General features: G+C 62.3%; 51 protein-coding genes and 1 pseudogene (2 of these 52 running past the window's edge). 17 read left to right on the top strand and 35 right to left on the bottom strand.

All coding sequences use genetic code 11. The features are described from left to right. The 10 genes from HBO24_RS06330 to HBO24_RS06285 form a co-directional block, all read right to left on the bottom strand. Nucleotides 1-315 carry the 5' portion of a TetR/AcrR family transcriptional regulator gene (locus HBO24_RS06330; protein ID WP_128593006.1) on the bottom strand. Its footprint begins 312 nt before the window's first position, so 315 of the gene's 627 nt are visible here — the first part of the coding sequence; the start codon lies at nt 313-315; its stop codon lies beyond the left edge, outside the window. A gap of 27 nt (nt 316-342) precedes the next feature. Further along, complete coding sequence (gene phaC, locus HBO24_RS06325; protein ID WP_170059437.1) at nt 343-2,025, bottom strand: class II poly(R)-hydroxyalkanoic acid synthase; 1,683 nt, start codon at nt 2,023-2,025, stop codon at nt 343-345. A gap of 102 nt (nt 2,026-2,127) precedes the next feature. Continuing rightward, nucleotides 2,128-2,985, bottom strand: a complete 858-nt coding sequence (gene phaZ / locus HBO24_RS06320; protein ID WP_057437223.1) for a poly(3-hydroxyalkanoate) depolymerase — start codon at nt 2,983-2,985, stop codon at nt 2,128-2,130. Between the two features lie 156 nt (nt 2,986-3,141). Continuing rightward, nucleotides 3,142-4,821, bottom strand: a complete 1,680-nt coding sequence (gene phaC / locus HBO24_RS06315; RefSeq protein WP_057958071.1) for a class II poly(R)-hydroxyalkanoic acid synthase — start codon at nt 4,819-4,821, stop codon at nt 3,142-3,144. A 250-nt stretch (nt 4,822-5,071) separates the two neighbouring features. After that, nucleotides 5,072-5,449, bottom strand: coding sequence for a DUF971 domain-containing protein (locus HBO24_RS06310; RefSeq protein WP_057437225.1), 378 nt, complete (start codon nt 5,447-5,449; stop codon nt 5,072-5,074). 162 nt (nt 5,450-5,611) lie between these two features. Next, nucleotides 5,612-6,949, bottom strand: a complete 1,338-nt coding sequence (gene hslU / locus HBO24_RS06305) for an ATP-dependent protease ATPase subunit HslU (protein WP_057437226.1) — start codon at nt 6,947-6,949, stop codon at nt 5,612-5,614. A 38-nt stretch (nt 6,950-6,987) separates the two neighbouring features. Beyond that, the gene (gene hslV / locus HBO24_RS06300) at nt 6,988-7,518 is read right to left on the bottom strand and encodes an ATP-dependent protease subunit HslV (RefSeq protein WP_017738857.1); all 531 of its coding nucleotides are present in this window, start codon (nt 7,516-7,518) and stop codon (nt 6,988-6,990) included. Between the two features lie 255 nt (nt 7,519-7,773). Next, nucleotides 7,774-8,475, bottom strand: a complete 702-nt coding sequence (locus tag HBO24_RS06295; RefSeq protein WP_115127198.1) for an SPOR domain-containing protein — start codon at nt 8,473-8,475, stop codon at nt 7,774-7,776. Nucleotide 8,476: 1 nt separating this feature from the next. After that, nucleotides 8,477-10,213 (bottom strand): arginine--tRNA ligase, encoded by a 1,737-nt coding sequence (argS, locus tag HBO24_RS06290; RefSeq protein WP_057958086.1) that lies wholly within the window; start codon nt 10,211-10,213, stop codon nt 8,477-8,479. A gap of 180 nt (nt 10,214-10,393) precedes the next feature. Then, nucleotides 10,394-12,613, bottom strand: a complete 2,220-nt coding sequence (locus HBO24_RS06285; RefSeq protein WP_057437227.1) for a primosomal protein N' — start codon at nt 12,611-12,613, stop codon at nt 10,394-10,396. A gap of 202 nt (nt 12,614-12,815) precedes the next feature. Here HBO24_RS06285 and rpmE point away from each other — a divergent pair, with 202 nt between their 5' ends. From rpmE to HBO24_RS06270, 3 genes are all read left to right on the top strand, one after another. Further along, nucleotides 12,816-13,046 carry a 50S ribosomal protein L31 gene (gene rpmE / locus HBO24_RS06280; RefSeq protein ID WP_029296053.1) on the top strand — a complete coding sequence of 77 codons (231 nt, stop codon included), beginning with the start codon at nt 12,816-12,818 and terminating at the stop codon, nt 13,044-13,046. Nucleotides 13,047-13,060: 14 nt separating this feature from the next. Continuing rightward, entirely contained in the window at nt 13,061-13,867 is an 807-nt protein-coding gene (locus HBO24_RS06275; protein WP_170059436.1) for a thermonuclease family protein, read from the top strand. 182 nt (nt 13,868-14,049) lie between these two features. Then, on the top strand, nt 14,050-15,318 hold the full coding sequence (locus HBO24_RS06270; protein WP_057958076.1) for a malic enzyme-like NAD(P)-binding protein: 1,269 nt from the start codon (nt 14,050-14,052) through the stop codon (nt 15,316-15,318). 212 nt (nt 15,319-15,530) lie between these two features. On the opposite strand, the gene HBO24_RS06265 is transcribed toward HBO24_RS06270, so the two are convergent. Next, nucleotides 15,531-17,975 carry a penicillin-binding protein 1A gene (locus HBO24_RS06265; protein WP_057437229.1) on the bottom strand — a complete coding sequence of 815 codons (2,445 nt, stop codon included), beginning with the start codon at nt 17,973-17,975 and terminating at the stop codon, nt 15,531-15,533. A gap of 217 nt (nt 17,976-18,192) precedes the next feature. Between HBO24_RS06265 and pilM the strand changes: the two genes are divergently transcribed. The 11 genes from pilM to hemE all read left to right on the top strand — a co-directional run bounded on the left by pilM (nt 18,193) and on the right by hemE (nt 32,839). Further along, on the top strand, nt 18,193-18,846 hold the full coding sequence (pilM, locus tag HBO24_RS06260) for a type IV pilus assembly protein PilM (protein WP_057437230.1): 654 nt from the start codon (nt 18,193-18,195) through the stop codon (nt 18,844-18,846). Further along, nucleotides 18,846-19,397 carry a PilN domain-containing protein gene (locus HBO24_RS06255; protein ID WP_057437231.1) on the top strand — a complete coding sequence of 184 codons (552 nt, stop codon included), beginning with the start codon at nt 18,846-18,848 and terminating at the stop codon, nt 19,395-19,397. Before pilM ends, HBO24_RS06255 begins: the two co-directional genes overlap by 1 nt. Further along, nucleotides 19,394-20,014 carry a type 4a pilus biogenesis protein PilO gene (gene pilO / locus HBO24_RS06250; protein ID WP_170059435.1) on the top strand — a complete coding sequence of 207 codons (621 nt, stop codon included), beginning with the start codon at nt 19,394-19,396 and terminating at the stop codon, nt 20,012-20,014. Before HBO24_RS06255 ends, pilO begins: the two co-directional genes overlap by 4 nt. Further along, complete coding sequence (locus HBO24_RS06245; protein WP_143110320.1) at nt 20,011-20,526, top strand: pilus assembly protein PilP; 516 nt, start codon at nt 20,011-20,013, stop codon at nt 20,524-20,526. The genes pilO and HBO24_RS06245 overlap by 4 nt, the downstream gene beginning before the upstream one ends. Before the next feature lie 69 nt (nt 20,527-20,595). Beyond that, a complete protein-coding gene (locus tag HBO24_RS06240; RefSeq protein ID WP_057958081.1) occupies nt 20,596-21,927 on the top strand; it encodes a type IV pilus secretin PilQ family protein in 1,332 nt (443 codons plus the stop codon). Nucleotides 21,928-21,931: 4 nt separating this feature from the next. Beyond that, entirely contained in the window at nt 21,932-22,450 is a 519-nt protein-coding gene (gene aroK, locus HBO24_RS06235; RefSeq protein ID WP_057437234.1) for a shikimate kinase AroK, read from the top strand. Between the two features lie 147 nt (nt 22,451-22,597). After that, complete coding sequence (gene aroB, locus HBO24_RS06230; protein WP_057958082.1) at nt 22,598-23,698, top strand: 3-dehydroquinate synthase; 1,101 nt, start codon at nt 22,598-22,600, stop codon at nt 23,696-23,698. A 10-nt stretch (nt 23,699-23,708) separates the two neighbouring features. Beyond that, the gene (locus tag HBO24_RS06225) at nt 23,709-25,283 is read left to right on the top strand and encodes an AAA family ATPase (protein ID WP_057958083.1); all 1,575 of its coding nucleotides are present in this window, start codon (nt 23,709-23,711) and stop codon (nt 25,281-25,283) included. A gap of 350 nt (nt 25,284-25,633) precedes the next feature. Further along, nucleotides 25,634-30,079 carry a glutamate synthase large subunit gene (gene gltB / locus HBO24_RS06220; RefSeq protein WP_115127208.1) on the top strand — a complete coding sequence of 1,482 codons (4,446 nt, stop codon included), beginning with the start codon at nt 25,634-25,636 and terminating at the stop codon, nt 30,077-30,079. Between the two features lie 32 nt (nt 30,080-30,111). After that, complete coding sequence (locus HBO24_RS06215; protein WP_034105894.1) at nt 30,112-31,530, top strand: FAD-dependent oxidoreductase; 1,419 nt, start codon at nt 30,112-30,114, stop codon at nt 31,528-31,530. Nucleotides 31,531-31,771: 241 nt separating this feature from the next. Continuing rightward, nucleotides 31,772-32,839, top strand: a complete 1,068-nt coding sequence (gene hemE, locus HBO24_RS06210) for a uroporphyrinogen decarboxylase (RefSeq protein WP_170059434.1) — start codon at nt 31,772-31,774, stop codon at nt 32,837-32,839. Nucleotides 32,840-32,972: 133 nt separating this feature from the next. On the opposite strand, the gene HBO24_RS06205 is transcribed toward hemE, so the two are convergent. Continuing rightward, entirely contained in the window at nt 32,973-34,238 is a 1,266-nt protein-coding gene (locus HBO24_RS06205; RefSeq protein ID WP_170059433.1) for an MFS transporter, read from the bottom strand. Between the two features lie 124 nt (nt 34,239-34,362). Here HBO24_RS06205 and HBO24_RS06200 point away from each other — a divergent pair, with 124 nt between their 5' ends. Both HBO24_RS06200 and HBO24_RS06195 read left to right on the top strand, forming a co-directional pair. Continuing rightward, entirely contained in the window at nt 34,363-35,256 is an 894-nt protein-coding gene (locus HBO24_RS06200) for a LysR family transcriptional regulator (protein WP_057437242.1), read from the top strand. Nucleotides 35,257-35,309: 53 nt separating this feature from the next. Continuing rightward, a complete protein-coding gene (locus HBO24_RS06195) occupies nt 35,310-35,567 on the top strand; it encodes a type II toxin-antitoxin system PemK/MazF family toxin (RefSeq protein ID WP_262152901.1) in 258 nt (85 codons plus the stop codon). A gap of 170 nt (nt 35,568-35,737) precedes the next feature. Here HBO24_RS06195 and HBO24_RS06190 read toward each other — a convergent pair whose 3' ends face one another. The 20 genes and pseudogenes from HBO24_RS06190 to HBO24_RS06095 all read right to left on the bottom strand — a co-directional run bounded on the left by HBO24_RS06190 (nt 35,738) and on the right by HBO24_RS06095 (nt 53,256). Then, nucleotides 35,738-36,187, bottom strand: coding sequence for a hypothetical protein (locus HBO24_RS06190; protein ID WP_170059432.1), 450 nt, complete (start codon nt 36,185-36,187; stop codon nt 35,738-35,740). Between the two features lie 27 nt (nt 36,188-36,214). After that, complete coding sequence (locus HBO24_RS06185; protein WP_115129347.1) at nt 36,215-37,441, bottom strand: beta-ketoacyl-ACP synthase; 1,227 nt, start codon at nt 37,439-37,441, stop codon at nt 36,215-36,217. Further along, the gene (fabG, locus tag HBO24_RS06180; protein WP_170059431.1) at nt 37,441-38,169 is read right to left on the bottom strand and encodes a 3-oxoacyl-ACP reductase FabG; all 729 of its coding nucleotides are present in this window, start codon (nt 38,167-38,169) and stop codon (nt 37,441-37,443) included. Before fabG ends, HBO24_RS06185 begins: the two co-directional genes overlap by 1 nt. Further along, entirely contained in the window at nt 38,162-38,626 is a 465-nt protein-coding gene (locus HBO24_RS06175) for a hotdog family protein (protein WP_057437248.1), read from the bottom strand. Before HBO24_RS06175 ends, fabG begins: the two co-directional genes overlap by 8 nt. After that, nucleotides 38,623-39,789 (bottom strand): beta-ketoacyl-[acyl-carrier-protein] synthase family protein, encoded by a 1,167-nt coding sequence (locus tag HBO24_RS06170; protein ID WP_115127212.1) that lies wholly within the window; start codon nt 39,787-39,789, stop codon nt 38,623-38,625. The genes HBO24_RS06175 and HBO24_RS06170 overlap by 4 nt, the downstream gene beginning before the upstream one ends. Next, nucleotides 39,786-40,268, bottom strand: a complete 483-nt coding sequence (locus tag HBO24_RS06165) for a hypothetical protein (protein WP_170059430.1) — start codon at nt 40,266-40,268, stop codon at nt 39,786-39,788. Before HBO24_RS06165 ends, HBO24_RS06170 begins: the two co-directional genes overlap by 4 nt. Further along, nucleotides 40,265-41,014: a class I SAM-dependent methyltransferase gene (locus HBO24_RS06160; protein WP_115127213.1), complete on the bottom strand. Its 750-nt coding sequence runs from the start codon at nt 41,012-41,014 to the stop codon at nt 40,265-40,267. Before HBO24_RS06160 ends, HBO24_RS06165 begins: the two co-directional genes overlap by 4 nt. Continuing rightward, nucleotides 41,011-42,258 carry an NAD(P)/FAD-dependent oxidoreductase gene (locus HBO24_RS06155; protein WP_262152902.1) on the bottom strand — a complete coding sequence of 416 codons (1,248 nt, stop codon included), beginning with the start codon at nt 42,256-42,258 and terminating at the stop codon, nt 41,011-41,013. Before HBO24_RS06155 ends, HBO24_RS06160 begins: the two co-directional genes overlap by 4 nt. A gap of 57 nt (nt 42,259-42,315) precedes the next feature. Further along, a complete protein-coding gene (locus tag HBO24_RS06150) occupies nt 42,316-44,628 on the bottom strand; it encodes an MMPL family transporter (RefSeq protein ID WP_170059429.1) in 2,313 nt (770 codons plus the stop codon). Beyond that, nucleotides 44,618-45,301, bottom strand: coding sequence for an outer membrane lipoprotein carrier protein LolA (locus tag HBO24_RS06145; protein ID WP_233096763.1), 684 nt, complete (start codon nt 45,299-45,301; stop codon nt 44,618-44,620). Before HBO24_RS06145 ends, HBO24_RS06150 begins: the two co-directional genes overlap by 11 nt. After that, on the bottom strand, nt 45,295-45,723 hold the full coding sequence (locus tag HBO24_RS06140) for an acyl-CoA thioesterase (RefSeq protein ID WP_057958093.1): 429 nt from the start codon (nt 45,721-45,723) through the stop codon (nt 45,295-45,297). The genes HBO24_RS06145 and HBO24_RS06140 overlap by 7 nt, the downstream gene beginning before the upstream one ends. Then, nucleotides 45,716-47,260: an aromatic amino acid ammonia-lyase gene (locus HBO24_RS06135; protein ID WP_170059428.1), complete on the bottom strand. Its 1,545-nt coding sequence runs from the start codon at nt 47,258-47,260 to the stop codon at nt 45,716-45,718. Before HBO24_RS06135 ends, HBO24_RS06140 begins: the two co-directional genes overlap by 8 nt. Continuing rightward, nucleotides 47,241-48,179, bottom strand: a complete 939-nt coding sequence (locus HBO24_RS06130; RefSeq protein ID WP_115127216.1) for a glycosyl transferase — start codon at nt 48,177-48,179, stop codon at nt 47,241-47,243. The genes HBO24_RS06135 and HBO24_RS06130 overlap by 20 nt, the downstream gene beginning before the upstream one ends. After that, nucleotides 48,176-48,910: a glycosyltransferase family 2 protein gene (locus HBO24_RS06125; protein ID WP_170059427.1), complete on the bottom strand. Its 735-nt coding sequence runs from the start codon at nt 48,908-48,910 to the stop codon at nt 48,176-48,178. The genes HBO24_RS06130 and HBO24_RS06125 overlap by 4 nt, the downstream gene beginning before the upstream one ends. Nucleotides 48,911-49,032: 122 nt before the next feature. After that, entirely contained in the window at nt 49,033-50,703 is a 1,671-nt protein-coding gene (locus HBO24_RS06120) for an acyl-CoA synthetase family protein (RefSeq protein WP_170059426.1), read from the bottom strand. Then, nucleotides 50,700-51,245: a hypothetical protein gene (locus HBO24_RS06115; RefSeq protein WP_057437272.1), complete on the bottom strand. Its 546-nt coding sequence runs from the start codon at nt 51,243-51,245 to the stop codon at nt 50,700-50,702. The genes HBO24_RS06120 and HBO24_RS06115 overlap by 4 nt, the downstream gene beginning before the upstream one ends. After that, complete coding sequence (locus HBO24_RS06110) at nt 51,242-51,496, bottom strand: acyl carrier protein (RefSeq protein ID WP_032862153.1); 255 nt, start codon at nt 51,494-51,496, stop codon at nt 51,242-51,244. The genes HBO24_RS06115 and HBO24_RS06110 overlap by 4 nt, the downstream gene beginning before the upstream one ends. Nucleotides 51,497-51,505: 9 nt before the next feature. Continuing rightward, a complete protein-coding gene (locus HBO24_RS06105; RefSeq protein ID WP_032862152.1) occupies nt 51,506-51,775 on the bottom strand; it encodes a phosphopantetheine-binding protein in 270 nt (89 codons plus the stop codon). Next, nucleotides 51,753-52,565 carry a lysophospholipid acyltransferase family protein gene (locus HBO24_RS06100; RefSeq protein ID WP_057437274.1) on the bottom strand — a complete coding sequence of 271 codons (813 nt, stop codon included), beginning with the start codon at nt 52,563-52,565 and terminating at the stop codon, nt 51,753-51,755. The genes HBO24_RS06105 and HBO24_RS06100 overlap by 23 nt, the downstream gene beginning before the upstream one ends. Beyond that, nucleotides 52,541-53,256 (bottom strand): annotated as a pseudogene (locus HBO24_RS06095) (beta-ketoacyl synthase chain length factor). The gene HBO24_RS06100 and the pseudogene HBO24_RS06095 overlap by 25 nt, the downstream one beginning before the upstream one ends. A gap of 349 nt (nt 53,257-53,605) precedes the next feature. On the opposite strand from HBO24_RS06095, the gene HBO24_RS06090 reads away from it, so the two are divergent. Beyond that, nucleotides 53,606-54,376, top strand: a complete 771-nt coding sequence (locus HBO24_RS06090) for a ParA family protein (RefSeq protein ID WP_170059425.1) — start codon at nt 53,606-53,608, stop codon at nt 54,374-54,376. Nucleotides 54,377-54,457: 81 nt separating this feature from the next. On the opposite strand, the gene trxC is transcribed toward HBO24_RS06090, so the two are convergent. The 3 genes from trxC to mscK form a co-directional block, all read right to left on the bottom strand. Next, nucleotides 54,458-54,892, bottom strand: a complete 435-nt coding sequence (gene trxC, locus HBO24_RS06085; RefSeq protein WP_057437277.1) for a thioredoxin TrxC — start codon at nt 54,890-54,892, stop codon at nt 54,458-54,460. A 276-nt stretch (nt 54,893-55,168) separates the two neighbouring features. Continuing rightward, complete coding sequence (locus tag HBO24_RS06080) at nt 55,169-56,632, bottom strand: protein adenylyltransferase SelO (protein WP_170059424.1); 1,464 nt, start codon at nt 56,630-56,632, stop codon at nt 55,169-55,171. 48 nt (nt 56,633-56,680) lie between these two features. Beyond that, nucleotides 56,681-57,384, bottom strand: partial view of a mechanosensitive channel MscK gene (gene mscK, locus HBO24_RS06075; protein WP_170059423.1) — the 3' portion only. Its footprint extends 2,635 nt past the window's final position; the window shows 704 of its 3,339 coding nt (coding positions 2,636-3,339); its start codon lies beyond the right edge, outside the window; its stop codon occupies nt 56,681-56,683.

Genomic DNA, 57,384 nt, shown 5'->3' with positions numbered 1-57,384 from the left:
GCGTCCGGCCAGGTTCGACAGGTCCTGGAACAGGAACCGATAGTGCGCCATGCGCTCGACGATCAGGTGCAGGAACAGCCAGTAATCCTCGGGCGCCAACTGCACATCCGGCGGCGGGTCGAGCAGCGGCGCCAACTCCCCCTGAAAGCGCTCGAACAGCCCCAGTACCAGGGGCTCCTTGCCATGGAAGTGGTAGTAGAGGTTGCCGGGGCTGATCCCCATTTCATTGGCCACCTCCATGGTTGAAACATTTGGCTCGCCCTTGTGGTTGAACAACTGCAGGGCACATTCAAGGATCCGGTCGCGGGTTTTCATCCAGTCTTCTTAATCTGATCGTTGAGCTCAGCGCACCCGCACATAGGTGCCCGGTGCTGCTTCCATCGGTGGGTAGTTCTGGTTGCCCAGGGCCGTCAGGGTTTCGCGCTGCACCCCGGAGCGTTGCTGGATCCACTCAAGCCACTGCGGCCACCAACTGCCCTCGATGTGGCTGGCGTCGTAGTACCAGGCGCGCGGATCGCTGCTCAGCTTGAGGTTCTCGACGAAGTTCGCCTTGGGGTTGCCCGGCGGGTTGAGGATGCTCTGGATATGCCCGCTGTTGGAAAGCACAAAACGTTTGTCGCCGCCCAGCAGCAAGGTCGAACGGTAGACCGCGTCCCACGGGGTGATGTGATCGTTGATCCCGGCCACGCTGAAGCTGTCGACGGTAACCTTCTGCAAGTCGATGGGCGTGCCGCAGACTTCCAGGCCACCGGGATGGCTCAAGGGGTTGTGCTTGAAGAAATCCAGCAGATCGCCATGCAAGGCCGCCGGCAAGCGGGTGTTGTCGTTGTTCCAGTACAGAATGTCGAACGCCGGCGGCTCCTTGCCCAGCAGGTAATTGTTGATCCAGTAGTTCCAGATCAGGTCATTGGGGCGCATCCAGGCAAAGACCTTGGCCATGTCCCGGCCATCCAGCACCCCTTCCTGGTAGGAACGGCGCTTGGCCGCTTCCAGGGTCTGTTCGTCGGCAAACAGCGTGGCGGGGCTGTCGATCTGGCTGTCCAGCAGGCTTACCAGGTAAGTGGCACTGGCGACCCGCCGTTGTTGGCGCTTGGCCTGCAGGTGGCCTTGCAGGGCGGCGATGGTCAGGCCGCCGGCGCAGGCACCCATCAGGTTCACTTCGCGGGCGCCGCTGATCGCCCGGCAGATATTCAATGCTTCCTCCAGCGCCGCCACATAGGTCGACAGGCCCCATTCGCGATGGCGCACGTCCGGGTTGCGCCAACTGACCATAAACACTTGCAGGCCGTTTTTCAGGGCGTACTGCACGAAGCTGTTGGCCGGGCTTAAATCGAAAATGTAGTACTTGTTGATTTGCGGCGGCACCACCAGCAGTGGCTTGGCGTACTGTTTTTCGCTCATGGGCTTGTACTGGATCAGCTCCAGCAGCTCATTGCGAAACACCACCGAACCGGGCGTGGTCGCTACCGTCTTGCCCACCTCGAACGCTTGCTTGGTGACCTGGCGTGGCAGGCCATTGTTGTGCAGCAGGTCATCGAACAGGTTGCTTACGCCGCGCACCACGCTGTGGCCGCCGGAATTGAGCAGCTCTTTGATCGCCAGCGGGTTGAGCAGGGTGTTGGACGGTGACACTGCATCGTTGAGCAACGAGAAGGCAAAGTGCGCCCGTGCGCGGTCGTCTTCGCTCAGGCTGCTGTCGTCGATCCAGTGCCGGGTTTGTTTCTGCCAGCTTAAATACGCTTGCAGGCTGCGCCGGTACAGGGGGTTGAGGGCCCAGGTAGGGTCGGCGAAACGACTGTCGTGGGGGTTGGGTTCATGCACGGTCTCACCCAGCAGCACCCGGCCCAGTTGCCCACCCAATGCCAACGCATGCCGGGCGCTGTGCAACGGGTTGCGCAACCCGTGGGCGGCGACACTGCGCAGGGTCGATAGCAGATCCCGGCCACGCAAGCCGGTGATTGCACTTTGTGCATTGATGAACGCGGCGGGTGTAGGCGCCGGGACGTTTACGGGTCTGTCACGCATGGGTCAACACTCCTTCGTCAATTCGCCAACAAGCACGCCAATTCAGAACCATAGTCGGTTCTGGCCAAGTTGCGCGTAGGGGTCGTCCTGACCCGATACCGCTCAGGTGTGGCTATGGGGCGCCGGCTGCGGATGGATCACCGCGCGCAAGCGCTCCTCCTGGAGAAACTTCATGATGATCGGTGCTACCGCTTCGGCCCGGGTAATCAGGAACAGATGGCCGTCGTCGATGATGTGTAACTGCGCATTGGGGATGCGCCAGGCCAGCATGCGCATATTGACCAAGGGGATCAGCGGGTCGTCGTCGCCGGCCAGCACCAGGGTCGGCTGCTTGATCTTGTGCAGCCAGTGAATGCTGGTCCAGCCCAGGCCCGCAAACAGCTGCCAGTAGTAGCCCAGCTTGCCGGCCGAGCGCACTTTGCTTGCGTGTTCGGCGGCCAGTTTTGAATCCCGGCGGAACGAGCCGCCGTAAATCATCGGCGCGATGCGTACCACATGGGACGGTTGGATATAGCGCCGCGGGCTGGCCATCAGCCATAACACCTTCGGTTTGCCGGGCACCATAAAGGCACCGGCGGCGGTGGCGGCCAGGATCAGCTTCTTGCAGCGCTCCGGGTAGTCGTAGGCAAATTGCTGTGCCAGGGCGCCGCCCCAGGAAACCCCGACGGCATTGACCTGGCCGTAGTCCAGGTAGTCGAGCATGCGCGCGGTGAGTTTGGCCAGGCCGGGAAAGCGATAGGGGCGGCTGGGTGTCGATGACCCGCCCACTCCGGGTACATCAAAGGCAATCACTTCCAGGTCCGGGTCCAGGGCCTGGACGAACGGAAACACCAGCTCAAGGTTGGCGCCGATGCCGTTGAAAATCAGCAGTGGCGTCAAGTGAGACTTGCCCGGTCGTACCGCCGTGCGGATGGTCTGGCCATCCAGGTCGATGGTACGGAAGATGAACGGTTGCGGCATGCTCAAGCCCTGTGAAGTGTTACTGCGGTCAATGTGGGAGCTGGCTTGCCTGCGTTAGCGGCGGGTCAGTCAGTACATGTGTTGGCTGACCCACCGTTATCGCAGGCAAGCCAGCTCCCACATTTGATCTCATTGCAATCACACAAAAGTGTGGCCTTAGCGCTCGTGAACGTATGTCCCTGGTGCAGCCTCCGCCGCCGCGTAGGCTTTATTGCCTAGGTTCGCAGGCGACTTCTTCAATTTGCCCGAACGCTCCCCTAGCCAGCCCTGCCAGTGCAGCCACCACGAGTCGGTATGCTTGGTGGCGTTTTCCTGCCAGTCCAATGCCTTCTCGCCCATGCTTTCGCTGGTCTGGTAACGCGCCTTGGGGTTGCCGGGGGGGTTGAGGATGCTCTGGATATGCCCGCTGCTGGACAGCACGAACTCGACCTTGCCGCCAAACAGTTGCGCCGACTTGTAGCAGGACTGCCAGGGCGTGATGTGGTCGTTGGTGCCCGCCAGCGAGTAGATGTCGGCCGTCACCTGCTTGAGGTCAATCGGGGTGCCGCACACTTCCAGGGCATTGGCCCGTATCAGCGGGTTGTTCTTGAACAGTTCGATCAGGTCGCCGTGGAAGGCCGCCGGCAAGCGCGTGGTGTCGTTGTTCCAGAACAGGATGTCGAACACCGGTGGCTCATTGCCCAACAGGTAGTTGTTGACCCAGTAGTTCCAGATCAGGTCATTGGGGCGCATCCAGGCGAACACCTTGGCCATGTCCCGGCCTTCCAGCACGCCGGCCTGGTAGGAATGGCGCTTGGCCGCCTCCAGGGTCTGCTCATCGACGAACAGGGCTACCTGGGTGTCGAGGGTGGTGTCCAGCACACTGACCAGCAAGGTCAGGGCGTTGACCTTCTTCTCGCCCAGCGCCGCATAGTGGCCCAGCAGCGCGGTGCAGGTGATGCCGCCCGAGCAGGCGCCGAGCATGTTGATGTCTTTGCTGCCGGTAATCGCCGTGACCACGTCGACCGCCTCTTTCAGCGCTTCGATATAGGTCGACAGGCCCCATTCGCGCTGGGCCTTGGTGGGGTTGCGCCAACTGACGATAAAGGTCTGCTGGTTATTGCGCAGGCAGAAACGCGCCAGGCTCTTGTCCGGGCTCAGGTCGAACACATAAAACTTGTTGATCTGCGGCGGCACCACCAGCAGTGGGCGTTCGTACACCTGTTCGGTGATCGGCTTGTACTGGATCAGCTCCAGCACGTCATTGCGAAACACTACCGCGCCTTCGCTGGTGCCCAGGCTCTTGCCCACTTCAAAGGCACCCATATTCACCTGGCTCGGCATGCCGCCGTTATGCACCAGGTCCTTGGCCAGGTGCGAGAGGCCATCGAGCAGGCTCTTGCCGCCGGTTTCAAAGAAGCGTTTGACCGCTGCCGGGTTGGCGGCGCTGTTGGTGGGGGCCATGGCTTCGGTCATGAGATTGATGACGAAGTGCCCACGGCTGATGTCCTGCTCCGACAGGTTGCTGTCGCCGATCCAGTCGTGCAGTTCCTTGCGCCACGCCAGGTAGGTTTGCAGGTAGCGCTTATAGAGCGGGTTCTGGCTCCAGGCCGGGTCGTTGAAACGACGGTCATCGCTTTCAGGGGCAAGCTCGGACTTGCCGAACACCACGTTTTTCAATTCGACGCCAAAGTGGGCGACGTGCTTGACGCTGTGCAGGGGTTGCTTGATGGCCTGGGTCAGCACCATGCGTGCAGAAGCCAGTAAATCCTTTTTCCGTAATGCGATGATCGGGTTCAGCCCCAGGGTGTTTTCCGAGGCCTGGCGTTTCAAGTCATCGTTATTCTTGTTACTCATCCACGACGCTCCATTGTCCGAAAGACGAGTACCGGGTACCGCTGTGCACCCAATTATCGAGGCACAACACAAGCCTGGTACTGCTGCTCGGGTGACCGTTGATACCGCATCGTAAAATGCAGGGAACTTGCCAACTCCATTGGTTACCCGAGTTTTATTTAATGCGCAAGCGGACCAATCTTTGGTCACACCACAGGGCATTCAAGCAGATGAAATTAGAAAATGCCCACTAATGAGCAAGAGGCTTGATTTAGAGCATCAGCTTGACGACGGACTGGCTCGGGTCGCGGGTTTTTCCGGCTGCCTTGAGCTCGGCAAGATAATCGGCCCACAGCGCGTCCTGACGTACGGCGAGTTGGTAGAGGTAGTCCCAGGTGAACAGTCCGCTGTCATGACCGTCGTCGAAGGTCAATTTCAGTGCGTACTGCCCGGCAGGTTCGATCTTGGTCAGGCCGACATTCAGCTTGCCGAATTGCAGGATCGGTTTGCCGTGGCCCTGGACCTCGGCGGAAGGTGAGTGCACCCGCAGCAGTTCGGCGCTCAGGTGATAGACCTCGTCTGGGCCGTAGGTCAGCGAGAGGGTCTTGGAGGCTTTGTGCAGATTGATGGCGGTGGGCATTTTAGACATTGGGGGAACCGCTCGTGGATGATCCTGAAGGAACCGGCTTTAAAATGTGGGAGCGGGCTTGCTCGCGAATGCGGTGGGTCAGTCACAGTTGCATAAACTGACCCACCGCATTCGCGAGCAAGCCCGCTCCCACATTAAAGCAGAGCGGTTCCTGCGTAAGCCTTACAGGATATAACGAGACAGGTCTTCGTTCTGCGCCAACTCGCCCAGGTGGCTGTTGACGTAGTCGGCGTCGATCCTGATCGCCACGCCATTCTGCGCGCCCGCCATGTCGCCGGCGCTGAAGGATACTTCCTCCAGCAGACGCTCAAGCAAGGTGTGCAGGCGACGGGCACCGATGTTCTCGGTCTTCTCGTTGACCTGCCAGGCAATTTCCGCCAAACGCTTGATACCGTCTGGCAGGAACTCGATCCCCAGGCCTTCGGTTTTCAGCAGCTCGCGGTATTGCTCGGTCAGCGAAGCGTGTGGCTCGCTGAGGATGCGTTCGAAGTCGCCCGGGGTCAGCGCCTTGAGTTCCACGCGAATCGGCAGGCGGCCTTGCAGCTCCGGCACCAGGTCGCTTGGCTTGCTCAGGTGGAACGCGCCGGACGCGATAAACAGGATATGGTCAGTCTTGACCATGCCCAGCTTGGTATTCACCGTGCAGCCTTCGATCAGCGGCAGCAGGTCGCGCTGTACGCCTTCGCGGGAGACATCAACGCCGCCGGAATTGCCGCGCTTGGCCACCTTGTCGATCTCGTCGATAAACACGATGCCGTGCTGCTCGACGGCTTCCAGGGCCTTGGCCTTGAGTTCTTCCTCGTTGACCAGGCGCCCGGCTTCTTCGTCACGCACCAGCTTGAGCGCGTCCTTGACCTTGAGCTTGCGGCTTTTCTTCTTGCCCTTGCCCATGTTGGCGAACAGGTTCTGCAACTGGCTGGTCATTTCTTCCATGCCAGGCGGCGCCGAGATATCGACGCCAGCGCTTTCGGCGACTTCGATCTCGATTTCCTTGTCGTCCAACTGGCCTTCACGCAGGCGCTTGCGGAACAGCTGGCGCGTGTTGGAATCCGAGGCAGGAGCGGCGTCTTCATTGAAGCCCGCGCGTGCCGGTGGCAGCAGGGCGTCGAGGATGCGCTCTTCGGCAGCGTCTTCGGCGCGATGGCTGACCTTGGTCATTTCCTGTTCGCGCAACAACTTCAGGGCGGCGTCGGCCAGATCACGGATGATCGACTCGACGTCACGGCCCACGTAGCCGACTTCGGTGAACTTGGTGGCTTCGACCTTGATGAACGGTGCGTTGGCCAGCTTGGCCAGGCGCCGGGCGATTTCGGTCTTGCCGACACCGGTCGGGCCGATCATCAGGATGTTCTTGGGGGTTACTTCAACGCGCAATTCTTCGGGCAGTTGCATCCGGCGCCAGCGGTTACGCAGGGCGATGGCAACGGCGCGCTTGGCATCGTCCTGGCCGATGATATGGCGATTGAGTTCATGGACGATTTCGCGGGGAGTCATGGACATAGTGGTGTGTGGTCCTCAAGCAGGAAAAAGCCGACGGCTTATTCCGCGAGGTCCTGCTCCTCAATGGTCAGGTTGTGGTTGGTGAACACGCAGATATCGCCGGCGATACCCAAGGCGGTCTCGACGATTTCCCGGGCCGACAGGTCGGTTTTTTTCAGCAAGGCACTGGCTGCGGCCTGTGCATAGCCCCCACCGGAACCCATGGCGATCAGGCCGTTTTCGGGCTCAACCACGTCACCGTTGCCGGTGATGATCAGGGACGCGTCTTTGTTGGCGACGGCGAGCATGGCTTCGAGGCGGCTGAGGGAGCGGTCGGTGCGCCACTCCTTGGCCAGTTCGACGGCGGCACGCACCAGATGGCCCTGGTGTTTTTCCAGTTGGCCTTCAAAACGCTCGAACAGGGTAAAGGCGTCAGCGGTGGCCCCTGCAAAACCGGCAAGGACCTGGCCGTGGTACAGGCGACGCACTTTTTTCGCGTTGCCTTTCATCACGGTATTGCCAAGGGAAACCTGGCCGTCGCCGCCCATGACGACTTTGCCGTGGCGACGAACTGAAACGATGGTGGTCAAGGGGAGAGTCTCCACGCTGCGGGGCGAAAATGCCCTGATGGAACTCATATGGGGGTGGCGGGGGAGATTTCAACCGTAGGAAGGGTGCGCGGACGAGTGGTGTCTAGCGCACTGGCACAGGCTCGAGAGCCCTATAAAACCAATGTGGGAGCTGGCTTGCCTGCGATAGCGGTGCACCCGTCACTGAAAATATTGACTGATGCACCGTCATCGCCGGCAAGCCAGCTCCCACAGTTGATCCGTGTTGGCTGCGGCTCAGCGGCTCTGGCGTTGTTGTAACAACAGGTTGCTAAAGCCCGCGCCCGCCAGTTGTTTCTGCGCCACGGTCAGCTGTTCACGGTTGCTGAACGGCCCCACCAGCACGCGATACCAGGTCGCTTCCTTCACCGTCCCGGATTCCACCGTTACCGCTTGCCCCAGCAGGATAATCTGCGCCCGCACTCGGTCCGCATCCGCCTGCTTGGGGAACGAGCCCGCTTGCAGGAAGAACTTGGTCACCGGCGCCGCCTTGGTGGTGGCGACCGGTGGTGCCGGTGGCGGGGTAATCCCGGCCAGTGCGGCCTGGGCCCGCGCGGTGTCGATCTTCGCCGCTTCTGCCGGGGTCACCGGGGTGGTCGGTACTTGCGGGGTCGGCAGGGTTTTCTCCGGCACGGCGTCTTGCGGCACGATCACTTCCGATTCCGGCAGCAACGTGTAGAAGTCGTACTTCGGCTTCACCGGCGCGGTCGGGCTCGGCGGTGTCTTGTTCGCTTCGGCGATCTTGCTGGCCTTCTGCTGCTCCTGCTTGACCCGCTTCACGTCTTCGCCCTGGCCCGGCTCCAGCTTCATCAGGAACACGATAAACGCACCGACCGACAGGCCGATGGCCAGCCACATCCAGCCCGGGATCGGTTGTTTTGCCGGTGCCTGGTAGCGGCTGGCGCCGCGCTTGGGTGCAGGTTTTTTCTTGGCTGCCAACTTACATACGCTCCAGAGTTTCCAGGCCCAACAGTTCCAGGCCTTGCTTGAGGGTCCGTCCAGCCAGTGCGGCGAGGCGCAGGCGGCTTTGCTTTTGCGTTTCGTCGTCGGCGCTCAGGATCGGGCAGTTCTCGTAGAAGCTGGAGAACAGCCCGGCGACTTCATACAGGTAGGTGCACAGAATGTGTGGCGTACCTTTCTCGCCCACGCTGTTGAGCACTTCGCCGAACTGCGCCAGCTTGGCCGCCAGTTCCTGCTCGTGGGGCGCGTCCAGCACGATCTGCCCTTCGACTTCGCTGAAATCCTTGCCCAGCTTGCGGAACACGCCCGCCACACGGGTGTAGGCATACAGCAGGTACGGCGCGGTGTTGCCTTCAAAGTTGAGCATCAGCTCGAAGTTGAAGCTGTAGTCGCTGGTGCGGTGCTTGGACAGGTCGGCGTATTTCACCGCACCAATACCCACTACCTTGGCGATATTGCGCAGGTCGGCTTCGGCCAGTTCCGGGTTCTTTTCTTTCACCAGGTTGTAGGCACGCTCCTGGGCTTCGTTCAGCAGGTCGATCAGCTTCACGGTGCCGCCGTCGCGGGTCTTGAACGGGCGGCCGTCGGCGCCGTTCATGGTGCCGAAGCCCATGTGCTCCATGTGCATCGGGTGGGTGACGAAACCGGCGCGGCGCGCCACTTCGAACACTTGCTGGAAGTGCAGGGACTGGCGCTGGTCGACGAAGTACAGCGCGCGATCGGCTTTCAGCACGCCGCTGCGGTAGCGCACGGCCGCCAGGTCGGTGGTGGCGTACAGATAGCCGCCGTCGGCCTTGACGATGATCACCGGCAGCGGTTCGCCGTCGGCGGTCTTGAATTCTTCGAGGAACACGCACTGGGCGCCGTTGCTCTCAACCAGCAGACCCTTGGCCTTGAGGTCGTTGACCACGTTGATCAGGTCGTCGTTGTAGGCACTTTCGCCCATCACGTCGGCCATGGTCAGTTTGACGTTCAGCAGCTCGTAGATTTTCTGGCAGTGGGACAGGGAAATATCGCGGAAACGTGCCCACAGCTCCAGGCACTCCGGGTCGCCGGCCTGCAGCTTGACCACCAGGCCACGGGCGCGGTTGGCGAACTCTTCGGATTCGTCAAAGCGCTTTTTGGCGGCGCGGTAGAAGTTTTCCAGGTCCGACAGCTCGTTGCTGGTGATGGGGTTTTCTTGCAGGTATGCCATCAGCATGCCGAACTGGGTACCCCAGTCGCCTACGTGGTTCTGGCGGATCACGGTGTCGCCGAGAAACTCCAGGACCCGCGCCACGCCGTCGCCAATGATGGTCGAGCGCAGGTGGCCGACGTGCATCTCTTTGGCCAGGTTGGGGGCCGACAGGTCGATGGCCACACGCTGCAGCGGGCCGGCCTTGCGCACGCCGATCTTGGCGTCGGCCAGGGCTGCGTCCAGGCGCGAAGCCAGGGCCTGGGTGTTCTGGAAAATATTGATAAAACCGGGGCCGGCGATTTCGGCCTTGCTGACCTGCGGATCAGATGGCAGTGCGGCAATGATTTTTTCCGCGAGGTCGCGCGGTTTCATGCCCGCGGGCTTGGCCAGCATCATCGCGATGTTGCTGGCGAAGTCGCCGTGGGTCTTGTCTCGAGAGTTTTCCACCTGGATCGCCGGCGTCAGGCCTTCAGGCAACACACCTTCGTTGACGAGTTGGGTGAGGGCTTGTTGGATCAACTGGCGAATTGTGTCTTTCATGGTGTTCTCTTTCGACCGCATGCGGCGGCGCGCGATGCGCAGGTGGAAAAACTGGACATTATCCGGTGCGAGGGCGGGCTTGCCAACCATCAAGGTCGGTTACTGGACCTGCGGGCCTCATCGCGGGCAAGCCCACCGTTCAAAATGTAGGCTGGCTTGCCGGCGATAGCGATTTACCTATCAGTACAAATCCACCGGATCGACATCCAACGACCATCGCACCTGTCGCCCGCTGGGCATTTGCTCCAGAGCAAGCAACCAGCTACTTAATAGCCGATGTAGCGGCGCGCGGGCGGTGGCTTGCAACAGGAGCTGTGCGCGATAACGCCCGGCGCGGCGCTCCATCGGTGCAGGCACAGGGCCCAGCAACTCGATGCCGCTCAGACCCAGCTCGCCGAGCAAACGTTCAGCCGCGCTGCATGCTTCATCCAGGAAACCTTCGGCCTGCCCCGGTTTATGGGCCTCGGCGCGCAACAGCGCGAGGTGCGCAAAGGGGGGCAAACCGGCGGAGCGGCGCTCGCTCAAGGCCTGCTCGGCGAAGGCGAAGTAGCCTTGTTCTGTCAGTTGAATCAGCAATGGGTGGTCGGCCAGGTGGGTCTGGATGATCACCTTGCCTGGCTCTTCGGCACGCCCGGCGCGGCCTGCGACCTGCACGATCAGCTGCGCCATGCGTTCGCTGGCGCGAAAGTCCCCGGAGAACAGGCCGCCATCGGCATCCAGGATCGAAACCAGGGTCACACGGGGGAAGTGATGACCTTTGGCAAGCATCTGCGTACCCACCAGGATGCACGGCTGGCCTTTCTGGATCGTGGCGAACAGCTGGTTCATCGCATCCTTGCGCGACGTACTGTCGCGGTCCACCCGCAGTACCGGGAAGTCCGGGAACAGAATCCCCAGGCGCTCCTCGGCGCGCTCGGTGCCGGCGCCTACCGGCCGCAGGTCGACTTTGCCGCATTGCGGGCAGTGGCGTGGCACTCGCTCCACATGGCCGCAATGGTGGCAGCGCAACTCGCCGGAGCGCTGGTGCACCGTCATGCGCGCATCGCAGCGGTTGCACTCGGACATCCAGCCGCAGTCATGGCACAGCAGGGTCGGCGCAAAGCCCCGGCGGTTGAGGAACACCAGCACTTGCTGGCCGGCCGCCAGGGTCTGGCCGATGGCTTGTTGCATCGGCCCGGAAATACCGCTGTCCAGTGGCCGGCTTTTCACATCCAGGCGCAGGAAGCGCGGTTGTTTGGCGCCGCCCGCGCGCTCGTTGAGGCGCAGCAGGCCGTAGCGCCCGGTGTAGGCGTTGTGCAGGCTTTCCAGGGAGGGGGTGGCCGAGCCCAGCACAATCGGGATGTTTTCCTGGCGCGCACGCACCAGGGCCAGGTCGCGGGCATGGTAGCGCAGGCCTTCCTGCTGCTTATAAGAGCCGTCGTGTTCTTCGTCGATGATGATCAGGCCGGGGTTTTTCATCGGCGTGAACAGCGCCGAGCGGGTGCCGATAATAATGTCGGCTTCGCCGTCCCGGGCGGCGAGCCAGGATTCCAGGCGTTCGCGGTCGTTGACGGCCGAGTGCACCAGGGCAATCCGTGCATTGAACCGTTGCTCGAAGCGCGCCAGGGTCTGTGGGCCGAGGTTGATCTCGGGGATCAGCACCAGTGCCTGCTTGCCGGCTTCCAGGGTTTCGCGGATCAGTTGCAAATAGACTTCGGTCTTGCCGCTGCCGGTGACACCGGCCAGCAGGAACGCGTGAAAGCTGTCGGCACCGGCGCTGATGGCCTCAAAGGCCGCACGTTGTTCCGGGTTCAGCGGCAATTCCGGTTGGGCCAGCCAGTGTTCATGGCGTTCGCCGGGGGCGTGGCGGCGGATTTCCACTTGCACCAGCTCCTTGGCCAGCAGCAGGTCGAGGCTGTCCTTGCTCAACATCAGCTTGCTCAGCAACTGGTGAGCAACGCCATGGGGATGCTGCGCCAGGGTGGCCAGGGCCTCACGCTGGCGCGGGGCGCGGGCGATGCGTGGGTCGTCCAGGCGCGCGCCGGGGGCCATCGACCAGAAACGCTCCTGGCGGGCCTCGGCCAACTCGCCCTGGCGCAACAGCACCGGCAAGGCCCAGCTCAAGGTATCGCCCAGGCTGTGCTGGTAATACTGGGAGGTCCACAGGCACAGCTTGAACAGCGACGCCGGCAGCGGCGGCGTGGCATCGAGGATGGCCAGGGCCGGCTTGAGCTTTTCTGCCGGCACTTCGCTGTGGTCCGCGACCTCGATCAGAATCCCGATCATCTCCCGTCGGCCAAACGGCACGCGTACGCGCATCCCCGGCTGCAACTGCGACCGCACGACACCCGCAGGCGCCCGATAATCGAACAGACGGCGCAGGGGCGAGGGCAGGGCGAGGCGCAAAATGGCGTCGGGCACGCGGGAGGTTCTCATATGGCAGGCGGTGGAGAAGGGCGCGAGCCTAGCAGACCCGCAGGGGAGTGTCCTGCCACAGTTTCTGATGAAAGGGGGCATGGCGGCGCTTGCGCGTTTAAAAAGCTCTGGTAGAATCCGCGGCCTAATTACGTGCGGTATTCGACAATAGTGTCGAGTGGCGGCACGCTAGCCTGAGGAAGACACCATGAAAGCCGATATCCATCCAGCGTACGAAACCATCCAAGTTACTTGCAGCTGCGGCAACAAGTTCGAAACCCGTTCGAACCTGTGCAAGCCACTGGGCACTGACGTATGCAACGAGTGCCACCCGTTCTACACCGGTAAGCAGAAGACTCTGGATACTGGCGGCCGTGTACAGCGCTTCGCCGACCGTTTCGGTGCTTTCGGCAAGAAAGCTCCAGCTGCTGCAGAGTAAGGTTCGAAAGCCTGATGGGCTTTTACCTGCTTATGAAGAAGGCGTCCCTTGCGGGCGCCTTTTTTGTGCCTGCGATCTGGCTGTCGGCCGCCCAGGCCGAGGTGTTTTGCCCTGCGCCTGCGGCGGTCAGCACCTTCGAGGTACAGCGCGTGGTGGATGGCGACACCGTCCGTCTCAAGGACGGGCGCAGTGTGCGCATGATCGGCGTCAATGCGCCTGAGACCGGCAAGAAAGGCCGCCCGGACGAGCCGTTCGCCGTGGCTGCGCGCCAGCGCCTGCAAGGCTTGGTGGATGCCAGCGACGGTCGGGTCGGCGTCGTGCCGGGTCGCGAGGGCAAGGACCGTTATGGGCGAACCCTGGCCCATCTGTATGGGGCCAACGGCGCGAATCTGGAGGCCCAACTGCTCGCCGAGGGGCTCGGGTTCCTGGTGGCGGTGGCCCCCAATGTTGACCTGGTCGCCTGCCAGCAAGCTGCCGAGCGCAGTGCGCGCGCAGCCAGGTTGGGCCTGTGGCGTCAGTCGCCTGTGCAAAAAGCCGGGCAAATCCAGCAGTCGGGCTTCGCCGTCGTCAGCGGTCGCGTGAGCAAGGTCGAACGCAATCGCGGCGGGATCTGGATCGAACTGCAGGACTCCTTGGTATTACGGGTTGCACCCAATCTGGTCGGGCAATTCGACAATGCCCTGCTCAAGCGCCTCCAAGGCCAGGATATCGAGGCCCGTGGCTGGGTGTTGGATCGCTCGCGGCGTGGCGGCCTGAAAAGTGGCCAGGCGCGCTGGCTGCTCCCCTTGACCGATCCCGGCATGCTGCAATTGGCACAATAAGAAAAATTGTAGACATTTTTTCTGTCGATTGTGAACAGTTGTAGGCCTTGTATCCCGTGGCTCTTGGCCGAAAGTCGTAGGGCAGGGCCCTTGACACCGGTGACTACCCAGTCTTGTAGGGACTTTGCGAGGCGAGTATCCTCGGCGGTCCGTCGTCCAACAGTAAAAAGCGGAATGCCGATATGTCTGATTTGAAAACTGCCGCTCTCGAATATCATGCCCATCCTCGTCCAGGAAAGCTGAGTGTCGAGCTCACCAAAGCCACTGCTACCGCACGCGACCTGTCGCTGGCGTACAGCCCCGGTGTAGCCGAGCCCGTGCGTGAAATCGCCCGCGATCCTGAACTGGCCTACAAATACACCGGCAAGGGCAATCTGGTTGCAGTGATTTCTGATGGCACCGCGATTCTCGGCCTGGGTAACCTCGGCCCATTGGCTTCCAAGCCAGTGATGGAAGGCAAGGGTGTACTGTTCAAGCGCTTTGCCGGCATCGACGTATTCGACATCGAAGTCGACTCCGAAAGCCCGCAAGCCTTCATCGACACCGTCAAGCGCATCTCCATCACCTTTGGTGGCATCAACCTGGAAGACATCAAGGCACCTGAGTGCTTCGAGATCGAAAAGGCCCTGATCGAACAGTGCGACATCCCGGTATTCCACGATGACCAGCACGGCACCGCGATCGTTACTGCGGCCGGCATGATCAACGCCCTGGAAATCGCTGGCAAAACCCTGTCCGACGCGAAAATCGTCTGCCTGGGCGCTGGTGCAGCGGCTATCTCCTGCATGAAGCTGATCGTGAGCATGGGCGCGCGCCTTGAAAACATCTACATGGTCGACAGCAAGGGCGTGATCCAGTCCGAGCGTACCGACCTGAACCAGTACAAGGCGATGTTTGCCCACCCGTCCTCCAAGCGCACCCTGGCTGACGCACTGGATGGTGCTGACGTGTTCGTTGGCCTGTCCGGCCCGAACCTGCTGAGCGCTGAAGGCCTGAAGTCCATGGCGGCCAACCCGATCGTGTTCGCCTGCTCGAACCCTGATCCGGAAATCGCCCCGGAACTGGCACACGCCACCCGTAACGACGTGATCATGGCCACTGGCCGTTCGGACTACCCGAACCAGGTCAACAACGTACTGGGCTTCCCATTCATCTTCCGTGGCGCCCTGGACGTTCGCGCCAAGCGCATCAACGAAGAGATGAAGGTGGCTGCCGCCAACGCCCTGCGTGAACTGGCCAAGCTGCCTGTGCCTCAGGACGTATGCGACGCCTACGGTGGCGCCAAGCTGGAATTCGGCCGTGAGTACATCATTCCAAAACCAATGGATAAGCGCCTGATCACCGTGATCTCCGATGCCGTGGCCAAGGCCGCCATCGAGACAGGTGTGGCAACCCTGCCGTATCCGAAGAACTACCCGCTGCAAAGCGTGGATGATGTGTTCAACGGCTAAGTCGTTGTAGCGCACCAACAAAAAGCCCCGGCTCTTGCGAGTTGGGGCTTTTTTTGTGGCTGCAAAACGGGGGGAGTGTGCACCGTCCAATGTGGGAGCGGGCTTGCCCGCGAAAGCAGTGGCTCAGTCAACATCAATGTTTGCTGGGCCGACGTCTTCGCGGGCAAGCCCGCTCCCACACAAACCCGCTCCCACAGTTGGATCTGTGTTTATCAGAACAAGTCGATCGGCGCAGATTCATCCGCCGGCAACGGGCTGCCCGGTGCCACGCCATTGCCCAGTTCATTCATCGACGGCGGCGTGTCTTCGCTCTTGAATAGTTCAAAGTACGCATTTGGCGTGCCCGGTGCGGCGGCGCGGCCGCTGATCGGGTCGATGCGCAGGCTGAGGATGCCTTCCGGCTCGGCCTGGGTGTGGGCCGGCTTGTCCTTGAGGGCGCCGCCCATGTAGCTCATCCAGATCGGCAGGGCGACGGTGCCGCCGTATTCGCGGCGACCGAGGCTTTCTGGCTGGTCGTAGCCGGTCCAGACGGTGGTGATGTAGTCGGCGTTATAACCGGAGAACCAGGCGTCCTTGGATTCGTTGGTGGTACCGGTCTTGCCCGCCAGGTCCGTACGGCCCAGGGCCAGGGCGCGGCGGCCGGTGCCGCGCTTGATCACGTCCTGCAACATGCTGGTGAGAATATAGGTGGTGCGGCCATCGACAATCCGCTCCGCCACCGCTGGTGCGGCTGGAGCCGGCGTGGCATCAGTGGGTGCAGCACCGGGTGTCGGTTCGATGGTGATACCGCTGTTGGCCGGTGCAGCCAGGCCATCGCTGGCGGCGACGCCGTTGGGCACGCTCGGTGGGTTGGCGACAAACAGTGTGTCGCCGTTGCGGCTTTCGATCTTGTCGATCAGGTACGGCGTGACTTTGTAGCCGCCGTTGGCAAACACACTCCAGCCGGTGGCGATCTCCATTGGCGTGAGGGTCGCGGTGCCCAGGGCCAGGGACAGGTTTGGCGGCAGGTCCTGCTTGTTGAAGCCGAAGCGGGTCATGTAGTCGATGGTCTTGCCCACGCCCATCGCCTGCAGCAAGCGGATCGACACCAGGTTGCGCGACTTGTACAGCGCCTCGCGCACGCGGATCGGACCGAGGAAGGTATTGGTATCGTTCTTCGGACGCCAGACCTTGTCCAGGTACTCGTCGACAAACACGATAGGCGCGTCGTTGACCAGGCTGGCGGCGGTATAGCCGTTATCCAGCGCGGCACTGTAGACAAACGGTTTGAAGCTGGAGCCCGGCTGGCGCTTGGCCTGGGTGGCGCGGTTGTAGTTGCTCTGCTCGAAGGCGAAGCCACCGACCAGGGCGCGGATCGCACCGTTCTGCGGGTCCAGGGAGACCAGGGCGCCCTGGGCGACCGGGACCTGGCTGAATTTCAGGCTGTCGTCCTTCTGGCGCTGCACGCGGATCAGGTCGCCGACCTGGGCCACATCAGATGGCTGCTTGGGCATCGGCCCCATGCTGTTGGTGTTCAGGAAAGGGCGGGCCCACTTCATGCTGTCCCACGCCACATGTTCTTCGCCGCTGCGGGTCAGGACCTGCACGCCATCTTTTTTAACCTGGGTGACGATGGCCGGATCCAGGCCGCTGATGGAGCGCTGCTTGCCCAGTTCAACCGTCCAGGCGCTCAGGGTCTTGCCTGGCAGGCGCGATTCCGGCCCACGGTAGCCGTGGCGCTGGTCATAGGCGATCAGGCCCTCATGCACCGCGTGGTTGGCGATTTCCTGCAAGTTGCTCGGAATGGTCGTGGTGACACGGAAACCTTCGGTGTAGGCATCGCTGCCATAGCGGCCGACCATTTCGGCGCGGGCCATTTCGGCGATATACGGCGCGCTGACCTCGGGCGTCGGCACGTGGTAGCTGGCATTCAACGGCTCGGCCACTGCGCTTTCATAGGCGCTCTGGTCGATCTTGCCCAGCTTGTACATGCGCCCCAGGATCCAGTCGCGACGCTCCTTGCTGCGGGCCGGGTTGGCCAGCGGGTTAAAGCGTGACGGGGCCTTGGGCAGGCCGGCAATCATTGCCATTTGTGCCAGGCTGGCATCACGAATCGACTTGCCGTAGTACACCTGGGACGCTGCCTCGATCCCATAGGCCCGATTGCCCAGGTAGATCTTGTTGACGTACAGCTCAAGGATTTCGTCCTTGGTCAGTTGGCGTTCGATCTGCAGCGCCAGGAGGATTTCCGTGGCTTTGCGCGAGAAGCTGCGCTCGCTGGTGAGGAAGAAGTTCTTCGCCACCTGCATGGTGATGGTGCTGCCGCCCGATTGAATGTGTCCGCTTTTTACCAGCTGCGTGGCTGCACGCACCAGGCTGCTGGGGTCCACGCCATAGTGGTTGGCAAAATTATCGTCTTCGGCCGATAACAGGGCATTGATGAAATTGGGTGGAATGTCGGCGAAACGGATCGGGGTGCGGCGCATTTCGCCGAACTCCGCGATCAGTTTTTCATCGCTGCTGTAGACCCGCAAAGGAATCTGCAACTGGATACTTCTCAGGGCCTCTACCGAGGGCAATCCCGGACTAAGGTAGAGATAGGCGCCGCTGAACACGAGCAGCAGCCCGCAAACGATAGCGACGAAGGAGTACCCGAAAAACTTCAGCAGACGAATCAAGGCTTTTGGATTTCCAGAGAAAAGAATGGGTTAGGTGTCGGGATAGGCATGACTAAGGATGTATCGACCCGACCTGCAGATAAAAAGCGGGAAAAAACGCTGGGCATTAAAGCATTTTTCGCCTCGAGGCGTCATGGGCGCCGCTCAACCGAGCCGACCGAATGCATCAAGCCCGGAACTGACCAGCCCTGAGACAGGCAAAGCTTTAGGGAGTTTTATGAGAAAGGGATTTTTCAGGCAAAAAGCCGATACCGTGCTGGGTGTGGACATCCAGGACAGCGGCGTGAAGGTTCTGGAGCTGGCCCGCGCCGGCGATGGCTATGCAGTGCACGCGTATGCGAGCCAGGCTTTACCGGGGCATGCGGTGGTCGACAGTAATATCGTTGATCTGGAGGTTGTCGCGCAGACCCTTTCCAAGGCATTGTTCCGGGCGCGGACCCAGGTCGCCCATGCGGCGGTTGCCGTGGCGGGCCCTTCGGTGATCAGCCGGGTGGTTGCGCTGGAGGCGGGGCTTGAAGCAGGCGAGATGGAGCAGCGCCTGCGCTGCGAAGCTGACCAGTACATTCCTTATCCGTTGGATGAGGTTGCAATTGATTTTCAGGTCCAGGGCCCATCGAGTCGTGAACCCGGTTATGTTGATGTGCTGCTTGTGGCATGCCTCAAGGAGCAGGTAGAAGCGCGCGAAGCGGTGCTGGCCATGGCCGGCCTGGTTGCTCGAGTGGTGGATGTAGAGGCGTTTGCCCTGGCGCGGATGACCGATCAGGTGGTCGCCCGGATAGCGCCGGGGAGTGGGATCAATAGTGCACAATGGGCTGCCGATGCCCAGGGATTGCGGGTCGCCTGCGGTTTGGCCCTCAGGAGTTTCGATTGATGACAAGAATCAACCTTTTACCCTGGCGTGAAGAACGCGCTGAGCGCCGTCGCAAATTTTTTCTGATTTTCCTGTTGGCGATTACCACTATTGCCTTGGTCGCCGTCTGGCTGGCCGACCGGGTCATCGACCGCGCGATTGATCGGCAGGTGGCTCGTAACAACCACTTGAGCAAGCAAGTCACGGTATTGGATTCGCGTATCAAGACCATCGACGAGTTGCGTGAGCAGCGTCAGCAGTTGATGGAGCGGATGAAGGTGGTCGAAGACCTCCAGGGCCATCGCACATCGGGCCAGGAGTTGCTCGACCAGTTGGCCCGCGCCATGCCAGATGGGGTTCAACTGAGCGAGGTAAGCGTCAGTGGCACATCGGTGGAGGTCACTGGTACGGCGGTGTCCAGCGATGATGTCACCCGGCTGATGCGTAGCCTGGAAGCCTCCAATACCCTGCGTGCGCCTAATCTGCGCCATGTACGGGCCGAGGAGGGCGGTGCGGGTAGCGCCTTCCAGTTGATGGTGGACCATGGGGAGCATCAGGAGACGCTGCGGTGAGCCTTGGGTCCAGCCTGTCAGGGCTGGCACTCCCGCAACTCTCCACGCTGTACCGCAACACCGCCCACTGGCCTTTGGCTGGCCGGATTGTGGTGGGCGCGGTGCTCGCCTTGCTGGTGCTGATGGTCGGGAATGCTGTCTACCTGAGCAGCGCGCGCGAGGTCTTGCAGCGTCACGAGGTGGGAGAGATAAGCCTGCGCCAGCAGTTTGCGGCCAAAGCCCGGCAAGCCGCGCAGCATGACGGCGTGGTGCGTGAGCTTGAAACCCTGCGCACCGCCTTCACTGAACAGTTGCGCCAAATGCCGACGCTGAGGCAAATGCCCGGCCTGCTGGACGACTTCACTCGGCTAGGACAGGTCAGCGGGGTGCTGGTGGAGCAACTCAGTGTGCTGGATGAGCACGTGCAGCCGGTGTTCGTCGAGCGGCCGATGCAGCTCAAGCTGGTCGGCACCTATCACGACCTCCTGGCCTTCGTCAGTGGCGTGGCCGGGTTGCCGCAGATCGTTACCCTGCATGACTTTGTCATTCGCCCTGCGGATTCCGAGGGTGGGGCATTGTTGAGCCTGACGATGCTCGCCAAGACCTACAGGTACAGCGACCAGGGAGCATTGCCATGAGCCGTCTCAAGGTTGTGGGCCTGGGCCTGGTATTGCTTGCTGGATGCGACAGTGACCCGCAGTTGCAGGCACTGAATGACGAGTTGCAAACGATTCGCCAGCAAGCGCTGCCTATGGCGGATGAGGTGCACGTGGCGAGACCGGGGCTACGGTTTGTCTCCAGCTCGCCACCCCTGCGTGACCCCTTCCAGCCGCCGGACCAGCCCTCCAGTCGTCCTACCGGCAAGCCTGGAGCTGCGCCGGACCTCGACCGCCCCCGGCAGTTTCTCGAAGGGTTTGCCGTGGATCAGTTCCAGATGGTCGGCACCCTGTCGCTGGGCGCGCAGACGTTTGCCCTGCTACGCGGCGCGGCGGGTGTTCATCGCCTGGCGGTGGGGGATTACCTGGGGACTGATCATGGGCGCGTCGTGGCGATCCATGAGGGGCAGTTGGAGCTGGTCGAGCTTTTCCCCGATGGTGAGGGCGCCTGGCTTGAGCGTCCGCGCACTTTGGTATTGAACGTGAACTCATAACGGAAGCAAAAAATGAAAAGGATTATTTCGTCCTTCGGTGTGGCGCTATGGATAGCGTTCACGGCACCGATGACTGAGGCTGTGCCCAAGCGAATCGACCTGATTCAATTGCCTCCTCCCGGTAGTTCACCCTTGAACACTGCGCGTGGCCCATTTACCGGCAACAGGCTGTCCCTCAACTTTCAGGACATTGAGGTGCGCGCCGTCTTGCAGCAGATTGCCGATGTGGCCGGGCTCAACCTGGTGGCCGGTGATGATGTGCAAGGCTCGATAACCCTGCGCCTCAAGGATGTGCCGTGGGACCAGGCCCTGGACCTGGTGTTGCAGGCCAAGGGCCTGGACCGGCGGGTGACCGCCAACGTGCTGCTGGTGGCCCCGGCCGAGGAACTGGCCGCACGGGAGTTGCTGGCCCTGGAGTCGCGCAAGTTGATGACCGAGCTGACGCCACTGCGTCGGGAGCTGCTGCAAGTCAATTACGCCAAGGCGTCTGAGCTGGCCAAGCTGTTCCAGTCGGTGACCGGGCTGGAGGGGGCGACCGATGAGCGCGGTTCGGTGACGGTGGATGACCGCACCAACAACATCATCGCCTACCAGACGGGCGAGCGCCTGGAGGAGCTGCGGCGCATCGTCAGTCAGTTGGATGTGCCGGTACGCCAGGTGATGATCGAGGCGCGGATAGTCGAGGCCAATGTCGACTATGACAAAAGCGTGGGGGTGCGCTGGGGCGGGTTGCTGCGCAGTAAAGGTAATTGGAGTGGGGGCGGGGTCGATAAAAAACCGTCCGGTGAGGGCGAGTCGCCCGATAGCTCACCGTTCGTTGACCTGGGCGTGGTCAGCCCGAGCTCCGGCCTGGGCATCGCCTTTATCACCGATAACGTGCTGCTGGACCTGGAACTCACGGCCATGGAAAAAGGCGGCAATGGCGAAGTGATCTCCCAGCCCAAGGTGGTCACCTCCAACAAGGAAACCGCGCGGATTCTCAAGGGCACCGAGATTCCTTACCAGGAAGCCACGTCCGAGGGGGCGACCTCGGTCTCGTTCAAGGAAGCCTCGCTGTCCCTGGAGGTGACGCCGCAAATCACCCCCGATGACCAGGTGATCATGGAGGTTCGGGTGACCAAGGATGAGCCCGACTACCTGAACAAACTCAACGATGTGCCGCCGATCAAGAAGAACGAGGTCAACGCCAAGGTTCTGGTCAGGGACGGCGAGACCATCGTCCTCGGTGGGGTTTTCTCCAAAAACCAAAGCAAGGTGGTAGATAAAGTGCCATTTTTGGGCGATGTGCCGTATCTTGGCCGCCTTTTCCGGCGTGATGTGGTTGCCCAAAGAAAATCCGAGCTGCTGGTATTCCTGACTCCGCGTATTATGAATAACCAGGCGATTGCTGTGAGTCGTTGATTCTGTGCGAAATTTGATTCTTGTAGGGCCGATGGGGGCTGGAAAAAGCACCATCGGCCGTTTGCTGGCCAAAGAGCTGCGCCTGCCATTCAAAGACTCCGATAAGGAAATTGAATTGCGCACGGGCGCCAATATCCCGTGGATCTTCGATAAGGAAGGCGAGCTGGGCTTTCGTGATCGCGAGCAGGCAATGATTGCCGAGCTGTGCGGCTGCGATGGCGTGGTATTGGCCACCGGCGGCGGCGCCGTGATGCGCGAGGAAAACCGGCGGGCGCTGCATGCTGGCGGTCGGGTGATCTATTTGCATGCGTCGGTCGAGCAGCAGGTCGGGCGCACCGCCCGTGACCGCAACCGGCCATTGCTGCGCACCGCCAACCCCGAGAAAACCCTGCGGGACTTGCTGGCGCTGCGCGATCCGCTTTATCGGGAAATCGCCGATCTGGTGGTGGAAACCGATGAACGGCCACCGCGCATGGTCGTAATCGACATTCTCGAGCGCCTGCAGCAACTGCCGCCCCGTTAAAGCCAGGGCCGAAATGCGCTATCCTCGGCAGCGCGTTACAGCCGTCCGAGGTGTGGCGTAGAGCCATCAGGCAGCGTCCGATCTCGACGGTGCCGACAACGTTAATACAAGGCAGGACGCCTGCTTCCATCTTCAGCGCGGGGACACATGCAGACACTTAAGGTCGATCTTGGCGAGCGTAGCTACCCGATCCATATTGGCGAGGGTTTGTTGGACCAGCCCGAGTTGCTCGCGCCGCACATTGCCGGGCGACAAGTGGCGATCATCTCCAACGAGACCGTGGCGCCGCTCTACCTTGAGCGCCTGAGTCGCAGCCTTGCGGCGTATTCGGTGATCTCGGTGATTCTTCCCGACGGCGAAGCCTTCAAGAACTGGGAAACCCTGCAGCTGATTTTTGACGGCCTGCTCACCGCGCGCCACGACCGGCGGACCACGGTAGTGGCCCTTGGTGGCGGCGTGATCGGCGACATGGCCGGGTTTGCGGCGGCCTGTTACCAGCGTGGCGTGGACTTTATCCAGGTGCCGACCACCCTGCTGTCCCAGGTCGATTCGTCGGTGGGCGGCAAGACCGGGATCAACCATCCCCTGGGCAAAAACATGGTTGGCGCGTTCTACCAGCCCAATGCTGTGTTGATCGACACCGCTACCCTCAACACCTTGCCACCCCGCGAGCTGTCGGCGGGCCTGGCGGAAGTCATCAAGTACGGGTTGATCTGCGACGAGCCGTTCCTGACCTGGCTTGAAGAGCACGTCGATGCCTTGCGCAACCTGGATCAGGTGGCGCTGACCGAAGCTATCTCCCGCTCCTGCGCGGCCAAGGCGCTGGTGGTCAATGCCGACGAACGTGAGTCTGGTGTGCGTGCCACCTTGAACCTGGGCCACACCTTCGGCCATGCGATTGAAACTCACATGGGCTATGGTGTCTGGTTGCATGGAGAGGCCGTAGCGGCTGGCACAGTGATGGCGTTGGAGATGTCGCAACGCCTGGGCTGGATCAGTGTCCAAGAGCGTGATCGCGGTATCCGCCTGTTCCAGCGCGCCGGGTTGCCGGTCATCCCCCCTGAGGAGATGACCGAGGCTGATTTCCTTGAACATATGGCGATAGACAAAAAAGTGATCGATGGTCGTTTGCGTCTGGTGCTGTTGCGCCGAATGGGCGAAGCGGTAGTGACCGACGATTATCCGAAAGAGATTCTACAGGCCACGCTGGGAGCGGATTACCGCGCCCTGGCCCAGCTGAAAGGTTAACCAGATCCCGATGACTAGTTTGCATGCCGACGAGGCTTTCCTCGGCCATTACCAGTTGAGCCACGACCCTTTTGCGCCACGGGTTCCCGGTTTCAAGTTTTTCCCTGCGCAGCGCAAGCCGGTGCTCGGGCAGTTGCATCACCTGGCGCGCTATAGCCAGTTGCTGCTGGTGGTCACTGGCCCCCTGGGCAGCGGCAAGACTTTGCTGCGCCAGGCCCTGGTGGCCAGCACCAACAAGCAATCGGTGCAGAGCGTGGTGGTTTCCGCCCGTGGTGCCGGCGATGCGGCAGGCGTGCTGCGCCAGGTTGCCCAGGCGCTGGACGTGGCCAATGCCGAGCCCACCGCCATTCTCAAGCAAGTGGTGCAGTTGGGCCTGACCGGCCAGGAAGTCTACCTGCTGGTGGACGATGCCGAGCAGCTCGACGAGTCCGCTCTGGAAGCGTTGCTGGCCCTGGCGGCGGGTACGCCGGAAGGTCGTCCCCATGTCTTCCTGTTCGGTGAGGCGTCGCTGATTGCCGATCTGGAGCAGCTCAGTGGCGAGCAAGAGCTGTTTCACGTCATCGAATTGCAGCCCTACGAAGAAGAAGAAACCCGCGAGTACCTGGCCCAGCGCCTTGAAGGTGCCGGCCAGGGCATCGAACTTTTCTCTGCCCAGCAGATCTCTGATATTCACGAAAGCTCCGACGGCTGGCCTGGCACCATCAACCAGGTTGCCCGCGATGCAATGATCGAAGCCATGATTGCCAGCCGCTCTGCGGTTAAGCGTCCAAAGATGGGGTTCACCATGCCGAAGAAACACGTACTGGCGATTTCTGCCGTTGTCGTGGTTGCCGTAGCCGCCGCCTGGTTGATTCCTGGCCGCAGCAAGGCACCGACCGCACCAGGCGCGCCTACCGAGCAGGCACAACTGCCACTGGGCAAGCCCACCACCAATGGCGCACCTGCCGTTGAGTTTGCCGGTTCCGGCCAGCCTACCAACCTGCCGATGGTTGGCCAGCCGGTCATGCGTGGCCCGTTGGCAGAAGAGGCCGGCGCCATCTCCGAAGGCGACGACGGTGTGCCGGTAGAAGGCTCCAGCGCCACGCCGCCGACCGTTACCACCGTAGCTCCGCCACCTGGTGAAACAGCCAGCCCGGCACCTGTGCCGGCGGCCAAGCCAACGCCTGCGCCGACCCAGGTTGCCACCGCCAAGCCAGCCCCGGCGCCAGTGGTCAAGCCGACGCCAGCCCCGGTGGCCAAGCCCGCGCCAGCCGCCAAGCCTGCTGAAAAACCGGTGACCGTGGCCAAGGCAGCTGCCGGCAGCGGCTGGTACGGTAGCCAACCGGCCAAGAACTATGTGGTGCAGATCCTCGGCACCAGCTCCGAAGGCAACGCCCAGGCGTTCGTCAAAGAGCACGGCGGCGAGTACCGTTACTTCAAGAAAGTGCTCAACGGCAAGCCTCTCTACGTGATCACCTACGGCAGTTTCCCGAGCCGTGCGGCTGCCGATTCCGCTATCAAAGCCTTGCCAGCGAAGGTCCAGGCTGGTAAACCTTGGCCTCGCACTGTTGCCAGCGTTCAACAAGAACTCGCAACAACTCGCTGAAGAACCGGCGACCTTACCCAGGTCGCCCTCCCAGCACCTCAAAAAAACTACAACAGCGTGCAGCCCTGAAGGCCGCGCGCTTTGTGGTGTCTGCGCCACAGTGGCTTTTGAGTAGTAGCAGTCAGAATTAAAAAAGTTTTGACTAGCACAGCATATCGCTTTAAACCTTTCATAAATGCGACATAGATTTGCGACAGTTCGTCGCCAAATTTGTGGGCGTCTGTGTCGGTGTGTACAATGACCTCCCTTTTGCCCCCGCTAAGCCGGCGTACGTTCGGCGTGGAAGGTAACCGGTTGAATTGAAAAGAAATTTGCCTCGAAATAAGAGGCAGCCTGGTGAGAAAGTGTCTATGAAAGCAGGTCTGTACCAACCCGACGAATTCAAGGATAACTGTGGTTTCGGCCTGATAGCCCATATGCAGGGCGAACCCAGTCATACCCTTCTGCAAACGGCCATCGAGGCCCTGACCTGCATGACCCACCGCGGTGGGATCAACGCCGACGGCAAAACCGGTGACGGTTGTGGCTTGCTGATTCAAAAGCCCGACCTGTTCCTGCGCGCTGTCGCCAAGGAAACCTTCGGCGCCGATTTGCCCAAGCAATACGCGGTGGGCATGGTGTTCTTCAACCAGGACCCGGTCAAAGCCGAGGCCGCTCGCGAGAACATGAACCGCGAGATCCTCGCCGCCGGCCTGCAACTCGTTGGCTGGCGCAAAGTGCCGATCGACACCAGCGTGCTCGGCCGCCTGGCCCATGAGCGCCTGCCGCAGATCGAACAAGTGTTTATCGCAGGCGACGGCCTGAGCGACCAGGACATGGCGATCAAGCTGTTCACCTCGCGTCGCCGTTCGTCCGTGGCCAACGCCCTGGACACCGATCACTACATCTGCAGCTTTTCCCACAAGACCATCATTTATAAAGGCCTGATGATGCCGGCGGACTTGACCGCCTTCTATCCGGACCTGAGTGATGAGCGCCTGCAAACCGCGATCTGCGTGTTCCACCAGCGCTTCTCCACCAATACCCTGCCGAAATGGCCGCTGGCCCAGCCATTCCGCTTCCTCGCCCACAACGGCGAGATCAACACGATCACCGGCAACCGCAACTGGGCCGTGGCCCGTCGCACCAAGTTCGCCAACGACCTGATGGACCTCGAAGAGCTCGGCCCACTGGTCAACCGTGTGGGTTCCGACTCCTCGAGCATGGACAACATGCTCGAACTGATGGTCACCGGCGGCATCGACTTGTTCCGTGGCGTGCGCATGATCATTCCGCCTGCGTGGCAGAACGTCGAGACCATGGACCCCGATCTGCGGGCGTTCTATGAGTACAACTCGATGCACATGGAACCGTGGGACGGCCCGGCCGGCGTGGTCATGACCGATGGTCGCTACGCGGTGTGTCTGCTCGACCGTAACGGCCTGCGCCCGGCGCGTTGGGTGACCACCACCAACGGCTTCATCACCCTGGCTTCGGAAGTTGGCGTGTGGAACTACCAGCCTGAAGACGTGATTGCCAAAGGCCGCGTCGGCCCTGGTCAGATCCTTGCCGTGGACACCGAAACCGGGCAGATCCTCGACACCGATGCCATCGACAACCGCTTGAAGTCGCGTCACCCGTACAAGCAATGGCTGCGCAAGAACGCCCTGCGCATCCAGGCGACCATGGAAGACAACGACCACGGTTCGGCGTTCTATGACGTCGACCAGCTCAAGCAGTACATGAAGATGTACCAGGTCACGTTCGAGGAGCGCGACCAGGTGCTGCGCCCACTCGGCGAGCAAGGCTACGAGGCGGTCGGCTCCATGGGCGACGATACGCCGATGGCCGTGCTGTCCCAGCGCGTGCGCACGCCGTATGACTATTTCCGCCAGCAGTTCGCCCAGGTCACCAACCCGCCGATCGACCCGCTGCGTGAAGCCATCGTCATGTCCCTGGAAGTGTGCCTCGGTGCCGAGCGCAATATCTTCCAGGAATCGCCAGAGCACGCTTCGCGCGTGATCCTCAGCTCGCCGGTGATTTCCCCGGCCAAGTGGCGTTCGTTGATGACCTTGGAGCGTCCAGGCTTCGACCGGCAGATCATCGACCTGAACTACGACGAGAGCCTCGGCCTGGAAGCCGCTGTGCGCAACGTCGCCGATCAGGCTGAAGAAGCCGTGCGCGCCGGTCGTACCCAGATCGTGCTGACCGACCGCCATATCGCCCCAGGCAAGCTGCCGATCCACGCGTCCCTGGCTACCGGCGCGGTGCACCATCGCCTGACCGAAAAAGGCCTGCGCTGCGACTCCAACATCCTCGTCGAAACCGCCACCGCCCGCGACCCGCACCACTTTGCGGTGCTGATCGGCTTTGGCGCCTCGGCAGTGTACCCGTTCCTCGCGTACGAAGTGCTGGGCGACCTGATCCGCACCGGTGAAGTGCTGGGCGACCTCTACGAGGTATTCAAGAACTACCGTAAAGGCATCACCAAGGGCTTGCTGAAGATCCTGTCGAAGATGGGCATCTCCACCGTCACCTCTTACCGTGGCGCGCAGTTGTTCGAGGCCATCGGCCTGTCGGAAGAAGTCTGCGAACTGAGTTTCCGTGGCGTGCCAAGCCGCATCAAGGGCGCGCGTTTCGTCGATATCGAAGCCGAACAGAAAGCCCTGGCCTTGGAGGCCTGGAGCGCGCGCAAGCCGATCCAGCAAGGTGGCCTGCTCAAGTTCGTGCACGGTGGCGAATACCACGCCTACAACCCGGACGTGGTCAGCACCCTGCAGGCCGCTGTGCAGCAGGGCGACTACGCCAAGTTCAAGGAATACACCGCGCTGGTGGATAACCGCCCGGTATCGATGATCCGCGACCTGTTCCAGGTGAAAACCCTGGACACGCCGTTGGCTATCAGCGAAATCGAACCACTGGAGTCGATCCTCAAGCGTTTCGACTCTGCCGGTATCTCCCTGGGCGCCTTGTCTCCCGAGGCCCACGAAGCCCTGGCCGAAGCCATGAACCGCCTGGGTGCGCGTTCCAACTCCGGCGAAGGTGGCGAAGACCCGGCGCGCTACGGCACCATCAAGAGTTCGAAAATCAAGCAGGTCGCCACTGGCCGTTTCGGCGTAACCCCGGAATACCTGGTCAACGCCGAAGTGCTGCAGATCAAAGTCGCCCAGGGCGCCAAGCCCGGTGAGGGCGGCCAGCTGCCAGGCGGCAAGGTCAACGGTCTGATCGCCAAGCTGCGTTATGCAGTGCCGGGCGTGACCCTGATTTCGCCGCCGCCGCACCACGACATCTACTCGATTGAAGACTTGTCGCAGCTGATTTTCGACCTCAAGCAAGTCAACCCGCAGGCCCTGGTCTCGGTGAAGCTGGTCGCGGAAGCCGGCGTCGGCACCATCGCCGCTGGCGTGGCCAAGGCCTATGCTGACCTGATCACCATCTCCGGCTACGACGGCGGCACCGGCGCTTCGCCGCTGACCTCGATCAAGTACGCCGGCGCACCGTGGGAGCTGGGCCTGGCCGAGACTCACCAGACCCTGCGCGGCAACGATCTGCGCGGCAAGGTCCGGGTGCAGACCGACGGCGGCCTGAAAACCGGTCTCGACGTGATCAAGGCCGCGATCCTCGGCGCCGAAAGCTTTGGCTTCGGTACCGCACCGATGATCGCCCTGGGCTGCAAATACCTGCGCATCTGCCACCTGAACAACTGCGCGACCGGCGTGGCCACGCAGAACGAGAAGCTGCGCAAGGATCACTACATCGGCACCGTCGACATGGTGGTGAACTTCTTCACCTACGTCGCCGAAGAAACCCGTGAATGGCTGGCCAAGCTCGGCGTGCGCTCCCTGGAAGAGCTGATCGGGCGTACCGATCTGCTGGACATCCTCGAAGGCCAGACCGCCAAGCAACAGCACCTGGACCTGACGCCGCTGTTGGGCAGCGATCACATCCCGGCAGACAAGCCGCAGTTCTGCCAGGTGGATCGCAACCCGCCGTTCGACAAAGGCCTGTTGGCCGAGAAAATGGTCGACATGGCCGGCTCCTCGATCAATGACGCCAGCGGTGGCGAGTTCGCCCTGGATATCTGCAACTGCGACCGTTCCATCGGCGCGCGGATCTCCGGCGAAATCGCCCGCAAACACGGCAACCAGGGCATGGCCAAGGCGCCGATCACCTTCCGCTTCAAGGGCACTGCGGGCCAGAGCTTTGGCGTGTGGAACGCCGGCGGCCTGCACATGTACCTCGAAGGCGACGCCAACGACTACGTGGGCAAGGGCATGACCGGCGGCAAGCTGGTGATCGTTCCGCCAGCGGGTAGCATCTACAAGACCCAGGACAGTGCCATCATCGGCAACACCTGCTTGTACGGCGCTACCGGTGGCAAGCTGTTCGCTGCCGGTACGGCCGGCGAGCGTTTCGCCGTGCGTAACTCCGGTGCCCACACCGTGGTCGAAGGCACTGGCGATCACTGCTGCGAGTACATGACCGGTGGTTTCGTCTGCGTCTTGGGCAAGACCGGTTACAACTTCGGTTCGGGCATGACTGGCGGTTTCGCCTACGTGCTGGACCAGGACAACACCTTCGTCGACAAGGTCAACCACGAGTTGGTCGAGATCCAGCGGATCAGCGGCGAGGCCATGGAGTCCTACCGGAACCACTTGCAGCACGTGCTGGACGAGTACGTCGAGGAAACCGGCAGCGAATGGGGTCGTAACCTCGCCGAGAACCTCGATGATTACCTGCGTCGTTTCTGGCTGGTCAAGCCCAAGGCTGCCAACCTGAAATCGTTGCTTTCCAGCATCCGTGCCAACCCGCAGTGATATGCGCCTGAAGAGTTTGATGAGGTTTTAACATGGCTGAACGTCTGAATAACGACTTCCAGTTCATCGATGTCGGGCGCAAAGATCCGAAGAAGAAACTGTTGCGTCAACGCAAGAAAGAGTTCGTGGAGATCTACGAACCCTTCAAACCCCAGCACTCGGCCGATCAGGCCCACCGCTGCCTGGGGTGCGGTAACCCGTATTGCGAATGGAAGTGCCCGGTGCACAACTTCATTCCCAACTGGCTCAAGCTGGTGGCCGAGGGCAATATCCTCGCCGCCGCCGAGCTGTCGCACCAGACCAACACCCTGCCGGAAGTCTGCGGCCGGGTTTGTCCCCAGGATCGTCTGTGCGAGGGTGCCTGCACCCTCAACGACGGCTTTGGTGCGGTGACCATCGGCTCGGTGGAGAAGTACATCACCGACACCGCGTTCGCCATGGGCTGGCGCCCGGACATGTCCAAGGTCAAGCCGACCGGCAAGCGCGTGGCGATTATCGGCGCGGGCCCGGCGGGCCTGGGTTGTGCTGACGTGCTGGTGCGTGGCGGTGTGACCCCGGTGGTGTTCGACAAGAACCCGGAAATCGGTGGCCTGCTGACCTTCGGCATCCCCGAGTTCAAGCTGGAAAAGACCGTGCTGAGCAATCGCCGCGAAGTCTTCACCGGCATGGGTATCGAGTTCCGTCTCAACACCGAAATCGGCAAAGACATCACCATGGAGCAACTGCTCGAAGAATACGATGCGGTATTCATGGGCATGGGCACCTACACCTACATGAAGGGCGGCTTTGCCGGTGAGGACCTGCCGGGCGTGTATGACGCGCTCGACTTCCTGATCGCCAACGTCAACCGCAACCTGGGCTTTGAAAAGTCGCCGGAAGATTTCGTCGACATGAAAGGCAAGAAGGTCGTGGTACTGGGCGGTGGTGACACCGCGATGGACTGCAACCGTACGTCGATCCGCCAGGGCGCCAAGTCGGTGACCTGTGCCTATCGCCGTGACGAGGCCAACATGCCGGGCTCGCGCAAAGAGGTGAAGAACGCCAAGGAAGAAGGCGTGAAATTCCTCTACAACCGCCAGCCGATCGCGATTGTCGGTGAAGACCGCGTCGAAGGCGTGAAGGTGGTCGAGACCCGTCTCGGCGAACCGGACGCCCGTGGCCGCCGCAGCCCCGAGCCGATCCCGGGTTCCGAAGAGATCATCCCGGCTGACGCCGTGGTCATCGCTTTCGGCTTCCGCCCAAGCCCGGCGCCGTGGTTCGAGCAGTTCCAGATCCAGACCGACAGCCAGGGCCGCGTCGTGGCCCCGGAACAAGGCCAGTACAAGCACCAGACCAGCAACCCGAAAATCTTCGCCGGTGGCGATATGGTGCGCGGCTCTGACCTGGTGGTGACGGCGATCTTCGAAGGCCGCAACGCCGCCGAGGGCATCCTGGACTACTTGCAGGTCTAATACTGATCCCCCTGGAATGGGATCAAAAATGTGGGAGCGGGCTTGCTCGCGAATGCGATCTAACAGTGACCAGATATGTCCACTGACAACCCGCATTCGCGAGCAAGCCGGCTCCCACATTTGTTTTGCGGTGCTTTCATGTCCGCGACAAATTGACCCGATAGACAAAAGGCTGACCTGTAACCGTGCCTTTTGCGTCCGGCTCTGAGAAAATGCCCGCACTTTTTTTGCGGATGCCGACATGACTGCCCTCAAGAACGACCGTTTCCTTCGTGCCCTGCTCAAGCAACCCGTAGACGTCACCCCCGTGTGGATGATGCGTCAAGCCGGTCGCTACCTGCCGGAGTACCGCGCCAGCCGCGCCAACGCGGGCGATTTCATGAGCTTGTGCATGAACCCGGAGTTCGCCTGCGAAGTCACGATGCAGCCGCTGGACCGCTATCCACAACTGGATGCGGCCATTCTTTTCTCCGATATCCTGACCATCCCCGATGCCATGGGCCAAGGCCTGTACTTTGAAACCGGCGAAGGTCCACGCTTCAAGAAAGTGATCAGCACCCTGGCCGACATCGAAGCCCTGCCGATCCCGGACCCACACAAAGACCTCGGTTACGTGATGGACGCCGTCAGCACCATCCGCCGTGAACTCAATGGCCGCGTACCGCTGATCGGCTTCTCCGGCAGCCCGTGGACCCTGGCCACCTATATGGTCGAAGGCGGTTCGTCGAAAGACTTCCGCAAGACCAAGGCCATGCTCTACGACAACCCACACGCCATGCACTTGCTGCTGGACAAGCTGGCGCAGTCGGTCGTTTCCTACCTCAACGGCCAGATCATGGCCGGCGCGCAAGCGGTGCAGATCTTCGACACCTGGGGCGGCAACCTGTCGGCGGCGGCGTACCAGGAGTTCTCCCTGGCCTACATGCGCAAAATCGTCAGTGGCCTGATCCGCGAACACGAAGGCCGCAAAGTGCCGGTGATCCTGTTCACCAAGGGCGGCGGTCTGTGGCTGGAAAGCATCGCTGATGCGGGCGCCGATGCGCTGGGCCTGGACTGGACCTGCGACCTGGGCGAAGCCCGTCGCCGCGTCGGCAACCAGGTGGCCCTGCAAGGCAACATGGACCCGACCGTGCTCTACGCCAAGCCGGAAGCGATCCGCGCCGAAGTGGGCCGCATCCTCGCCAGCTACGGCAAGGGCAGCGGCCACGTGTTCAACCTCGGCCATGGCATCACCCCGGAAGTGAACCCAGAGCATGCAGGCGCGTTCCTGCGTGCGGTGCATGAGTTGTCGGCGCAGTATCACGAGTAAGCATCAGCTAATAAAAAACCGGCTCAGGCCGGTTTTTTATTGGCTGACGATTGTTGTAGGAGCCGGCTTGCCGGCGATGACATGCCTGAGCCTTGTGGTGATTCTTCGGGCCACATCGCTGGCAAGCCAGCTCCTACAGTTTGAGCGGTGGCAACTTGGCCAGCTTCAACGCCACCAGCAACGCCACGATCAGCAGCGCGACGATAAACCCGCCAATCCCGTTCCATCCGGCGTAATGCCAGAAAAAACCACCGGCCGTCCCGGCAATGCTCGACCCTGCGTAATAACTGAACAGGTACAGCGACGACGCCTGCCCCTTGGCTTTCAGGGCGCGGCGGCCGATCCAGCTGCTGGCTACCGAGTGGGCGCCGAAGAAGCCGAAGGTGAAGATCAGCATGCCGATGATGATCAGTGGCAGCGGGCTGAACAGGGTCAGGGTGATGCCGGCCAGCATCAGCACAATCGTGGCCCAGAGTACGCGACGGCGGCCGAGGCGGTCGGCCAGCGAGCCAATCTTCGCCGAGCTGTAGATGCCCGACAGGTACACCACCGACAGCAGGCCCACCACCGCCTGGCTCAGGTCATAGGGATCGGCCAGCAAGCGGTAGCCGATGTAGTTGAACAGCGTGACAAACGCCCCCATCAACACAAAGGCCTCAAGAAACAGCCAGGGCAGGCCGGCATCCTTGAAGTGCATGACGAAACCGTTGATCAGGTTGCGCGGCTTGAGGCTGCTGGCGCGGAAGTTGCGCGAGGGCGGCAGGATCTTCCAGAACACCGTCGCCGCAATCAGCGCCAGTGCGCCGATGATCAGCATTGCCGTGTGCCAGCTGACAAAGTCGATCAACACGCCAGTGATCAGGCGCCCGCTCATGCCCCCAATCGCGTTGCCGCCGATGTACAGGCCCATGGCCAGGCCGATGTGCTGCGGGTGGATCTCTTCGCTGAGGTAGGTCATGGCCACGGCCGCCAGGCCACTGAGGGACAGACCGAGCAGCGCGCGCATCCACAGGATGCCTTCCCAGGTTGGCATCAGGCCGCTGGCGATGGTGCACACGGCTGCGCAGAACAGCGAGGTGACCATCACCGGTTTGCGCCCCAGGCGGTCGGAAATCGGCCCGGTGATCAGCAGGCCAAAGGCGAGCATCGCGGTGGAGACGGAGAGGATCAGGCTGCTCTGCGCGGCGTTGATGGAAAATTCGTGGGACAGCACCGGCATCATCGGCTGTACGCAATACAGCAGGGCAAAGGTGGCAAAGCCGCCGGAAAACAGCGCCAGCACTGTACGCATAAACATCGGCGTACCTTTTTCGATGTACACGTCGTTGAGCTGCGCCACCACCTCATCCAGGGCAGTGGGCGGACGTTCTTGGGCAAGCGGAGCGACAGCAGCTTTCACGCGGGACCTCGGGAAGCAAAGGTAGCCAGGACTGGCCATGCAAAAAAGAATATAGCTGGCTAATGATTCTTTCCAATATATTGTTCGACCTGTTTGATAGCTTTTACGACCTAATGAGGTTTTCATGGAATTGCGCCACTTGCGCTACTTCATCGCCGTGGCTGAAGAGCTGCATTTCGGCCGGGCCGCCCAGGTCCTGGGCATCTCCCAGCCGCCCTTGAGCCAGCAGATCCAGGCGCTGGAGCAGGAGGTCGGCGCCCGGTTGTTCGAACGCACCAATCGTCGGGTCGAGCTGAGCGAGGCCGGGCGCTTGTTCCTCACGGAAGCCCGCCTGGTACTGGCCCAGGTCGACAAGGCTGCGGATGTGGCACGCCGAGCGCAGTTGGGGGAGCTGGGGGAACTGAAGATTGGCTTCACCTCTTCGGCGCCGTTCAACTCCAGCATCCCACAGGCGATTTTTGCTTTTCGCCAGGCCTTCCCGGCAGTGCATTTGAATTTGCAGGAGATGAGCAGCACCGAGGTGGCTGATGCGCTGGGGGATGAAACGATCCAGGTCGGCTTGATGCGCCCGTTGCCATTGCCCGATGCATTGAGTGTCGTAGAGCTGATGCGTGAGCCCCTGGTGGCGGTACTCAGTGCCGGGCATCCGTTGGCGCAAGGCAGCGAGCGCGGTTTGCACCTGACGCAGTTGGCTGAAGAACCCTTCGTATTCTTCCCACGGGCCTACGGTAGTGGTTTGTACGCACAGTTGATCAACCTGGCCCGCGATGCCGGTTTCAGCCCGCACTTCGCCCAGGAGGCGGGCGAGGCCATGACCATCATTGGCCTGGTGGCGGCGGGGTTGGGAGTCTCGGTGTTGCCGGCGTCATACCAGCGCATCCGCATCGACGGTGTGGTCTACCGCACCTTGCTCGACCCGGAGGCGGTAACGGCAGTGTGGCTGGTGCAGCGCAAGGACCAGCAGTCACCCATGGCCAAGGCGTTTGTCGAGCTGCTGACGCGTAAGGCGTTGGTGTAGCGGCGTTCACATATCAGGTACCGGAACCGTTTGTTTTTCACTGAGTGACATGGATGACACTTCTCTATCAGCCCAAAGAAGGCAGTGTGTTGATTTGTGATTTTCGAGGCTATGAGGTGCCGGAAATCATCAAGATCAGACCCGTCATTGTGATACGCAGGCACAGGACCAATAAGCTGTTGGTAACGGTTGTGCCCCTAAGTACCACGGCGCCGCAGACGGTACTCGCACACCACTTGCAGCTTGAAAGCGAACCCAGTGTGCTGGGCGAAATGCGACATCGTTGCCACCGTCAGCCTTGGACGAATTGATCGAATCAAGCGTAAGGATCGGCCTGGTAAACGAACTTACAAAATCGCTGAACTTTCCAGTGAGCAGTTTTTAGCTGTTAAGGCCAAGCCAGCCTGCTTGTGAAGAGGGCGCCGAAAGGCGCCCTTTGTTGTTTCTGGTGCTAGGTAGATGCCGGTTTTTCAGGCGCCGATCAGTTCTGCTTCGACGTCCCCGTCTCCTTGAACAACTGCGCCGCGGTACCCGCTTGCGCGGCGCCGTTAGAGCGCAACGCGGCCATGATGTCGCGGTCGAGCATGCTCACCCAGCGGTTGTAGTTGCGATGGATCTTGCCGTTCTTGTAGCCCAGTTCCTGGCTGTCGCGATAAGTGATGGCGTAGCTGGTGCCGGTGTAGCGAATGTCGATTTCGGCGTAGTAGCGGTTGCGCACGTTGATCTGGGCCTGGATCAGGCGTGGGTCGGCGCGTTGCACGGTCCAGTTGCGCTTGTCCAGGGCGGTGAGGATGCTCTGTTTCATTTTCTCTTCACTGACCTGCTCGTTGGCGGCAAGCGCGTGCTGGGTGTTGAGCACCGGCTTGCTGGTGCAGCCGGCAACGGTCAGCAGGGTCAGGGCGATAAGGGTGGCGCGTAGCAACGAAGACATTGCGTTCTCTCCAATCAATTAAAAGGCTTACTGCCAGCGGCGAAAGATCAGCGACGTGTTGACGCCGCCAAAGGCAAAGTTGTTGTTCATCACGTAGTCGTTGTGCATCTGGCGGAACTCGCCGCGCAGGTAATCCAGCTCGCCGCAGCGCGGGTCCACTTGATCGAGGTTGAAGGTCGGCACGTACTGGTCGCGGTTCATCATTTCGATGCTGAACCACGACTCCAGCGCCCCGCAGGCGCCCAGGGTATGGCCGAGGAAACTCTTCTGCGAGCTGATGGGCATGCGGCTGCCGAACAGGCTGCTGGTGGCCTGGGTTTCGGCAATGTCGCCTTGTTCGGTGGCGGTGCCGTGGCCGTTCACATAACCGATGGCATCCGGCGCCAGGCCGGCATCTTCGAGGGCCAGCTCCATGGCGCGGCGCATGGTGGTCTGTTCAGGTCGCGTGGTGTGCTGGCCGTCGGCGTTGCTGCCAAAACCAACGATTTCGGCATGGATATGCGCACCACGGGCCAGGGCATGTTCCAGCTCCTCAAGCACCAGCATGCCGCCGCCTTCGCCGATCACCAGGCCGTCGCGACCGCTGTCGTAGGGCCGTGGGCTGGTTTGCGGCGCGTCGTTTTTCAGGCTGGTGGCGTAGAGCGCGTCAAACACCATGGCTTCGGTGGGGCACAGTTCTTCGGCGCCACCGGCGAGCATCAGTGGCAGGCGGCCGAACTTGATCGCTTCATAGGCATAGCCGATGCCCTGGCTGCCGCTGGTACACGCGCTGGACGTGGGGATCAGGCGCCCGGTGAGGCCAAAGAAGATGCTGATATTGGCCGCCGTGGTGTGCGGCATCATGCGCACGTAGGAGTTGGCGTTCAGACCCTCGGCCACAGAGTTGAGCAGCATATTGCCGAATGCCTTGATCTCGTCGGTGCTGCCGGTGGATGAGCCGCAGGCCACACCCATGCGCCCATCCTTGATCGACGCATCGCCCAGCAGGCCGGCGTCCTGCAACGCCTGCTCGGCGGCCCACACCGCCAGGCGAGAGACCCGGCCCATGCTGCGCAATTGTTTGCGGGTCCAGTGGGCCGGCACCACAAAGTCGTCAATCGGCCCGGCCAGGCGTGTGTTCAGTTCGCTGAAGCGATCCCACTCGTCCATGCGCCGGATACCGCTGCGCCGGGCGCGGAAGTTGGCGACGATGGTGTCCCAGTCGCTACCCAGGGAGGTCATGCCGGCCATGCCGGTGACTACCACACGTTTCATCAGCACAGGCCCCCGTTCACGGCCAGGACCTGGCGGGTGATGTAGCCGGCTTCGGCTGACATCAGGAAGTTCACCGCACTGGCGACCTCTTCGGGGGTGCCCATGCGTTGCGCGGGGATCATTTTCATCAGTTCTTCCACCGGCACATTCTCATCGAGCATTGCCGTGTCGATCAGGCCCGGGGCCACGCAGTTGACGGTGATCTTGCGCTTGCCCAGCTCAATGGCCAGGGCCTTGGCGGCGCCGATCAGGCCGGCCTTGGACGCGCTGTAGTTGACCTGGCCACGGTTGCCGATAAGCCCCGAGACCGAGGTAATACACACAATGCGCCCGGCCGCACGACGCCGGATCATCGGCATCATCACTGGGTGCAGCACGTTATAGAAACCATCGAGATTGGTACGCATCACCACGTCCCAGTCGTCTTCCGACAACGCCGGGAACGCGCCATCGCGGGTCAGCCCGGCATTCAGCACCACGCCGTAATAGGCGCCGTGGGCCTCTACGTCGGCTTCAAGGATCTGCTTGCAGGTGGCCCGGTCCGCCACGTCGAATTGCAGTACCCGCGCCTTGCTGCCCAGGGCCTCGACTTCGACCTGTACGGCATCTGCCTCGGCGCGGCCGCTGCGGCAATGCAGCACAATGTCATGGCCGGCCTGGGCCAGGCGCAGGGCGATAGCGCGGCCGATACCCCGGCTGGAGCCGGTGACCAGTACGGATTCAGTCATGACGCGTGTCCTTCGATTCAGCTAAATAGTTGGCCGCCTGGGGCGGTCGAAATACGTTCAGGCGGGCGCTGGCCTGGATCCCGTCGCCGGTCAGGTGGCATTCGAACACACCCATGCCGTTGTCGTCTTCCAGGGAGCGCAGGCCGTGGATGGTCAGTTCGCTGCCGGCGGGAAAGTGCTCGACATTGCATTCGAATTTGCGCGTGCCCAGCAGGAAGCCCAACTCCACCGCTTCGCCGTTCTGGCGCGCGCGGCAGCCGGCATAGGCGGCCACGCTTTGCGCCATCAACTCGACGCCGACCCAGGCCGGCAGGCTGCCGTCAGGGCGGTTGAACAGGCCGCCGGGCTTGACGGTGACGCGGGTGCGGATCTGTTCTTCATCGAACGCCAACACCTGGTCGATCAGGATCATGTCCCCGGCGTGGGGCAGCAGTTCGGCGAGTGGCCAATGGCTCATAGGGCGTCTCCGATAATCAGGCTGACGTTATTGCCGCCGAAGGCAAACGAGTTACTCATCAGGCAGCGTTTTTCCAGGAGGTCGCCGACCTTGGCCCAGCGCAGGGCGGGCAGCGCCGGGTCGGCTTGGCCGTCCCAGATATGGGGCGGCACAGCACCTTCCATCAGGCTCAGCCAGCAGAACGCCGCTTCCAGCGCCCCGGCGGCGCCGAGGGTATGGCCGGTCATGGGCTTGGTCGAGGAACAGGCTACACCGGCGGGGAACAGGCTTGCCACGGCCAGGCTTTCCATGGCGTCGTTATGCTGGGTGGCGGTGCCGTGCAGGTTCAGGTAGCCGATCTGCGCCGGCGCCAGTTTCGCGCTGGCCAGGGCCTTGCTCATGGCCTGCAATGCGCCCTTGCCGCTGGGTTCCGGCGCAGAAATATGGTGCGCATCGCAACTGGCGCCGCTACCCAGCAGGGCGATGGGCGCCGGGGTTTTGCTCATCAGGAACAGCACCGCCGCCTCGCCGATATTGATGCCGTTGCGGTTCACCGAAAACGGGTTGCAGCGTTCGCTGGAGACCGCTTCCAGCGAGGTAAAGCCATTGAGGGTCAGTTTGCACAGGCTATCGACCCCGCCACACAGCACCGCATCGCACAGGCCCAGGTCCAGCAGGCGGCGTGCGCTCATCATTGCGCGGGCGCTGGAGGTGCAGGCGGTGGAAATCACATAGGCCGGGCCGCTCAGTTGCAGCCAGTCGGCGAGGAAGTTGGCCGGGGCGCCGAGTTCCTGTTGCCGGTAGTCATAGGCCTCGGGGAACTGCCCTTCGCGCAGGTAATGGGCGATGCCGCGACTGGCTTCATCAATGCCCGAGGTGCTGGTACCCAGCACCACACCGATACGCGAGGCGCCAAAGGTGTCGATCGCCTGCCGGATCGGGCCTTCGATCTGCAAGGCGGCCTCCAGCAACAGCTGATTATTGCGACTGCTCTGCTGGGCCAGGTGCGGCGGCAGTGGCGCCAGTTCGCCAGGCACGCTGCCCACCGGCAGTACTCGCTCGGGCACCCAGCCGCTCTCGGCGCGCATACCCGAGCAATCCCCGGCAAACAGATTGCGCCGCACGGCCTGCTGGCCACGGCCCAGGGCGCAGATGATCCCCAGGGCATTGAGGTAGGCGGTCATGGGCTGCTCTCAAGCGCGGTGACGCGATAGTTCAGGTGCTGGCCGGGCATGTTCACGCTGAAGGTCAAGGGGGCGCGGTAGATCACCTGCCAGTGCGGCTTGAGTACCCGGACGCCATCGTCTTCACGGGCTTGGGGGTAGTTGCCGGGCATTTCAGCGGCCGGGGTCAGGGCGAACAGCAGCGCCGCAAACAGCTCGCGGGCCTGGGGGTTGGGCGGTAGCAGGCCATCTGCCTGCCAACGGCCGGCCACCAGCTTTTGCCGGGCCTGGGGGATGCCCAGCGGGTCCATCAGTGACCAGCGCAGGGCCTCGCCTTCGCGCTGGATCACCAGCAACCAGTCCAGGCGCTGGCCGTCCTGCTCGCGCTCGATATGCAATTGCAGGGGCAAGGCCAGGCTCGGTGTATGCACCGGCAGTGGCGGCTGGCTGGCGCACGCGGCCAGCAGCAACAGGCAGCCGATCAACAACGCGCGGATCATGCTGGCGGGCCTGCGAGTGGCTTGCGTGCAACCACATTCACCAGGGTCTCTTCACGCTCGCCAAACGGCTTGGGCTGACGCAGGCCCCAACGCTCCAGCAGGCCGAAGTCAGCCGAGCGGCTCCACCACAGGTACGGGTACGACACATTCTGCGGGCCAAACTCGAAACCCTGGTCGCGGATCATCTCCAGGTACTCGGCGGCGCTTTTCTGCACATGCATCGGGTGGCGGAACAGCCAGCGAATCACCCAGGTGTCGATATAGGCTTCGGTGGACTCGGCAAACAGCAGGTAGCCGCCCGGCTTGAGCACCCGATAGAACTCGGTGAGTGCCCGCTGTTGCTCCACCAGGTGGTGGAAGGTCTGGTGGCAGAACAGGATATCGACACTCTCATCGGCCACCTTGAGGGTTGCGCAATCGCTGCCGATCAACTCGATATCAATGCCCTGGCGCGCCGCTTCGGCACGGCTCAGGTCGAGGCTGTGGGGGTCGGCGTCAAGGCCGATCAGGCGCTGGGGGGCGAACACCTGCTGCAAATAACGGAACGACTTGCCCTGGCCGCAACCGGCATCCAGCAGCACTGGAGCTTCCGGCAGCGGGGTGCTGAACAGGCTGCGCAGGTCGTTGATTGCCACGCGTAGCACATGATGCTGCCAGGTGTGGCTGCGCAGGAACCAGAAGCCGAATTTGGTTTCTTCGACGTAGTTTTTACTCAAGTACTCTTTTGACACAGGTGGGCTGCTCATAGGTTTTCTGCCGCACAAATTTCCGAGAGCATCCGCAAGCGGCGCTTGGGTTCGCTGACAAAGGGGTTGCGTTCATCCCAGGCGTAGCCGGCGAGGATCGAACTGATCATGCGGCGGATTTCCGGCGAGCTGCCTGGGTGATAGATCACATCCTGGAAGGTGCCGGCGTACCAGCCTTCGACGTAGCAGCGGAAGGTGTCGACCCCGCGTTTGAGCGGCACCGCGAACTCGGTTTGCCAGTCCACGCTTTCGCCCTTGAGCTGGCGGTGCAAGAGGCCGGCGGCCATGCTGGCCGAGCGCATGGCGATGGTCACGCCGGACGAGAACACCGGGTCGAGGAACTCCGCGGCATTGCCCAGCAGCGCAAACCCCGGGCCATGCAGGGTGGTGACGTTCGCCGAGTAGCCGCCAATGGTCCGGGCCGGGGTATCCCACACGGCATTCGCCAGCACACTGGACAGGCTCGGGGTTTGTTCGATAAAGCGGCGCAGGCAGGCATCCAGATCCCCATCGCAGCCGGCGAAATGCTCCTTGGCCGCGACCACGCCCACCGAGCAGCGCCCGTTGCTGAACGGGATGGTCCAGAACCAGATATCGCGCTGGGTCGGGTGGGTGGTGATAAGGATCTTGCTGCGGTCGAAGCCCGGATGTTCGATACGGTCTTCGACGTGGGTGAACACCGCCTGGCGCAGCGGGAAGTTCGACGGCGCCTCCAGGTTCAGCAGGCGTGGCAGCACGCGGCCGTAACCGCTGGCGTCGAGGACGAAGCCGGCCTTGATGTGGTATTCGCGACCGTTTTCGCGGCGTACATGCAGGTAGCGGTGGCCGGCGGCAAAATCCACCCCGACCAGGGTCTGGCCGTAACGGATCTCTACGCCTTGCAGCGCCGCCTGATCGGCCAGCAACTTGTCGAAGTCGGCGCGCTGAACCTGGAAGGTCGTGGGCTTGCCGTCGCTGAACGTGTCACCGAAATCAAAGGCGCTGTAGCGCTCGCCCCAGGCAAACGCGGCACCGGTTTTCAGTTGGAAACCGGCGGCGTTGACGGCATCGAGCATGCCGGCTTCTTCGATAAAGTCGATGCAGTGGGACAGCAGGCTCTCGCCGATGGAAAAACGCGGGAAGTGCTCGCGCTCGATGATCAATACATCATGCCCGTTACGCTTGAGCAGCGCGGCCGCAATGGCACCGGACGGGCCGGCACCGATCACCACGACCTGGCGGCGTTCCATTTCAACTGTGGGCACTGTGGCTCCTTGCCGGGTTGGCGATCATCACATTCAACTCAAAAAAATTAGTGGGCATCATTGCGCATGTTCCTGGCGGCCGGCCCATGGCGCCAGCATAAAGCTGAAGGCCAGGCCCAGGCTGACCGACAGGCCGAAATTACTCACCGCCGGGGTGCTGGACACCGCCAGCAGGCCAAAGGACAGCCAGGTGGTGACGGCTGCCAGCAACGTCCCCAGCAGGCTGACAGCGGCACCGCCGATCTGTTCGCGCATGAGGATTGCATAATCGACGCTGATCGCCGTCACCAGTAGCAGGCCGAACAGGCTGAACAGGGTCAACGGCTGCCCCAGCCAACCGAGGCTGGCCAGGCTGCACAGCGCAGCCAGCAGCGGCAGGGCGACAATCCGCAGCGCGCCGCCCAGGCCAAAGGGCAGGATCAGCAGCAAGACGATCAGTACACAGGACAATAATTTCAATTCGGCAGCGCTGATCTGGGTTGCGGCAAATACCTGGTTCAAGTCGCCGAGGCGGTCCACCAGTTGCACGCCCGGCAGGTCCAGGGCCTGGATGCGCAGCAGCGCCGGGTTGTTCAAGCCTTGCAGGCTGACCATCGCCGCCACGCCGCCCTCGACATTGCCCAGCCACAGCAGGCGCCACGGCTCGGCCAGCGGGCCAGCCAGGGCGGCGTCGATGTCGGCGGTGGGCAGCGCCTGCAACTGCGCCAGCTCTGCTTGCAGGGCGCTGGCGGGGATGCCGAGGTCGAGCAGCGGTTGCCACAGGGCGGGCAGTTGATTCAGGGCTTCGCGCAATTGCTGCTGTTCGCCGGGGGTGCTGACCAGTTGATTGAGCGCCAGGTAGCCTTGCAGTTTTTCCATGTGCAGCAGTTGATCCAGGCGCAGGCTCAATGCCGCCTGGCGTTCCAGCAACTGCTGTTGATTGTCCGCGCGTACCAGGAAGAACTGGCTGGTGGGCTGGTAGCCGGTAATGCGGGCAATCGCCTGGGCTTCTTGCAGCAGTTGCGGCGGCGCGCTGATCCACTGGCGAATATCGTTCTTGCTGTTCAGCTGCCACAGGCCACCGGCGCAGAACAGCAGGGCCAGCACCAGCAATGCCTGGCTCGGCAGGCGCTTGAGCAGCGACTCACGCACCCCCAGCAGGAACTCGGCGACCCGCAGCGGCCATTGCGCCGGGCGCAGGTCCATGCCGTTGAGCAGCGCCGGCAACAGGCACACCGCCGACAGGTAGGCGCCCACCAGGCCGGCGGCGGAGAACACGGCGATCTGGGTCAGCGCCGGGAACGGCGTCCAGGCCAGGGCCAGGTAGCCGATGCAACTGGTGGCCAGGCTCAGGCTCAGGCCCGGCAGGGTCAGGCGCAAGGCTGGCCAGCTGCGCCAGGGTTGCAGGCTCCAGCTCTTGGACAGGTAGTGCAGCGGGTAGTCGACGGCCACGCCGATCAGGCTCGCGCCCAGCACCAGGGTCATCACATGCATATGGCCGAACAGCGCCACACAGGCCACCGCGCCAAACAGCATGCCCACTAGCACCGGGACAAACGCCAGCAACACCCGCCAGCGACGAAACGCCAGCAGCAACAGCAACAGGATCCCCACTGTTGCGCCACCGCCGACCCAGGTCATCTCGCGGCTGGCTTGTTGTTGACCGTTGGCCGCGTACAACAGGCCGCTGGCGGCGAGCAGTTGCACGCCGTGCTGGGCGGCCTGTTCGCGGCTGGCTTGCAGCAAGTCGGCGACTTGCAGCGGCAGCTTCATATCAAAGGCATTGCCCTGGGTACGCGCACGCAGCAGTACCCAGCTCTTGCCGTCGGCATCGGCGATCAGCGCGCCGCTGCCGATGTCCAGTTGCACCGCGCCGTGTTGTGGCTGGCTGCTCTGGATGCGTCCGGTCAGGCCCAGCCAGTCGTCCTGGCTGGGGACCAGGCTGAAGCCGGTAAAGGGATCGAACAGTGTGTGTACCCGCTCTGCGATAAACGCCGCAGGCTCGCCGATCAACTGTTCGCGGTCCTTGGTCGACAGCATCGCCAGGCGCCCTTGCAGCAATTGCTGGCGCAGGGCGGGCAGGTCGGCTTGCAGGGTCCAGGTGACTTTTTCAAACAGACCGCTGGCCTGCCAGCGCTCGCCCAATTGTTCGGCCATGGCCACCGCCTGCTGACGCTCGGGATGCCCGACCAGCACCAGCATCTCGCGGTTCAGGGGTTCCTGCATGCGCTGCTCGGCCGCCAGCTCCAGGGCGTCCGGGGTGTTACCCGGCACCAGTTCCATCAGGTTGGCCGACAACGGCGCGCCCTGGCGCCATTGCCAGCCGGCCAGGGCCAGCACCGCCACCAGCAGGATCAGGAACAGGCGCGGCAACCAACGCTCACTGGGCAAAGTCGTGTTGCTCCGCGTCGCTCAAAGGTTGCGTGCTGGTACTGTCCTGCATGCGCAACAGGGTGCTGTCGCCCTGGGTTTCCAGCAACTCGATGGTGTGCACCAGTTCGCCGCCGTCGATATTGATTTGGGTGAACACTTGCTTGAGCAGCAGCGAGCGCGGGATCAACGTGAGTTTCCAGGCCTTGGCTTCGCCTTGCAGCTGCAACTCGAAGTCGCGCTGCAAGCCACTGCTGTCGCCTTGCAGCACGGCGAGGAACAAACGGTTCTGCTCGGCGCCGGCGCTTTTGTTCGGCAGTGGCTGCCAACCGTTTGCATCACGGCGGGCAATACCCTGGGCGTTGATGCGGTAGTCCTGCTGCAGCGGGGTTTTCAGCAGCCAGAGCAGGCCGTGGTCCTTGGCCAGGACGAAGGTACCTGTGCTGGTCAGCGGCTGGGGCAGGGCCCGCAGGTGTTTTTCCTGGATGAAGTTGCCGTGGATCACCGTAGGCTTGGCCAGTTGATCGCTGAGCTGTTGCAGGTCAAAAGCATAAGCCCCGAAGCTCAGCAGCAACCCTGCCGCTGTAGGTGCGAGCTTGCTCGCAAAAAACCTCAGGGCGCTGCGCAGTGTCAGGGCCCCTGCGTTAGCGTTGACGTCCATCGCCGGCAAGCCAGCTCCCACAGGGGTCAGCATTTCAAGGCCCTTTCGACGGCGGTGGTGAACACGGTTGGCGAGGCCAGTTGCATCTCGCGGCTGGCAATTTCTACGGCCACTTGCACGGTGCTGGCGCGGGTCAGGCGTTCGCCGCTGGCAAGGTCGGTGATCAGGTAGTTGACCTTCAAGCGGTTCTCCCACTCCACCAGGCTGGCGCGCACGTTGAGGGTCTGGCCAAAGGTGGCGCCACGCACGTAGCGCAGTTGCATGTCGATCACCGGCCACGCATAGCCGGATTCGAGCATTGCCGTGTAGTTGTGGCCGAGCTTGTCGAGCAACGCGCAACGGGCGATTTCCAGGTACTTCACGTAGTGGCCGTGCCAGACCACGTTCATCGTGTCGATGTCGAAGAACGGTACGAGAATTTGTGTGTCGCTGTGCAATACGCCGGGGCTACGCATGCAGCCTCCAGTGTTGCGCGGCGATGCGTTGCAGGCACAGGCGCAGTTCGCCCTCCAGGGCCCGGTCTTCGATCACCGGCGGGAAGTCCTTGGCCAGTGCCTCGTGCATCGCAGCCAGGGCTGGCGGCAACGGCCGTGCATCCTTGACCTGGGCGCGCAACCACACGCCCTGGTTGGCGGCGAGCAAGGTGGCGGCGGCCACTTGTTCGGTCAGCTCCAAGACGCGGATCGCATCGCGGGCGGCGATGGTGCCCATGCTGACCTTGTCCTGGTTGTGGCATTCGGTGGAACGCGAAAAGACGCTGGCCGGCATGGTGTTTTTCAACGCTTCGGCGGTCCAGGCGCTGGTGCCGATCTGCACCGCCTTGAAGCCGTGGTTGATCATTGCGCGGTCCGCCGGGGCGCCCGACAGGTTGCTCGGCAAGCCATGGTTGTAGCGCTCGTCCACCAGCAGCGCGAGTTGCCGGTCGAGCAGGTCGGCGACGTTGGCCACCAGGTTCTTCAGGCTGTCCATGGCAAAGGCGATATGCCCGCCGTAGAAGTGCCCGCCGTGCAGCACGCGTTCGGCTTCGGCGTCGATGATCGGGTTGTCATTGGCGCTGTTGAGTTCGATCTCGATAAACGAGCGCAACCAGTTCAGGCTGTCGGCCAGCACGCCGAGGACGTGGGGCGCGCAGCGTAGCGAGTAGCGGTCTTGCAGGCGGTGCAGCGGCGCGGTCGGGGCGTCGATCGCCAGGTCCTTGCGCAGCCAGGCTGCGACCTGCATCTGCCCGGGGTGTGGTTTGGCGGCGAACAGGCGTTCGTCGAAGTGCTCCGGGTTGCCTTGCAACGCCACCACGTTCAGCGCGGTGATGCGTGTGGCCAGTTGCAGCAGGTAGTCGGCGCGGGCGAAGGCCAGGCAGGCCAGGCCGGTCATCACCGCGGTGCCGTTCATCAGCGCCAGGGCTTCCTTGGGTCGCAGCACCAGCGGGGTCCAGCCCAGCTCGCGATGGACATCGGCAGCCTGGCGGCGCTCGCCACGGAACAGCACTTCACGCTCGCCGGACAAGGTCGCGGCCACGTACGACAGCGGCGTCAGATCGCCGCTGGCGCCGACCGAGCCTTCTTCCGGGATCAGCGGCAGGATGTCGTGTTCAAGAAACGCATGCAGGCGCTCCAGCAGTTCAACCCGCACCCCGGACACGCCATGGCACAGCGACTGTAAACGCGCCGCCAGCACCGCACGGGTGGCCTGGGCGTCGAGCAACTTGCCCAGGCCGCAGCCGTGGAAGGTGTACAGGTGTCGCGGCAATGCCTCGACATGCTGCAACGGCACCGCCACCACGCACGAGTCGCCATAGCCGGTGGTCACGCCGTAGATCACGCCTTCCTTGTCCAGCAGCGAATCGAGGAACTGCGCGCCCTTGGCGATGCGCTGGCGGTACCCGGCATCGTCTTGCAGGCGAGTGGGCGCCTGACGGTTGGCCAGGGCCAGCACGTCTTCGATGCGCAAAGGGAGTTCGCCGAAGGTTACCGGCTCAAGCGGATGCGTCGTCATCGGTCTTCCAGAAAGGGTAAAAGTTGAACCATTGTTGGGGCGCTTCCAGGCAGAACTGGCCCAGGCGTTCGGCGTAGCGGGCGGCCCAGTGGGCGATCACTTGCGGGCGGTCGCTGCGTTTCCATTCGATCAATTGGGCGAAGGGCTCGATGATCAAACGATAGCGGCCCTGGTGCTTGAGGCACATCAGCAGGTTGACCGGGCATTTGAGCAGCCCGGCCAGCAACCACGGGCCCTGGGGGAAGGCCGCGCTATGGCCGAGAAAATCCACGCGCACGGTGCGCCCGCCATGCAGCGGGATTCGGTCGCCGGCAATCGCCAGCCATTCACCGTCGTCCAGGCGCTGGCTGAGCAGCAGCATCACCGCCGGGTCCAGTTCGCTGACCTGGATCAGCCGCAGGTTGCTCGCCCCGGCTTCGCCCAGCAGGCGGTTGAACTGTTCGGCATGCTTGGTGTGCACCAGCACATTCATGGTGACTTTCTCGCCCAGCTCCGCCAGGGCCCGGCACACTTCCAGGTTGCCCAGGTGCGCACCCACCAGCATCTGCCCGCGTTCGCCGCGCAGTTGCCCGCGCAACTGGGCCGGGTCGATGATCTCGATCTGTTCCAGGCGCAGCTTGCCGTTCCATACGTCGAGCTTGTCCAGCAAGGCGTCGGCGAAGGCCATGAATTGGCCGAAGACCTTTTTGTGGCTGGGGCGCAGCTCGTCGCGCCCGCTCCAGTCGGCCAGGCGCTGCTGGTATTGCCAGATGCTCTGGCGCGCAGCGCGGCCAAACACGAAAAAGTACAGGACAATGCCATACAGCAGTGGGCTCAGCACCCGGCGCCCGAGGACCTTGGCGGCGAACGCGGTGAGCTTCATCAGCCAGAAACTGCCGCGCTCCTGGCGGTCGGCCCAATGCCGGGTGTTTTCGCTCATGCCTGCCACCGTCGCCAGAGGATCAGCGGCGCGCGCGGCAACATGCCAAAGAACAGCCGGGTGTGCATCGACGAAATCAGCAGGTTGTCGTGGAACATCCGAAAGTGCGACAGGCCATCGGCGGGGTAATGCACCTTGGTCGGCAGCCAGCGCATCGGCTGGTTGCGCCATGACAGGCGCACGAGGATGTCGGAGTCGAAATCCATGCGCTTGCCGATCCGCGCCGAGTCCATCAGCGCCAGCACCGGTGCCAGCGGGTAGATGCGAAAGCCGCACATCGAATCGCGGATCTGTAGCGACAGGCTGTTGATCCACACCCAGACATGGGTCAGGTAGCGGGCGTAGAGGCGGCCCTTGGGCACGCTATCGTCGTATTCGGGGTAGCCGCAGATCACCGCATCGGGGTGAGTGCGCGAGGCGTCGATAAACAGGGCGACTTCGCGCAGGTCGTGCTGGCCGTCGGCGTCCACTTGCAGGGCATGGGTAAAGCCCAGGCGTGCGGCTTCGCGAAAACCGACTTGCACCGCACCGCCCTTGCCCTGGTTGGTGGGCAGGGTGATCAGCGAGACGTTGTCCAGGCTGGCCAGTTGCGCCAGTACGGCGGCGCAGGCGGGGCTGCTGCCATCGTCCACCAGCAGGCAGGGCAGGCCATGCTCCAGCAGGCTGCGGACCACGGCGGGCACGGCGGCTTCATGGTTGTAGACCGGGATCAGGGCGCAGGGGTTATGCATGGTGGCGGACACCTGATGAACCGAGTTGCCTGCATCGCAGGCAAGCCAGCTCCCACATTGGGAATGTGTACCCATTGTGGGAGCGGGCTTGCCCGCGATTGAGCGCGCAGCGCTCACCCAACCTATGCATGAGAATTCTCCAGCAAAACCCGCCCGCTGGAACACGCCGCACTGTCATTGCGATAAGCGAAATACAACTTGCCCCGCTCGCGATCAAAACGCAGGTGCAAATCGACCACATCGCCCGGGCGCACCAGTTGCTGGAATTTGAGCACTTCCATGCCGGCAAAGGTCGACGGGAGATCGAGCAGTTGCTGGCCCAGATTGAACGCCCACTCCACCTGCACCACCCCTGGCAGCACCGGGGTGTGGGGGAAGTGGCCGCTGAAGTAGGCCAGGTCCGGCGGAATGCTCAGTTGCAGGGTCCATTCGCCGTCGCTCTCGACCTGCCCCAGGACGTCCGGCGCCTTGGGGCGCGGCGCCAGCAGCAGGGCTTCGATGTGCGCCTGGGGCAGCTTGCCCTGGGGGTTGAGCGGCAACTGCCGCAACAGGCGCCAGCGGCGGGGCAGGGCCAGGGCTTCGCAATGCTGGCCGAGGTGTTGGCGCAGGGTTTGGGTGACGGTCCGTCGGCCTTGGTTGCGCAAGGCGTGCAGGCCGTCGCCACTGAGCACCACCAGGGCGCCGAGGGACGCGCGGTTTTCCTGGACCACGCCCAGACGCGCTTCGGCGACCCAGGCGTGATCCGCCAGGGCTTGTTCGAGCATCGGCAGGGAGATGCGTTTTTCTTCCAGCTTGACGATCCGATCCAGGCGCCCGAGCAGTTCGAAGCGCCCGTCGGCGTGGATCTGGGCGGCATCGGCAGTCTGCTCGACATGCCCCGCTGGCAGGTACGGCGAGGCAATGCGCAAGGCGCCGTCGGCATCCTGGCTCAGTTGCACATCGGCAAACGGCTGCCACGGCGCGTGGCCCTGGCGCCAGGCAATGCCGCCGGTTTCCGAGCTGCCGAGGATCTCCGTCGGCCACTGCTGCAGGCGTTGATGCAGGCTGTCGGCCGCGTCGCCGGGCAGTGCGCCACCGGAGGAGAACACGCGCTTGACCGTGCTCAAGGCGGCCCAGTCAAGATTGTCGCCCATGCGCTTGAGCAGGGCCGGGCTGGCCACCCAGGCAAAGTGCGGGTGCTGGCGGCTGACGCGCTGCAAGTCTTCGGGGAACGGCAGTTGCTCACGCACAAACGTGCGCCCAGCGCACAGCGGCCACAGCACGCGGAACAGCAGGCCGTAGATATGCTGGGTGGCGACGCTGCCGATGATGCAGGCCTGGCCCAGGTCGGCGCCCCACAAGGCTTCCAGGGCCTGGACCTCATTGGCCAGCTGGCGCAGGGTTTTGTCGATGCGCTTGGGTTCGCCGCTGGAGCCGGAGGTGCACAGGCTCAACTGGCAGGTATCCAGGTCAAGGGCGGCGGCGGCAACTGGGGGCTGGTAGAGCGCGTCAAGGTCGCCCGCTTCGGTCAGCCAGGCGTCAACATCAGCGGCCCAGCGTTGGCGGGTCTGGGGTTGCAGGTCGGCGGGCAGCAACACGCTGACCCCGGCCTGCCAGGCGCCCAGCAAGGCGATCGCCAGCTCGCCGGCGTCGTTCAGGTGCACCGCCAGGCGTTGGATGCCACGGGCTTGCAGGCCGGACGCCAGGCTCAGGGCCCGCTCGCACAGTTGCGCGTGATTCATCGACGGTTCGGTAGTGACCAAACGCAGTTCCACAGGCTCAAGCAACAGATGCTCAAGATTGACCCAATTCATACGCGGCCTCGAACCCTTTGTCGTATCAGCCATTCCACGGCAAACAACAGCCCCATCAAGCCATAGGCGATCAGACCGTTGTACAACGTCCACCAGCTCAGCGGTGCCCACAGGGTGAGCGCGGCGGCGAGCAGGCCGTTACACAAGAAAAACACACTCCATGCCACGGTGACCTGGCGTGTGTACGCAATGGCCTTTTCGGGCAATTGCGGATCGCTCAGGCGCGCCAGGCGCTCGACCATCGGCGGGCCGTATTTCAGGCTCAGGCCGAACAGCGCGAGCATGAACACGCTGACCAGGCTCGGGTACCAGCGCAGCAGTTGCGGGTTGTCGAACCAGGCCAGCAGCAGGCAAAACACAATTGCAGCCACCGCCATCCAGCCACTGCCAGGGCGTCGCGGGCCGGTCAGCGCGCGCAGCAACCACAGGCTGGCCAGCAGCAGGCCGAATTGCCACGGAGCGAAATGCTCCGTGCCGTAATACACCGCAAAAGGGTACAGCAGCCCTACCAGCAACAGGCCAAGGCCGATCAGCCGGCTCATGCGGCCGGTTGGACCAGGCGGTAGACCGCCTCGACCACGTCATTGACCGTACGCACGGCCTTGAACTCTTCGGCGGCGATTTTCTTGCCGGTCTGGCGCTTGATATGGTCGATCAGGTCCACGGCATCGATGCTGTCGATTTCCAGGTCCTGGTACAGGTTGGCGTCGAGAGTGACCCGTGCCGGGTCCAGTTCAAACAGTTCCACCAGGGCGTCGCGCAGGGTGTTGAAGATATCGTCACGAGTTTGCATGGTTGGGTCTCAAGCTGCCTGTCTGGCCGTGACGAACGCCGCGAGGCTGGCCACGTTGATAAAGTGATTGCGGGTGTCCTTGGCGTCGGCGTCGATCTTGATGCCGTACTTTTTCTGGATCGCCAGGCCCAGTTCTAGGGCGTCTACCGAATCCAGGCCCAGGCCTTCGCCGAACAGGGTTTGCTCGCTGCCAATGTCGCAGGCGTCGATATCTTCCAGGCCCAGGGCCTCGATGATCAGGGTTTTGATTTCGTGCTCAAGGCTGTTTGGGTTGCTCATCTTCGGCGAGCTCCTTAATGAAATAGTGATGCAGGTAATCGTTGAGCTTGCGTGAGGCCTGAGGCGCTGGCCCTTGTGAGGCAAACACCTGTGGGTCTATATCGGCACCCACCTGCAAACTGAAGTGAAAGCGGCGGTGGGGGATGCGATACCAGGGCTCGGCCTTGGTCAGCGTGGTCGGGCTGACCTTGAGCACCACGGGGGTGATGATTGTCGCACCGCGCAGGGCGATGGCGGCGGCCCCGCGATGAAAGGCCGGGGCTTTGCCCGGTACGGTGCGGGTGCCTTCGGGAAAGATAATCAGGGTCTGGCCGCCCCTCAGGGCGCCTGCGGCGGCATCGAGCATGTCGATGCTGCCGTCATTGCTGATATAGCCGGCATCGCTCACCGGGCCACGGGTGAAAGGGTTATGCCACAGGCTTTGCTTGACCACGCAATTGGCATCGCGCACCAGGCCGATCAGCACGACGACGTCGATCAGCGACGGGTGGTTGGCGATGATCATCTGCCCGGGGCGCCCGAGTTTTTCGGCACCCTCGACGCTGTAGGTGAGAATGCCGGCGCGGTACATCATGTTGATAAAGAACCAGAACAGGCGGCCGATGGTCAGGCGCGCACGTCGCTGATGCTGCTGCGCATCCCCCGGCAGGCAACTGAGCAGGGGAAACACCAGCAGGCGCAGGCACAGGCCGCCCAGGCCGAACAGCACGAAGCTGGCCGCCGTGGCGAACAGGCGCCAGTAATAGGCGTCCCGGGGCTTGTCGGTCAGGGTTTGCGTTGCCAGTTCCATACTCGGTTCTTCCAGGCATGTTGGCAGGCACCCTGCTCGGTAAGCAGGGCGCACATCAGGTTCAGGGCGTGGGGCCACTGGGTCTTGGCAGGTTGGACAGTCGCGGTGTGCAGCGCCAGTTGCCATTCGTCGCCTGGGGTCAGCAGCAGGCCCAGGGCGTAGGGGAACGGCACGTCGTCGATCCAGCGTGCGTAGGCTGGAGGTGGCTGCTCTTCGGTAATAGCAATACCGCCGGCGCGCCCTCGTTGAGCAGGGCGGCGGCCTCGAGCATGCCGTGCTCCAGGCCGTCGCCCGCGGCTGCCAGGGCAGTCATTTCGCTGGTTTCATTGCGCAGGATCGACCACAGGCCAATTACCGCGTTGTGCACCGACAGGCTGAACTGGGTGGGCGACAGGGGCTGGTCATTGGCCAGGTCGCTGAGAATATCCAGGGTGCGCGGGGTTTCGCCGTGACGTGAAACAAACACCAGCGGCAGATCGTGCAAACCTTCGGCCAATGGCCAGCCGACGCTGAAGGCCATCCGCGCCAGGCGGCTCAGGCGCCGGCGCTGCATGGCCGGCAGGAACGACACATCGGGCGCGGCATCGCTTTGGGCGAGCAACACCTTGGCCTGGCACCAGTCGCGCCAGGCATCCTCGCTGTCGAGCCCAGGGGCCCAGGCACGCCATTGGGCGATGTTGAAGTTGATCACTGAGAAGATTTCCCGCCCCTGCGGGCTTCCTTGTGCTGCAAATTGCCCCGCCACGACGGGACATGGCGCGATGGCCGAGTGGCGCGCATTATCCCGGTGCTGTGGGGTTCTAGCAAACTTTGGTAAAGAATTGTTCACGAGATATTACAAAGTCGGCGAAAAAGGATCAGTGATTGTCCGCCAATGGCTACGGGTGTCTGGTGTCAGGTAACTCTGTATTGGTTGGCGTGTTACGAGATAGTTATGCGGGATCCATCCCCAGATGCTGTAGTACAAGCTTGATCAAGGTAGCGAGCGGGCGCTTTTGCCCTCTACACTCGGGCATTCATTGATACACGGAGGTTTTTCCATGCGGCGCGTGGTGTTCAATCAAAAAGGCGGCGTTGGCAAATCCAGCATCGCCTGCAACCTGGCAGCGGTCAGTGCCAGTGAAGGCTATCGAACCCTGTTGGTGGACCTCGATGCTCAGGCCAACTCGACCCAGTACCTGACGGGGCTGACGGGCGACGATATTCCCATGGGCATTGCCGACTTCTTCAAGCAGACCCTGTCTTCCGGGCCGTTTTCGAAGAAAAACCAGGTGGATATCTACGAAACCCCCTTCGACAACCTGCATGTCATCACCGCCACCGCAGAGCTGGCGGACCTGCAGCCCAAGCTCGAGGCCAAGCACAAGATCAACAAGTTGCGAAAGCTGTTGGATGAATTGTCCGAGGATTACGACCGGATTTACCTGGATACGCCGCCGGCCCTGAACTTCTATGCGGTTTCGGCGCTGATCGCCGCTGATCGTGTATTGATCCCTTTCGACTGCGACAGCTTCTCACGGCAGGCGCTGTATGGCCTGCTGGCGGAAATCGAAGAACTCAAGGAGGACCACAACGAAGGCCTCGAAGTGGAAGGCATCGTGGTCAACCAGTTCCAGGCCCGGGCAAGTCTGCCGCAGAAGATGCTGGACGAGTTGATTGCCGAAGGCCTGCCGGTGCTGCCGGTGTACCTGGCCAGCTCGGTGCGCATGCGCGAGTCCCATCAGGAAAGCAAACCGCTGATCCACCTGGACCCGCACCACAAACTGACCCTGCAGTTTGTGGAACTGCACAACTTGCTGGAAAACGCCTGATCTGAAATGTGGGAGCTGGCTAGCCTGCGATCAGGGGGTGCCAGCTTGCAGAGGCATCAACTGACCCACTGTCATCTGGGGTTACACCCCTTGGCTACGCAACCAGCTCATCAGTTGCGGTAACGGAAACGCCCCGCTCTGGCGCGCCACTTCCCGGCCGTTCTTGAACAGGATCAGGCTGGGAATCGAGCGAATCCCCAATTGTGCCGAAAGCTGCTGGTTGGCCTCGCTATCGAGCTTGGCCAGCCGGCACTTGCCGGCCAACTGCCCGGCGGCCTGTTCAAACACCGGCGCAAACGCCTTGCACGGCCCGCACCACGCGGCCCACACGTCCACCAGTAGCGGTAAATCGCCCTTGATCTGGCTGGAATAGTCACCCTGGTTCAATTCAAACGGTTTGCTCAGCAACACCGGCTGCTTGCAGCGCCCGCACTTCGGGGTATCGCCCAGGCGTTCGTGGGGGATGCGGTTGAGGCCGTTGCAGTGTGGGCAGGGGATTACAAGAGAATCGGACATGGTGGGGTTCCGTTGACGTTGCCAATGAACACTATTTGGAGCCAGGGCTAAAATTATCAAGGTTAGGCGGTAGCGACGCATGCGCTCACATTTTTGCTTGTGCACATGTTTGACGGTGTCTCCAGGCGGCCTACGCAGGTATGAGATACCGCCACTGGTCTGCTGAACGCTTATCGCATACTGCGATAACTTGATCCCGGGACTAACGCTCATAGCAAGATGCGATAACGGCAAGTGGAAGGAATGACCGGAAATGAGCGTATTGATTGAGCAGGGCTAGGACGAACAACTGATCTCCAAATGCTTGCCCCAGTCGGGCGGCCGCTGAGCGTACTGTTCCATTCCCGGCTGCTCTTCAAATGGCGTGCTCAACACTTCATGCAGTCTTCGCACTTCACTGTAGTCGCCTGACTCGGCGGCGGTGATGGCGTTTTGTGCCAGGTAGTTGCGCAGGATATACAGCGGGTTGACCGCGTGCATGCGCTCGCGGCGTTCTGCCTCGCTGCCAGTACCGTCGCGCTCAACCCGGGCCTTGTACGCGTCGGCCCAGGCATCGAAGCCCGCGCGGTCGACAAAGTCATCGCGCAGGCGCGCCACGGCCAGTGCGGCGGATTCGTCGCCCAGATGGCGGAAGAACAAGGTGTAGTCCACGCCACTGTTCTGCATCAATTGCAGCAGGCGCTCCACCAGTTTCTGGTCATCGTCCTCGGCGGTGGTCAGGCCCAGGCGACGGCGCATCAGGTCCAGGTAGTGGGCCTGGTACAGCGGCAGGTACAGGCCCAGGGTCTCGCGCAGGGCTTCAACGCTGATGTATGGCGTCAGCGCCTGGGCCAGGGCGCTGAGGTTCCACTGGCCGATGGGCACCTGGTTGCTGAAGGAATAGCGGCCTTCGTGATCGGAGTGGTTGCAGATGAAGTGGGCGTCGAAGTCATCGAGGAAGGCAAACGGCCCGAAGTCGAAGGTAATCCCCAGGATCGACATATTGTCGGTGTTCATCACCCCATGGCAAAACCCATAGGCCTGCCACTTGGCGATCAGCTCGGCATTGCGCTCGACGATCTCGCGGAACATTGCCAGGTAGGGCTCGGGTTGTTCCTGGCATTGGGCAAAGTGCAGCTTCAGCACGTGCTCGGCCAGTTGCTGGTGCAGCTCGGTTTTCTGGGTGTAGTAGAAGTATTCGAAGTGCCCAAAGCGGATATGGCTCGGCGCCAGGCGCAGCACCATGGCCGCGCGTTCCTGCTTCTCGCGCCATACCGGGGTGTCGGAGCCGATCACGCACAGGGCGCGGCTGCTGGGGATGCCCAGGGCGTGCAAGGCTTCGGAGGCGAGAAACTCGCGGATCGACGAACGCAGCACCGCGCGGCCATCGCCCATGCGCGAGTAAGGCGTTTGCCCGGCGCCCTTGAGGTGCAAGTCCCAGTGCTCGCCCGCCGCGTTATACACCTCGCCCAGCAGCAAGCCGCGGCCGTCCCCCAGTTGCGGGTTGTAAGAGCCAAACTGATGCCCGGAATAGACCATCGCCCGCGGTTCAGCCTCGGCCCACAGCTTGTGGCCGCCGAACAGTTCGGCGAACACCGGGGTGTCGGCCACGGCCGGGTCGAGGTCCAGCAGGGCCATGGCGGCGTTGCTCGCCACCACCAGCCGTGGCTCGTCGATGGGCTCGGGCAATACGTGGGTTGAGAAACCATCGCCCAGGCGGGCGAAGCGGTTGTCGAAGGTCAGGTCGTCGAGGGCTTTCACCGGCCATCTCCAGCAGAATGTCCGAGCATTCTGCTGGGGATAGCGCGGTTAGTCGAGTTTGGCCGGTGGTGTGGGTTGTGGCGAGCCGTCATTCGCCGGCTTGCTCAGGGGTTCGATTTCCACCAGCTTGTATTCCTGGCCGTGCAGGTTTTTCAGGTAAACCTCCATCTGGCGGAACGAAATGTTGATGCTCTGCTTCTTGAACTCACGGTTGATAAAGCGGTTGACCTCATCAATCACCGGGTTGCGGTCGCCCAGATCGCGCACATGCATGCGCAATTCGTGGTCGAGGGTGCTTTCGCCGAAGTTCAGGAAGTACACAAGGGGTTCCGGGTCTTTCAGTACCCGTGGGTTATCCCTGGCGGCCTTGAGCAACAATTCCTTCACCAGGTCCAGGTCGGAGCCGTAGTCCACGCCAAGCTTGAGGGTCACCCGGGTGACGGTGTCGGTCAGCGACCAGTTGATCAGTTGCCCGGTGATAAAGGTTTTGTTCGGGACAATGATGTCCTTGCGGTCGAAGTCGGTGATGGTGGTGGCGCGGATGCGGATCTTGCTCACCGTCCCCGACAGGTTGCCGATGGTAATGGTGTCGCCGATGCGCACCGGGCGCTCGAACAGGATCATGATGCCGGAGATAAAGTTGGCGAAGATCTCCTGCATGCCGAAACCCAGGCCCACCGACAGCGCGGCCACCAGCCATTGCAACTTGTCCCAGCTGACCCCGAGGGTCGACAGGGTCGACACAAAGCCCA

Source organism: Pseudomonas sp. WS 5410 (assembly GCF_012985645.1).
GTDB classification, from domain to species: Bacteria; Pseudomonadota; Gammaproteobacteria; order Pseudomonadales; family Pseudomonadaceae; genus Aquipseudomonas; species Aquipseudomonas shahriarae.
This window is presented reverse-complemented; position numbering and strand designations above follow the sequence as displayed.

Excerpts from the sequence above, each read along its gene's own strand:
- HBO24_RS06175 (WP_057437248.1), bottom strand. The coding sequence starts at position 38,626 with ATGAGCCATTGGCCACTCGCCGAACTGCTGCCCCACGCCGGGGACATG.
- aroB (WP_057958082.1), top strand. The coding sequence starts at position 22,598 with ATGCAGACACTTAAGGTCGATCTTGGCGAGCGTAGCTACCCGATCCAT.
- HBO24_RS06115 (WP_057437272.1), bottom strand. The coding sequence starts at position 51,245 with ATGAGCCGGCTGATCGGCCTTGGCCTGTTGCTGGTAGGGCTGCTGTAC.
- HBO24_RS06125 (WP_170059427.1), bottom strand. The coding sequence starts at position 48,910 with ATGCATAACCCCTGCGCCCTGATCCCGGTCTACAACCATGAAGCCGCC.
- HBO24_RS06090 (WP_170059425.1), top strand. The coding sequence starts at position 53,606 with ATGCGGCGCGTGGTGTTCAATCAAAAAGGCGGCGTTGGCAAATCCAGC.
- rpmE (WP_029296053.1), top strand. The coding sequence starts at position 12,816 with ATGAAAGCCGATATCCATCCAGCGTACGAAACCATCCAAGTTACTTGC.
- HBO24_RS06215 (WP_034105894.1), top strand. The coding sequence starts at position 30,112 with ATGGCTGAACGTCTGAATAACGACTTCCAGTTCATCGATGTCGGGCGC.
- HBO24_RS06105 (WP_032862152.1), bottom strand. The coding sequence starts at position 51,775 with ATGAGCAACCCAAACAGCCTTGAGCACGAAATCAAAACCCTGATCATC.
- HBO24_RS06120 (WP_170059426.1), bottom strand. The coding sequence starts at position 50,703 with ATGAATTGGGTCAATCTTGAGCATCTGTTGCTTGAGCCTGTGGAACTG.
- HBO24_RS06100 (WP_057437274.1), bottom strand. The coding sequence starts at position 52,565 with ATGGAACTGGCAACGCAAACCCTGACCGACAAGCCCCGGGACGCCTAT.
- HBO24_RS06275 (WP_170059436.1), top strand. The coding sequence starts at position 13,061 with ATGGGCTTTTACCTGCTTATGAAGAAGGCGTCCCTTGCGGGCGCCTTT.
- HBO24_RS06130 (WP_115127216.1), bottom strand. The coding sequence starts at position 48,179 with ATGAGCGAAAACACCCGGCATTGGGCCGACCGCCAGGAGCGCGGCAGT.
- HBO24_RS06185 (WP_115129347.1), bottom strand. The coding sequence starts at position 37,441 with ATGAAACGTGTGGTAGTCACCGGCATGGCCGGCATGACCTCCCTGGGT.
- phaC (WP_170059437.1), bottom strand. The coding sequence starts at position 2,025 with ATGCGTGACAGACCCGTAAACGTCCCGGCGCCTACACCCGCCGCGTTC.
- HBO24_RS06225 (WP_057958083.1), top strand. The coding sequence starts at position 23,709 with ATGACTAGTTTGCATGCCGACGAGGCTTTCCTCGGCCATTACCAGTTG.
- phaZ (WP_057437223.1), bottom strand. The coding sequence starts at position 2,985 with ATGCCGCAACCGTTCATCTTCCGTACCATCGACCTGGATGGCCAGACC.
- HBO24_RS06165 (WP_170059430.1), bottom strand. The coding sequence starts at position 40,268 with ATGATCCGCGCGTTGTTGATCGGCTGCCTGTTGCTGCTGGCCGCGTGC.
- HBO24_RS06245 (WP_143110320.1), top strand. The coding sequence starts at position 20,011 with ATGAGCCGTCTCAAGGTTGTGGGCCTGGGCCTGGTATTGCTTGCTGGA.
- trxC (WP_057437277.1), bottom strand. The coding sequence starts at position 54,892 with ATGTCCGATTCTCTTGTAATCCCCTGCCCACACTGCAACGGCCTCAAC.
- hemE (WP_170059434.1), top strand. The coding sequence starts at position 31,772 with ATGACTGCCCTCAAGAACGACCGTTTCCTTCGTGCCCTGCTCAAGCAA.
- HBO24_RS06310 (WP_057437225.1), bottom strand. The coding sequence starts at position 5,449 with ATGTCTAAAATGCCCACCGCCATCAATCTGCACAAAGCCTCCAAGACC.
- pilM (WP_057437230.1), top strand. The coding sequence starts at position 18,193 with ATGAGAAAGGGATTTTTCAGGCAAAAAGCCGATACCGTGCTGGGTGTG.
- HBO24_RS06135 (WP_170059428.1), bottom strand. The coding sequence starts at position 47,260 with ATGACGACGCATCCGCTTGAGCCGGTAACCTTCGGCGAACTCCCTTTG.
- HBO24_RS06190 (WP_170059432.1), bottom strand. The coding sequence starts at position 36,187 with ATGTCTTCGTTGCTACGCGCCACCCTTATCGCCCTGACCCTGCTGACC.
- HBO24_RS06200 (WP_057437242.1), top strand. The coding sequence starts at position 34,363 with ATGGAATTGCGCCACTTGCGCTACTTCATCGCCGTGGCTGAAGAGCTG.
- HBO24_RS06195 (WP_262152901.1), top strand. The coding sequence starts at position 35,310 with ATGACACTTCTCTATCAGCCCAAAGAAGGCAGTGTGTTGATTTGTGAT.
- HBO24_RS06170 (WP_115127212.1), bottom strand. The coding sequence starts at position 39,789 with ATGACCGCCTACCTCAATGCCCTGGGGATCATCTGCGCCCTGGGCCGT.
- HBO24_RS06110 (WP_032862153.1), bottom strand. The coding sequence starts at position 51,496 with ATGCAAACTCGTGACGATATCTTCAACACCCTGCGCGACGCCCTGGTG.
- HBO24_RS06270 (WP_057958076.1), top strand. The coding sequence starts at position 14,050 with ATGTCTGATTTGAAAACTGCCGCTCTCGAATATCATGCCCATCCTCGT.
- hslU (WP_057437226.1), bottom strand. The coding sequence starts at position 6,949 with ATGTCCATGACTCCCCGCGAAATCGTCCATGAACTCAATCGCCATATC.
- gltB (WP_115127208.1), top strand. The coding sequence starts at position 25,634 with ATGAAAGCAGGTCTGTACCAACCCGACGAATTCAAGGATAACTGTGGT.
- fabG (WP_170059431.1), bottom strand. The coding sequence starts at position 38,169 with ATGACTGAATCCGTACTGGTCACCGGCTCCAGCCGGGGTATCGGCCGC.
- HBO24_RS06255 (WP_057437231.1), top strand. The coding sequence starts at position 18,846 with ATGACAAGAATCAACCTTTTACCCTGGCGTGAAGAACGCGCTGAGCGC.
- argS (WP_057958086.1), bottom strand. The coding sequence starts at position 10,213 with ATGAAAGACACAATTCGCCAGTTGATCCAACAAGCCCTCACCCAACTC.
- HBO24_RS06240 (WP_057958081.1), top strand. The coding sequence starts at position 20,596 with ATGACTGAGGCTGTGCCCAAGCGAATCGACCTGATTCAATTGCCTCCT.
- HBO24_RS06145 (WP_233096763.1), bottom strand. The coding sequence starts at position 45,301 with ATGCTGACCCCTGTGGGAGCTGGCTTGCCGGCGATGGACGTCAACGCT.
- HBO24_RS06140 (WP_057958093.1), bottom strand. The coding sequence starts at position 45,723 with ATGCGTAGCCCCGGCGTATTGCACAGCGACACACAAATTCTCGTACCG.
- phaC (WP_057958071.1), bottom strand. The coding sequence starts at position 4,821 with ATGAGTAACAAGAATAACGATGACTTGAAACGCCAGGCCTCGGAAAAC.
- HBO24_RS06160 (WP_115127213.1), bottom strand. The coding sequence starts at position 41,014 with ATGAGCAGCCCACCTGTGTCAAAAGAGTACTTGAGTAAAAACTACGTC.